General features: G+C 53.0%; 69 protein-coding genes (1 of these 69 running past the window's edge). 50 read left to right on the top strand and 19 right to left on the bottom strand.

Annotated features, from left to right (window positions below; genetic code table 11):
• The 3 genes in view from OQV00_RS18035 to OQV00_RS18025 are tightly spaced (at most 11 nt apart) and all read right to left on the bottom strand, a layout consistent with a single transcriptional unit that may run on beyond the window.
• Positions 1 to 250, bottom strand: partial view of an N-acetyltransferase gene (locus OQV00_RS18035; RefSeq protein WP_266279176.1) — the beginning only. Its footprint begins 824 nt before the window's first position; the window shows 250 of its 1074 coding nt (coding positions 1-250); it begins with the start codon at positions 248 to 250; the stop codon falls past the left edge of the window.
• 10 nt (positions 251 to 260) lie between these two features.
• Entirely contained in the window at positions 261 to 845 is a 585-nt protein-coding gene (locus OQV00_RS18030; protein ID WP_039029586.1) for a RipA family octameric membrane protein, read from the bottom strand.
• Between the two features lie 11 nt (positions 846 to 856).
• The gene (locus OQV00_RS18025; protein WP_054828970.1) at positions 857 to 1417 is read right to left on the bottom strand and encodes a phage repressor protein CI; all 561 of its coding nucleotides are present in this window, start codon (positions 1415 to 1417) and stop codon (positions 857 to 859) included.
• A gap of 125 nt (positions 1418 to 1542) precedes the next feature.
• Between OQV00_RS18025 and OQV00_RS18020 the strand changes: the two genes are divergently transcribed.
• Genes OQV00_RS18020 through OQV00_RS18010 form a run of 3 tightly spaced genes read left to right on the top strand, consistent with a single transcriptional unit; the run spans position 1543 to position 2547 of the window.
• Positions 1543 to 1764, top strand: coding sequence for a hypothetical protein (locus OQV00_RS18020; RefSeq protein WP_004223867.1), 222 nt, complete (start codon positions 1543 to 1545; stop codon positions 1762 to 1764).
• 32 nt (positions 1765 to 1796) lie between these two features.
• Positions 1797 to 2306 (top strand): phage regulatory CII family protein, encoded by a 510-nt coding sequence (locus OQV00_RS18015; protein ID WP_266279171.1) that lies wholly within the window; start codon positions 1797 to 1799, stop codon positions 2304 to 2306.
• A gap of 7 nt (positions 2307 to 2313) precedes the next feature.
• Complete coding sequence (locus OQV00_RS18010) at positions 2314 to 2547, top strand: phage filamentation protein Fil family protein (protein ID WP_266279169.1); 234 nt, start codon at positions 2314 to 2316, stop codon at positions 2545 to 2547.
• Here the strand turns inward: OQV00_RS18010 and OQV00_RS18005 are convergent.
• Positions 2495 to 2953 carry a hypothetical protein gene (locus OQV00_RS18005; protein WP_266279167.1) on the bottom strand — a complete coding sequence of 153 codons (459 nt, stop codon included), beginning with the start codon at positions 2951 to 2953 and terminating at the stop codon, positions 2495 to 2497. The genes OQV00_RS18010 and OQV00_RS18005 overlap by 53 nt on opposite strands.
• Positions 2954 to 3216: 263 nt before the next feature.
• Here OQV00_RS18005 and OQV00_RS18000 point away from each other — a divergent pair, with 263 nt between their 5' ends.
• Positions 3217 to 3441, top strand: a complete 225-nt coding sequence (locus OQV00_RS18000; RefSeq protein ID WP_266279165.1) for a hypothetical protein — start codon at positions 3217 to 3219, stop codon at positions 3439 to 3441.
• On the opposite strand, the gene OQV00_RS17995 is transcribed toward OQV00_RS18000, so the two are convergent.
• Positions 3432 to 3680, bottom strand: a complete 249-nt coding sequence (locus OQV00_RS17995; RefSeq protein WP_054828969.1) for a hypothetical protein — start codon at positions 3678 to 3680, stop codon at positions 3432 to 3434. The two genes, OQV00_RS18000 and OQV00_RS17995, sit on opposite strands and share 10 nt — an antisense overlap.
• 75 nt (positions 3681 to 3755) lie before the next feature.
• Here OQV00_RS17995 and OQV00_RS17990 point away from each other — a divergent pair, with 75 nt between their 5' ends.
• The 6 genes from OQV00_RS17990 to OQV00_RS17960 all read left to right on the top strand — a co-directional run bounded on the left by OQV00_RS17990 (position 3756) and on the right by OQV00_RS17960 (position 9184).
• Positions 3756 to 4097, top strand: a complete 342-nt coding sequence (locus OQV00_RS17990) for a DUF5347 family protein (RefSeq protein WP_141490335.1) — start codon at positions 3756 to 3758, stop codon at positions 4095 to 4097.
• A 67-nt stretch (positions 4098 to 4164) separates the two neighbouring features.
• Positions 4165 to 4401: a DUF2732 family protein gene (locus OQV00_RS17985; protein ID WP_054828968.1), complete on the top strand. Its 237-nt coding sequence runs from the start codon at positions 4165 to 4167 to the stop codon at positions 4399 to 4401.
• Positions 4401 to 4628 (top strand): TraR/DksA family transcriptional regulator, encoded by a 228-nt coding sequence (locus OQV00_RS17980; protein ID WP_054828967.1) that lies wholly within the window; start codon positions 4401 to 4403, stop codon positions 4626 to 4628. The genes OQV00_RS17985 and OQV00_RS17980 overlap by 1 nt, the downstream gene beginning before the upstream one ends.
• A 19-nt stretch (positions 4629 to 4647) precedes the next feature.
• A complete protein-coding gene (locus OQV00_RS17975; protein WP_266279159.1) occupies positions 4648 to 7029 on the top strand; it encodes a replication endonuclease in 2382 nt (793 codons plus the stop codon).
• 621 nt (positions 7030 to 7650) lie between these two features.
• Positions 7651 to 8217, top strand: coding sequence for a phosphoribosyltransferase (locus OQV00_RS17965; protein ID WP_072422387.1), 567 nt, complete (start codon positions 7651 to 7653; stop codon positions 8215 to 8217).
• 4 nt (positions 8218 to 8221) lie between these two features.
• Entirely contained in the window at positions 8222 to 9184 is a 963-nt protein-coding gene (locus tag OQV00_RS17960; protein WP_054828979.1) for a DNA-processing protein DprA, read from the top strand.
• Positions 9185 to 9211: 27 nt separating this feature from the next.
• On the opposite strand, the gene OQV00_RS17955 is transcribed toward OQV00_RS17960, so the two are convergent.
• Both OQV00_RS17955 and OQV00_RS17950 read right to left on the bottom strand, forming a co-directional pair.
• A complete protein-coding gene (locus tag OQV00_RS17955; RefSeq protein WP_266280696.1) occupies positions 9212 to 10213 on the bottom strand; it encodes a phage portal protein in 1002 nt (333 codons plus the stop codon).
• A gap of 26 nt (positions 10214 to 10239) precedes the next feature.
• The gene (locus OQV00_RS17950; RefSeq protein ID WP_266279154.1) at positions 10240 to 12003 is read right to left on the bottom strand and encodes a terminase ATPase subunit family protein; all 1764 of its coding nucleotides are present in this window, start codon (positions 12001 to 12003) and stop codon (positions 10240 to 10242) included.
• A 140-nt stretch (positions 12004 to 12143) separates the two neighbouring features.
• Here OQV00_RS17950 and OQV00_RS17945 point away from each other — a divergent pair, with 140 nt between their 5' ends.
• The 11 genes from OQV00_RS17945 (at position 12144) to OQV00_RS17895 (ending at position 17571) form a co-directional block, all read left to right on the top strand.
• Entirely contained in the window at positions 12144 to 12977 is an 834-nt protein-coding gene (locus OQV00_RS17945) for a GPO family capsid scaffolding protein (RefSeq protein ID WP_054828966.1), read from the top strand.
• A gap of 16 nt (positions 12978 to 12993) precedes the next feature.
• Positions 12994 to 14046: a phage major capsid protein, P2 family gene (locus OQV00_RS17940; RefSeq protein WP_032700483.1), complete on the top strand. Its 1053-nt coding sequence runs from the start codon at positions 12994 to 12996 to the stop codon at positions 14044 to 14046.
• Positions 14047 to 14049: 3 nt separating this feature from the next.
• Entirely contained in the window at positions 14050 to 14703 is a 654-nt protein-coding gene (gpM, locus tag OQV00_RS17935; RefSeq protein WP_054828965.1) for a phage terminase small subunit, read from the top strand.
• Positions 14704 to 14798: 95 nt separating this feature from the next.
• Complete coding sequence (locus OQV00_RS17930; protein ID WP_049106755.1) at positions 14799 to 15263, top strand: head completion/stabilization protein; 465 nt, start codon at positions 14799 to 14801, stop codon at positions 15261 to 15263.
• On the top strand, positions 15263 to 15466 hold the full coding sequence (locus OQV00_RS17925; protein ID WP_004151001.1) for a tail protein X: 204 nt from the start codon (positions 15263 to 15265) through the stop codon (positions 15464 to 15466). Before OQV00_RS17930 ends, OQV00_RS17925 begins: the two co-directional genes overlap by 1 nt.
• A gap of 3 nt (positions 15467 to 15469) precedes the next feature.
• Entirely contained in the window at positions 15470 to 15685 is a 216-nt protein-coding gene (locus OQV00_RS17920; RefSeq protein ID WP_049106756.1) for an HP1 family phage holin, read from the top strand.
• A complete protein-coding gene (locus OQV00_RS17915) occupies positions 15666 to 16175 on the top strand; it encodes a lysozyme (RefSeq protein WP_054828964.1) in 510 nt (169 codons plus the stop codon). The genes OQV00_RS17920 and OQV00_RS17915 overlap by 20 nt, the downstream gene beginning before the upstream one ends.
• A 4-nt stretch (positions 16176 to 16179) precedes the next feature.
• A complete protein-coding gene (gene lysB, locus OQV00_RS17910; protein ID WP_054828963.1) occupies positions 16180 to 16608 on the top strand; it encodes an Rz-like lysis system protein LysB in 429 nt (142 codons plus the stop codon).
• The gene (lysC, locus tag OQV00_RS17905; RefSeq protein ID WP_117138991.1) at positions 16493 to 16741 is read left to right on the top strand and encodes an Rz1-like lysis system protein LysC; all 249 of its coding nucleotides are present in this window, start codon (positions 16493 to 16495) and stop codon (positions 16739 to 16741) included. The genes lysB and lysC overlap by 116 nt, the downstream gene beginning before the upstream one ends.
• Positions 16704 to 17135: a phage tail protein gene (locus OQV00_RS17900; protein WP_054828961.1), complete on the top strand. Its 432-nt coding sequence runs from the start codon at positions 16704 to 16706 to the stop codon at positions 17133 to 17135. The genes lysC and OQV00_RS17900 overlap by 38 nt, the downstream gene beginning before the upstream one ends.
• Positions 17128 to 17571, top strand: a complete 444-nt coding sequence (locus OQV00_RS17895; RefSeq protein WP_054828960.1) for a phage virion morphogenesis protein — start codon at positions 17128 to 17130, stop codon at positions 17569 to 17571. Before OQV00_RS17900 ends, OQV00_RS17895 begins: the two co-directional genes overlap by 8 nt.
• A 27-nt stretch (positions 17572 to 17598) precedes the next feature.
• On the opposite strand, the gene OQV00_RS17890 is transcribed toward OQV00_RS17895, so the two are convergent.
• Positions 17599 to 18252 carry an HNH endonuclease gene (locus tag OQV00_RS17890; protein ID WP_266279145.1) on the bottom strand — a complete coding sequence of 218 codons (654 nt, stop codon included), beginning with the start codon at positions 18250 to 18252 and terminating at the stop codon, positions 17599 to 17601.
• Positions 18252 to 19484 carry an AAA family ATPase gene (locus OQV00_RS17885; RefSeq protein WP_266279143.1) on the bottom strand — a complete coding sequence of 411 codons (1233 nt, stop codon included), beginning with the start codon at positions 19482 to 19484 and terminating at the stop codon, positions 18252 to 18254. The genes OQV00_RS17890 and OQV00_RS17885 overlap by 1 nt, the downstream gene beginning before the upstream one ends.
• An 86-nt stretch (positions 19485 to 19570) precedes the next feature.
• Here OQV00_RS17885 and OQV00_RS17880 point away from each other — a divergent pair, with 86 nt between their 5' ends.
• From OQV00_RS17880 to OQV00_RS17810, 15 genes are all read left to right on the top strand, one after another.
• Positions 19571 to 20143, top strand: a complete 573-nt coding sequence (locus OQV00_RS17880) for a phage baseplate assembly protein V (protein WP_054828959.1) — start codon at positions 19571 to 19573, stop codon at positions 20141 to 20143.
• Entirely contained in the window at positions 20140 to 20502 is a 363-nt protein-coding gene (locus tag OQV00_RS17875; RefSeq protein ID WP_054828958.1) for a GPW/gp25 family protein, read from the top strand. Before OQV00_RS17880 ends, OQV00_RS17875 begins: the two co-directional genes overlap by 4 nt.
• Complete coding sequence (locus OQV00_RS17870; RefSeq protein WP_054828957.1) at positions 20489 to 21397, top strand: baseplate assembly protein; 909 nt, start codon at positions 20489 to 20491, stop codon at positions 21395 to 21397. The genes OQV00_RS17875 and OQV00_RS17870 overlap by 14 nt, the downstream gene beginning before the upstream one ends.
• Positions 21390 to 21992: a phage tail protein I gene (locus OQV00_RS17865; protein ID WP_054828978.1), complete on the top strand. Its 603-nt coding sequence runs from the start codon at positions 21390 to 21392 to the stop codon at positions 21990 to 21992. Before OQV00_RS17870 ends, OQV00_RS17865 begins: the two co-directional genes overlap by 8 nt.
• A 1-nt stretch (position 21993) precedes the next feature.
• A complete protein-coding gene (locus tag OQV00_RS17860; RefSeq protein WP_266279138.1) occupies positions 21994 to 23733 on the top strand; it encodes an SGNH/GDSL hydrolase family protein in 1740 nt (579 codons plus the stop codon).
• Positions 23734 to 23735: 2 nt separating this feature from the next.
• Entirely contained in the window at positions 23736 to 24488 is a 753-nt protein-coding gene (locus OQV00_RS17855; RefSeq protein ID WP_266279136.1) for a hypothetical protein, read from the top strand.
• A gap of 9 nt (positions 24489 to 24497) precedes the next feature.
• A complete protein-coding gene (locus tag OQV00_RS17850) occupies positions 24498 to 25580 on the top strand; it encodes a phage tail protein (protein ID WP_117119540.1) in 1083 nt (360 codons plus the stop codon).
• A gap of 136 nt (positions 25581 to 25716) precedes the next feature.
• Complete coding sequence (locus OQV00_RS17845; RefSeq protein WP_054828952.1) at positions 25717 to 26889, top strand: phage tail sheath protein; 1173 nt, start codon at positions 25717 to 25719, stop codon at positions 26887 to 26889.
• A gap of 10 nt (positions 26890 to 26899) precedes the next feature.
• Positions 26900 to 27415, top strand: coding sequence for a phage major tail tube protein (locus OQV00_RS17840; RefSeq protein ID WP_054828951.1), 516 nt, complete (start codon positions 26900 to 26902; stop codon positions 27413 to 27415).
• 52 nt (positions 27416 to 27467) lie between these two features.
• Complete coding sequence (locus OQV00_RS17835; RefSeq protein ID WP_103073239.1) at positions 27468 to 27758, top strand: phage tail assembly protein; 291 nt, start codon at positions 27468 to 27470, stop codon at positions 27756 to 27758.
• 14 nt (positions 27759 to 27772) lie between these two features.
• Positions 27773 to 27892, top strand: coding sequence for a GpE family phage tail protein (locus OQV00_RS17830; RefSeq protein ID WP_054828977.1), 120 nt, complete (start codon positions 27773 to 27775; stop codon positions 27890 to 27892).
• Positions 27885 to 30515, top strand: a complete 2631-nt coding sequence (locus OQV00_RS17825) for a phage tail tape measure protein (RefSeq protein WP_266279130.1) — start codon at positions 27885 to 27887, stop codon at positions 30513 to 30515. Before OQV00_RS17830 ends, OQV00_RS17825 begins: the two co-directional genes overlap by 8 nt.
• Complete coding sequence (locus OQV00_RS17820; RefSeq protein ID WP_054828950.1) at positions 30512 to 30997, top strand: phage tail protein; 486 nt, start codon at positions 30512 to 30514, stop codon at positions 30995 to 30997. The genes OQV00_RS17825 and OQV00_RS17820 overlap by 4 nt, the downstream gene beginning before the upstream one ends.
• A 5-nt stretch (positions 30998 to 31002) precedes the next feature.
• Positions 31003 to 32091 carry a phage late control D family protein gene (locus OQV00_RS17815; RefSeq protein ID WP_416309823.1) on the top strand — a complete coding sequence of 363 codons (1089 nt, stop codon included), beginning with the start codon at positions 31003 to 31005 and terminating at the stop codon, positions 32089 to 32091.
• 87 nt (positions 32092 to 32178) lie between these two features.
• Positions 32179 to 32397, top strand: a complete 219-nt coding sequence (locus OQV00_RS17810) for an ogr/Delta-like zinc finger family protein (protein ID WP_265679285.1) — start codon at positions 32179 to 32181, stop codon at positions 32395 to 32397.
• Positions 32398 to 32617: 220 nt separating this feature from the next.
• On the opposite strand, the gene OQV00_RS17805 is transcribed toward OQV00_RS17810, so the two are convergent.
• On the bottom strand, positions 32618 to 34303 hold the full coding sequence (locus tag OQV00_RS17805; protein ID WP_004859941.1) for an aspartate:alanine antiporter: 1686 nt from the start codon (positions 34301 to 34303) through the stop codon (positions 32618 to 32620).
• Positions 34304 to 34571: 268 nt separating this feature from the next.
• Between OQV00_RS17805 and OQV00_RS17800 the strand changes: the two genes are divergently transcribed.
• Complete coding sequence (locus OQV00_RS17800) at positions 34572 to 34955, top strand: inner membrane protein YbjM (protein WP_266279124.1); 384 nt, start codon at positions 34572 to 34574, stop codon at positions 34953 to 34955.
• 6 nt (positions 34956 to 34961) lie between these two features.
• Here the strand turns inward: OQV00_RS17800 and OQV00_RS17795 are convergent, their stop codons facing one another.
• A complete protein-coding gene (locus OQV00_RS17795) occupies positions 34962 to 35225 on the bottom strand; it encodes a GrxA family glutaredoxin (protein WP_004859945.1) in 264 nt (87 codons plus the stop codon).
• 209 nt (positions 35226 to 35434) lie between these two features.
• On the opposite strand from OQV00_RS17795, the gene OQV00_RS17790 reads away from it, so the two are divergent.
• The 12 genes from OQV00_RS17790 to OQV00_RS17735 all read left to right on the top strand — a co-directional run bounded on the left by OQV00_RS17790 (position 35435) and on the right by OQV00_RS17735 (position 46592).
• Positions 35435 to 35722 (top strand): YbjC family protein, encoded by a 288-nt coding sequence (locus OQV00_RS17790; RefSeq protein WP_015584819.1) that lies wholly within the window; start codon positions 35435 to 35437, stop codon positions 35720 to 35722.
• The gene (nfsA, locus tag OQV00_RS17785) at positions 35706 to 36428 is read left to right on the top strand and encodes an oxygen-insensitive NADPH nitroreductase (RefSeq protein WP_004859949.1); all 723 of its coding nucleotides are present in this window, start codon (positions 35706 to 35708) and stop codon (positions 36426 to 36428) included. The genes OQV00_RS17790 and nfsA overlap by 17 nt, the downstream gene beginning before the upstream one ends.
• 113 nt (positions 36429 to 36541) lie before the next feature.
• Positions 36542 to 37444 carry a 30S ribosomal protein S6--L-glutamate ligase gene (gene rimK, locus OQV00_RS17780; protein WP_004859950.1) on the top strand — a complete coding sequence of 301 codons (903 nt, stop codon included), beginning with the start codon at positions 36542 to 36544 and terminating at the stop codon, positions 37442 to 37444.
• Positions 37445 to 37532: 88 nt separating this feature from the next.
• The gene (locus OQV00_RS17775) at positions 37533 to 38012 is read left to right on the top strand and encodes a type III secretion system chaperone family protein (RefSeq protein ID WP_004859952.1); all 480 of its coding nucleotides are present in this window, start codon (positions 37533 to 37535) and stop codon (positions 38010 to 38012) included.
• 348 nt (positions 38013 to 38360) lie between these two features.
• Positions 38361 to 39473, top strand: coding sequence for a spermidine/putrescine ABC transporter substrate-binding protein PotF (gene potF / locus OQV00_RS17770; protein WP_004859954.1), 1113 nt, complete (start codon positions 38361 to 38363; stop codon positions 39471 to 39473).
• Between the two features lie 187 nt (positions 39474 to 39660).
• Positions 39661 to 40794: a putrescine ABC transporter ATP-binding subunit PotG gene (gene potG / locus OQV00_RS17765; RefSeq protein ID WP_004859956.1), complete on the top strand. Its 1134-nt coding sequence runs from the start codon at positions 39661 to 39663 to the stop codon at positions 40792 to 40794.
• 10 nt (positions 40795 to 40804) lie between these two features.
• Entirely contained in the window at positions 40805 to 41758 is a 954-nt protein-coding gene (potH, locus tag OQV00_RS17760; protein WP_004859957.1) for a putrescine ABC transporter permease PotH, read from the top strand.
• Positions 41755 to 42600 (top strand): putrescine ABC transporter permease PotI, encoded by an 846-nt coding sequence (potI, locus tag OQV00_RS17755; protein ID WP_004859959.1) that lies wholly within the window; start codon positions 41755 to 41757, stop codon positions 42598 to 42600. Before potH ends, potI begins: the two co-directional genes overlap by 4 nt.
• Before the next feature lie 75 nt (positions 42601 to 42675).
• A complete protein-coding gene (locus tag OQV00_RS17750; RefSeq protein WP_004859962.1) occupies positions 42676 to 43149 on the top strand; it encodes a YbjO family protein in 474 nt (157 codons plus the stop codon).
• A 42-nt stretch (positions 43150 to 43191) separates the two neighbouring features.
• Positions 43192 to 44322: a 23S rRNA (uracil(747)-C(5))-methyltransferase RlmC gene (gene rlmC / locus OQV00_RS17745; protein ID WP_266279122.1), complete on the top strand. Its 1131-nt coding sequence runs from the start codon at positions 43192 to 43194 to the stop codon at positions 44320 to 44322.
• Between the two features lie 78 nt (positions 44323 to 44400).
• The gene (locus OQV00_RS17740) at positions 44401 to 45117 is read left to right on the top strand and encodes a response regulator transcription factor (RefSeq protein ID WP_004859966.1); all 717 of its coding nucleotides are present in this window, start codon (positions 44401 to 44403) and stop codon (positions 45115 to 45117) included.
• Positions 45114 to 46592: a sensor histidine kinase gene (locus OQV00_RS17735; protein WP_044348951.1), complete on the top strand. Its 1479-nt coding sequence runs from the start codon at positions 45114 to 45116 to the stop codon at positions 46590 to 46592. Before OQV00_RS17740 ends, OQV00_RS17735 begins: the two co-directional genes overlap by 4 nt.
• Before the next feature lie 78 nt (positions 46593 to 46670).
• Here OQV00_RS17735 and artJ read toward each other — a convergent pair whose 3' ends face one another.
• From artJ to OQV00_RS17705, 6 genes are all read right to left on the bottom strand, one after another.
• Entirely contained in the window at positions 46671 to 47402 is a 732-nt protein-coding gene (gene artJ, locus OQV00_RS17730; RefSeq protein WP_004859969.1) for an arginine ABC transporter substrate-binding protein ArtJ, read from the bottom strand.
• A gap of 219 nt (positions 47403 to 47621) precedes the next feature.
• A complete protein-coding gene (artM, locus tag OQV00_RS17725) occupies positions 47622 to 48290 on the bottom strand; it encodes an arginine ABC transporter permease ArtM (RefSeq protein WP_004859971.1) in 669 nt (222 codons plus the stop codon).
• On the bottom strand, positions 48290 to 49006 hold the full coding sequence (gene artQ / locus OQV00_RS17720) for an arginine ABC transporter permease ArtQ (RefSeq protein ID WP_004859972.1): 717 nt from the start codon (positions 49004 to 49006) through the stop codon (positions 48290 to 48292). Before artQ ends, artM begins: the two co-directional genes overlap by 1 nt.
• A gap of 6 nt (positions 49007 to 49012) precedes the next feature.
• The gene (gene artI / locus OQV00_RS17715) at positions 49013 to 49744 is read right to left on the bottom strand and encodes an arginine ABC transporter substrate-binding protein ArtI (RefSeq protein ID WP_004859975.1); all 732 of its coding nucleotides are present in this window, start codon (positions 49742 to 49744) and stop codon (positions 49013 to 49015) included.
• Between the two features lie 19 nt (positions 49745 to 49763).
• Positions 49764 to 50492: an arginine ABC transporter ATP-binding protein ArtP gene (gene artP / locus OQV00_RS17710; RefSeq protein WP_004859977.1), complete on the bottom strand. Its 729-nt coding sequence runs from the start codon at positions 50490 to 50492 to the stop codon at positions 49764 to 49766.
• A 223-nt stretch (positions 50493 to 50715) separates the two neighbouring features.
• Positions 50716 to 51234, bottom strand: a complete 519-nt coding sequence (locus OQV00_RS17705; RefSeq protein ID WP_004859979.1) for a lipoprotein — start codon at positions 51232 to 51234, stop codon at positions 50716 to 50718.
• Between the two features lie 301 nt (positions 51235 to 51535).
• On the opposite strand from OQV00_RS17705, the gene OQV00_RS17700 reads away from it, so the two are divergent.
• Complete coding sequence (locus OQV00_RS17700) at positions 51536 to 52402, top strand: hypothetical protein (RefSeq protein ID WP_266279120.1); 867 nt, start codon at positions 51536 to 51538, stop codon at positions 52400 to 52402.
• A gap of 50 nt (positions 52403 to 52452) precedes the next feature.
• On the opposite strand, the gene OQV00_RS17695 is transcribed toward OQV00_RS17700, so the two are convergent.
• A complete protein-coding gene (locus OQV00_RS17695; protein ID WP_104896149.1) occupies positions 52453 to 53640 on the bottom strand; it encodes an OmpP1/FadL family transporter in 1188 nt (395 codons plus the stop codon).
• Positions 53641 to 53945: 305 nt separating this feature from the next.
• A complete protein-coding gene (gene yahO / locus OQV00_RS17690; protein WP_004859987.1) occupies positions 53946 to 54218 on the bottom strand; it encodes a DUF1471 family periplasmic protein YahO in 273 nt (90 codons plus the stop codon).
• Positions 54219 to 54479 lie beyond the last annotated feature (261 nt).

Genomic DNA, 54479 nt, shown 5'->3' with positions numbered 1-54479 from the left:
TACCAACCTTTAGATGCTTTCTCATCGGTAATTGAGGGGTTACGTCAGTAACATTCTCATTTTCGATTTTCAGATACAAAAAACCTTCAATGTTGTTTTGTTCATTAAAAAGAACATAGGCTAATGCTGATGGATCATTTTTTTTCTTATCAATCCATCCTGCAAAGTCCGGATAATCATTGTTTAGTGAATCGAAGAAGGGATCGTTAAAGTCTATATGGCTGAACTGTGTGTAGTATAAGTTTTCCATTTGATATTCCTTATATCCAAAGAATCAAGAAATGACGTCCAATAAAACTATATATACCTAGGGATAGCCAAAGGGCGAAAAATGTTAGAGCAGTGTATATTGGTATACGACTAACTGAAAATTTACAAGATACTAAAAATTTTATTATCATGTTTGTGCTTGAGCGATTTAATCGATCTTTGACTTTAGCATCTACTTCTACCATCGCAATGCTGAATATGCGGTAAACTTTCTCACGTGTTTCATGCCCTTTCAGTGACATCACACGGAGTAATTCTTCCTCAATTTCTTTAACCGCCTCCTCCCAATATTCTTGCCAATATTTTGCACCAGAAGAAATTCCTATCTGAAAGAACGATACAATCAAGCCAACAAGCGCAATGAAAGGTACGAATGCTTCACCCTTGTCATTTTGGTATAAGGTGGCTAAACCTGCGAAAAGAACGCCCTGAAAAATCATGAAAAAATTATTACGTTGAGATAACTGAGTTATCTCAAAGTCTCTTATGCGAATAGTCAGCTCATAGAGGCGCTTTACGGCCCTAAGATCACCATTTTCATTCTGTTCATCATTGGATTCGGACGTCGTTGTCATAAAAATTCCTTTTATCGGATGCAACTAACTAAAACTTTTGCAAGTATCTCAATATCCGCAATTGCGCATTCGAATGAACTATTGCCCCCATCTATGCGAAGTCGGCTACCAGGAAGACGTGTCAAACTCCTTAGAGCAACCTCTCCATCAATACCCACTACCCACATGCCGTCACGCACATCTCCATAATCCATATCGCAGATAAATTCTGAAGTGCCATCGATCACAACAACAGGATTTTTAAGATTATCAGGCAAAAAGCTTGCATCAAAAACATATGAGCCATCTTTGCGTAATGACCCATTGGTCAAAACATGCTTCTCAAGTTCTTTAGTGTTTGCTTTATGTGAACCTTGTTTTGAACCTTGTCCTGTGGTGAGCCAGTTTAGAGAGATACCAGTTTCTAAGGAGCATTGAATCACCCACTCAGCCGGAAAAGAGTCGCGCATATAGCGTGTTGCTAAGGTACTTTTCGAAATTCCCAAATGGTCGCACAAAGCTTGTCTTGTCTTGAAACCATAAGCTTCAACCATACGCTCTATGGCTCCACGGCCGCCTTTCTCCAAATTCATGGTCACTCCAGGTGAACTTTTACCTTGACGATTTCATGATGCGATCGTATGTTTATGGTGTTCACAAAATACAAACGATCAGTATTCATCCTGATTAATCATTGCTAAACGAGGAATGTTGCATCATGAGACCTAACATTTCAATCACTCTCATCACCCCCCACGTCACTATTGAAAGATATAGTGAACTCACTGGGTTATCTATCGACACCATCAACGACATGCTTGCAGATGGTCGATTGCTTCGTCATCGCCTACGCAAGGACAAAAAGCGTGAAAAAGTGATGATTAACATCGCTGCGATGACTGTCGATGCACTCTCAGATTGCAACGTGACTATCAACTAGTTCCATTTTGAGACTTCACGGAGCAACTGACTATGTTTGACTATCGCATATCAAAACATCCTCATTTCAATGAAGCCTGTCGGGCTTTCGCTATACGCCACAACATGGCGAAGCTGGCAGAACGTGCAGGCATGAACGTTCAAACCCTGCGTAATAAGCTCAACCCAGAGCAACCACACCAGCTGACTGCGCCAGATATCTTGTTGCTGACTGATCTCACCGAAGACTCAACACTGGTAGATGGGTTTCTGGCGCAGATCCATTGCCTGCCGTGTGTGCCAACCAATGAAGTCGCACGGGAGAAAATGCCTCAGTACGTCTTGAAAGCCACCGCCGAAATGGGTCGTGTCGCTGCGAGTGCGGTTTCTGGTGTTCAGCTAAACGCGACTACCCGCCGTCAGGTTGTTGAAAGCGTCAACTCAGTTACTCGCTTGATGGCTTTAACCGCTATTTCACTGCAGGCGCGTTTACAGGCCAATCCTGCAATGGCCAGTGTCGTCGATACCGTGACGGGTCTTGGCTATTCTTTTGGGCTGAGCTGAGGTGTTTATGCTGAATAACGAACCTTCATTCGCATCACTGCTGGTTAGGCAAAGCCCGGCAATGCATTACGGTCACGGCTGGATTCACTTACCTGGCGGAAAAAAGTGGCATCCGAGTATTGAACTGTCTCCCCGGCAGCAGGCTGTCCGGGGAATAGGTAAAAAGAGATTGCTACAACGTCTAAGTATTAACGTGGCAGGCAACCTGCAAACCAGGCGAAAAGCTTTTCCTGGAAGCTGAGATTAGTTTCATCAGGCCGACCACATGCAATAGCAGCTCTTTTATAGGCTGGATTTAACAAAGAACCGAAAGGTGCGGAATCAGAGTGATGCAGCATTTTCAATTTTTGTGCAATCAGTTCCGGGGTCAGTTCATCCCCAGCATAAAGCAATTCCCCGTACTGGCGGCTTTGCACGCTAGCACGCTCGGAAATAATGGCTGGTTGCCACACAAGTTGAATTGTCGCGATAACGACAACAGGCAAAGCGAACAGCCAATTCAAGCTGGTATCAGCAAATACAGCAGTACCGCTAATAAGCTGGATTGCCGTCATCAATTTGTCAGCTCTGCCATGAAACGTTGCCGTCATTGCTTCAACGTAATAGCAATAATACAGCTGGAAGTATTCGGAGCTTTGTTTAGTCATGCCGGGTTCCTATTTTTTATCTTGCCCCGGCTCTGGCCTGGGGGCAGGGGCAGGACGAGGCAGTACATGGAAGTCGTCAGAGTCTGACATCAGATTTCTCCTTTGTGGGGTAGATGATTGTTCGCGCAAATAGTCTACCACTAAGGCACGCGCCGGGCGTGTAGAAAAATCCCCGGCACTATTTCTAATAGGCATAGGTGATGTGATTACGTTGGGAGCATTAATGCCATTTTAAATTTCCATAACTCAGAGGAGGACAAGAAATGGAACCGGGTTTATATGGGGTGTTTTATCAGTTTCTTCACAAAGGTGAAAAATACTCGATCAGTGAGGTGGAGCTTATCTGCTGTTATCCCTCTATAGCAGGTGACGGCAGTTACTTTTTCATGTTGAAGGATGGTGCTTTTTTTCGAGGGGAGCAGGTGAAAGAGGTGGTGCGTAAAAAAACATCACCTCTCATTAAATATCAACAGATTAGTTATCGATAACGGTCGAGGAGTTGCTGGATGTCATGGCTAAATTCTTGATGTTTAACTGATCCAAAGCGTAGTCGGTTAAGTTCTTCGCTGATGACGCTAAAGAATGCCTCCTGATTCGACGATTCGTTACGGAAAAAGCTGTGTAGCAAGCCAGAAATCATTATCTGCTGCATCGCTACTTCCTTGTGGAGGGTTGCGACCTCGTTTTCGAGTTTCTCGATTCGGTCCTTCTCTATCTGGGTCAGCATTGCTAAGTCTCTGTGTTATCGGTACGTGTCGCAAAATCATAGCAAAAAAAGAGTTTAATTGTGAGGAATGCTGAAATGGCGATAAACGGTGATGCTGCAACTGTTCCACTAAGCCCTGGTAAACGTCTGGATGGGCTTAACCATATTGCAGAATTACGTGCAAAAGTATTCGGCTTCAATATTGACACTGAGCTGATACGGTTTATTTCGGATATGCGTAATCCGCGGGACGTGAACAGATTACAGAATGAGAGGGCTCTGGCAGCCATATTTTTTATGGCAAAGATTCCGACGGAACGTCATTGCGTTAATGTGAGTGACCTGACTACTGACGAAAAGAGAGAACTGATTAAAGCAATGAATCATTTTCGTGCAGTGGTGAGCTTATTTCCAAAACGGCTAAGCATGCCTAATTAAAACAAACCAGAAAGTAATGGCGTAAACCCGCCGGGCATTCCTTTGCCCAAATTCAGGAGAAACAACTATGCGAAATAGAGAAACCCGCACCACCAAAACAGGACCGGATGATGCTGGCCTACTCCAGCTGTTTAACGAGGCTCGCCTGGATGAGCGTAAAAACTGCGCCTTTGCCGTTTCGTTACGAATAGAGGCGCTGGCGATCTACATACTGCAGCAAGGAATGAACGGAGTGGAAGCGGCAGAATTGCTTCGCCGTGAAGTTGCCCGTTATGACGCTGAATCACGGGGAGACTGGCACTAATGGCAGACTCAATGGACCTCGTGCAGCAACGTGTTGAAGAAAATCTGCATCGCCATATTCAGAACGCCCGTGCAAGACAGCCAGGCATTGCTCGTGTTCTTTGCATCGACTGCGATGCGCCAATCCCAACGGCCCGTAGGCAAGCTATTCCGGGTGTTCAGTGCTGCGTAACATGCCAGGAAATCGCTGAGTTGAAATCTAAACACTACAGCCGAGGCGCGTTGTGAGCTTCGGAGCTTGTCAGTGATGTCTGAGTTAACAAAAGATAAAGGCGGCCCGACGGAGGCCGCCGGAGGGTTCCCATGGAATGCCTCCAAAAATGCGGTTAACCCCTATCTGGACCCGGCGGAAGTTGCGCCGGTATCTGCGCTTTCAAACCTGATCACTCTCTACGCCAGCGACAACGAGCAGGAAAAGCTGCGCCGTGAGGCAATGAGTGATGAGATCTGGGAGCGCTTTTTCTACAATGAAGCCCGTGATCCGGTTCAGCATGAAATGGAGCAGGACCAGCTGATCAGCAGGGCGAAGATGGCCCGCGAACAGCAGAAATTTAACCCAGATCTGGTCATCCTGGCTGACGTGTCAGTGGAGCCGTCATATATCAGCAAGCCGCTGATGGACCGCATTGATTATTTTCATAACCTGAACCGCCCTAAGGCCTATTCTCGCTACCTGCGTGAAACAGTCAGACCGTGTCTGGAACGTCTGGTGCGTGTCCGGGATAGCCAGATATCGACCACATTCCGGTTTATGGCAAGCCATGACGGGCTGGAGGGATTGCTGGTTCTGCCTGAAATGAGTCAGGACCAGGTAAAGCGACTTTCCACACTGGTAGCCGCCCACATGAGCATGTGTCTTGATGCGGCTTGTAGCGATCTTTTCGTCAGCGATGACGTCACGCCGGAGCAGATGCGCAGGGCGTGGGAGCGAGTGGCCGATGAGGTCATGCGGCTTGACGTGATCCCTCCTGCATTTGAGCGGTTACGACGCAAGAAACGCCGCCGCAACCCTGTGCCGTATGAGCTTATTCCGGGTTCACTGGCGCGTATGCTTTGCGCTGACTGGTGGTATCGCAAGATGTGGCAGATGCGCTGCGAGTGGCGGGAGGAGCAACTGCGTGCGGTGTGCCTGGTCAACAAAAAAGCCTCACCGTATGTCAGTTATGAGGCTGTGATCCATAAGCGTGAGCAGCGCCGTAAATCGCTGGAGTTCTTCCGCTCGCATGAGCTGACCAACGAGCAGGGCGATACGCTGGACATGGAAGACGTGGTAAACGCCAGCAGCAGTAATCCGGCGCACCGCCGTAACGAAATGATGGCCTGCGTTAAAGGGCTGGAACTTATCGCTGAAATGCGCGGTGACTGTGCCGTGTTCTACACCATGACCTGCCCGTCACGCTTCCACGCCACGCTCAATAATGGCAGACCAAACCCGAAGTGGACGAGCGCGACAGTCAGGCAAAGCAGTGATTATCTGGTTGATACGTTCGCCGCTTTCCGCAAGGCCATGCACAAGAGCGGAATGCGCTGGTATGGCGTCCGGGTGGCAGAGCCGCATCATGATGGGACGGTGCACTGGCACCTGCTGTGCTTCATGCGTAAGAAAGAACGCCGCGCCATCACTGCTTTGCTGCGTAAATTTGCTATCCGTGAGGACCGCGAAGAGCTGGGCAACAATACCGGCCCGCGCTTTAAGTCTGAACTGATCAACCCGCGCAAGGGTACGCCGACCAGCTACATCGCCAAATACATCAGTAAGAACATAGACGGGCGCGGCCTGGCTAACGAAATCAGCAAGGAAACCGGCAGATCACTGAGGGATAACGCAGAGCATGTCAACGCCTGGGCGTCACTTCATCGCGTCCAGCAATTCCGCTTTTTCGGCATTCCGGGCCGCCAGGCTTATCGCGAGCTGAGATTGCTGGCAGGACAGGCTGCGCGGCAGCAGGCAGATAAAAAGGTCGGGGCGCCGGTACTGGATAACCCTCGTCTGGATGCGGTGCTGGCTGCAGCCGATGCCGGGTGTTTTGCCACCTACATCATGAAGCAGGGCGGCGTGCTGGTCGCGCGTAAACATCATCTGGTCCGCACGGCCTATGAACTGAACGACGAGCCATCAACCTATGGCGATCACGGTATCCGTATTTATGGCATCTGGTCCCCGATTATCGAGGGCCGCATTTGCACGCATGCGATGAAGTGGAAAATGGTTCGTAAAGCTGTTGACGTTCAGGAGGCGACAGCCGACCAGGGCGCTTGCGCCCCTTGGACTCGTGGCAATAACTGTCCCCCTGTGGAAAAAATGAACTACTTTGAGTCGGATTTACCAGGTGAAGAACGGCCGGAACCGCTGCCGGACTTCAATAGCATGAGCAGAAAAGAGCTACGGGAGCTAAATGCGAGGCTGCGACAGGTAAGACCGAAGCGGCGGAAGGGTTACAAACAGGAAATTAACGATCAGCTGCGCCTGCAGCTTGAATATGAGTTGAAGTCCAGAGGGTTTGACGGCAACGAGCAGGAGATTGATTTACTGCTACGTGGCGGAAGTATCCCATCGGGAGCAGGTCTACGTCTTTTCTACCGAAACCAGCGTCTGCAGGAAGATGATAAATGGCGACAGTGGTACTGAGATGGTAAGGAATCAAGGCTATTTGTTAATCAAAGGGTTAGCTGACTAAAAAAATATTTCAGCTTTAAATACACATGATGTACTGTATATATAAACAGTAATATTGGGAGGGGATTGTGAACGATTTGTTCATGGAGTCACTTGCACTGCAGCGGATAGAACTTATGGCCCGGCTGGTTGCCAGCTCAGATTGTAGCGATGACGATAAGGAGGTTGCCATTTCGTGGTTGTCAGAACTGACAAGCGAACTGGTGAACAGGTTAAATCAGTACGGGGTAGGCCAGGATGAATGTAAGCATTAATCGTTTTGTTCTCTGTGAAATTCCCTCCCACAGAGCACACTTGAGCTTGAGAAGAGAGTGCATGTCTATGGTGCATGGATTCGCATGATCCAAAAAGGATCGCAAGGGGCCAGAGCCGTCAATGCTGGCGGGCTTTCTGGCCTATCATGCACCTGCATGAAAACTACTCCACAAAGCGGGCAGGCGTGGCGGGGATACGAGCGCGCGGCGAACTTAAGAATAGCGGCTAGTGAGTTAGCAACAGTAAGATTTAGTACTTGTGTATGAAGTAAGTATACAATTAATATGGTTTTACCTATTCACTAGGCGCAGATACAAGATGGGGCCAATAAAAATTTATTCTTGCGGTACGTATCATCCATGGAGATACCGCGGTGCGCGTAACCCAAAGTCGGGTGACAAGCTTTCGAAAGCAATGATGGATTTGAAGGACGCTACAAATTCAGGTCATTCAAAGGCTGTTCTTACGTTTAGCCAATTGATGATAAATAGTCTAAAAGGCTATGTCATTGGTAAAGTATCTTTTACCGACGTACCTTTCGAGATTACTATTGTACCTTCTCATGCCCAAGGTAGAGTATCTGAAGCTTTGATCTCCATTGCAAAGGAAATTGAAAAAAAATATACAAACGCTGTTTTCAACCAATCTCTGCTAAGAAAAGTCACAGTGGTAAGTGCCCACAAAGGTGGTGGGGATCGTTCGGTAGAACATCATATGTCAACTATTTCAGTGTCATCAGATGTTACTGATAAGGTTATTCTTCTAATTGATGATGTTACAACGACAGGGGGGAGTATGACAGCGTGCTATCATCTGTTAAGATATGCAGGGGCTAAGTCAATATTGCCTTTGGCTTTACTTGAAACAGCAAATTATGAGGAGTGAAATAATGCACCCTTCCGAAATTAAGATTCTGTTAGGTCTATCTTTGCAGGTTGATAGATTGGTATCAGAACAAGGGGTGTTTAAATTATTTAATGAAATCCCATTTCATAAATTATCTAATGAGCATGAGTTAGTGGAGTATATTAATTTCACAGGTTTTCTAAAAGCCCCGTTCACGGTGTCCTCATTACATAAAGCAGAAGAATATTTAAACAAGCATTTGTCTTTAGGTATTGTTCCAATTCCTTTTGGTGATAATAAATACCCGGTTTGCCTAGCTATTACACCGAATCCACCCGCAATGTTATATGTAAAGGGTGATGTAAACATCCTTAATGAAATGCCAGGGGTTGCAATTGTTGGATCTCGGGATGTTTCTGCTGCAGGAGAAGAAATTACAAAGAGAATTACTAAAAAAATTTGTGAGATGGGATTGGTTATTGTAAGTGGTTTGGCTATTGGTACGGATACAAATGCACACAAAGCAACACTTAACGCAAAGGCTAAAACAATAGCTGTACTAGCGCATGGCTTAGAAATTGCTAAGCCTAAACAAAATGCGAGATTAGCAAATGATATCTTAAATAATGGTGGAGCATGGATATCAGAGTATCCTGTCGGTAGACCAGCATTTAAACAATCCTTTGTCCAACGTAATAGGATTCAGGTGGGTTTGTCTGCTGTATCTATTTTGATTGAAGCTGCAAAAAATAGTGGGACTATGACTCAGGCAGATTTTGCTATTAAGGCCTTAAGGCCAATTTTTGCTGTCGTTCCTCATAAACCAGATAATCCATTAGGACTTAATTGTGAAGGCACGCAACAATTAGTAGATAATGAACAAGCAAAGCCCTTGCGAACCAGTCAAGATTATGATGACTTATTAGCCGTTATTTCTAATTCTATAGATAGGATAAAAGTGAATTCGGATATTTACAGTACCAATATGAATAATTATTTGTTTTAAAGGGCAGTGACTATCTGCCCTGTGCAATTAACTTTCTAATTCGTATGTGTTGAATTTTATTAATTCTATGTCAATCCATTTGTTAATTTCCATGAATCTTTTTTGTAATGGGATTAATTCATTTCGAACAAAAACCTTGCTAGCCTTCTCCACATCCCCAAACCCACCAACATTATTCGGCATAATCCCCATCATCTGCGGCGGTACGCGGTGCGCTGCCATCATGTCATCACGACTGACATTTTTGATATTCAGAAACTCATCCTTTGCTGCCACTTCTGACAGTGGGATGATCTGAATGCCGTCTTTTTTCCCGTTGGGGGAGTACATAAACAGGTTGCGGAAGTTGCCCGGGCCTTTGGCACTTTTCATCGCATGGCGGATGTTGTTCACATCTTCCTGGTTCTGCGCCGCATCAGTCATGTACATGATGAAACCGGCGTGGCTGCCGTTGATGTAATACTTACGGCGAAACAGTGTCGCGGACTCATTAAGCAGGGCTGAAGGGATGGCGGACAGGTATTCCGGCAGACCATAAATCTCCTGGTTCAGATCGGGTTCCATCAGGTGAAATATACTGCCTTTGGTGAACTCATACGGCTGTGTGGTCATGCCGTATTGCACAAACCAGTAAGTGTCGAGGTCGATTCCACGTCGGGTGTATTTCGCCAGTGATGGCTCCAGGGACAGAATACCGCCTAGCCGGTTAGTCCTTTTCTCCAGATAAGCGTTACCAAACACCAGATAGTCTTGCACAAAACGGCTGAATGCCTGTTGGCTCAGCAACGGATGGGGGATAAACGTGCTGGTCAGGATGTTGCGCTTAACGGCAATCGGTGAGCTGTGATGCACGGCGGCACGGTAGGTGCGGGCCAGTCCGTCAAAACTCACTGGCGGCTCATACCATCTGTCCATCTGCACGCACTCCACGTAGTCCAGCAGTTCGCGGCGGTCCAGTACAGGAATGGGATCGCCAAAGCTGAACGCCTGGGTAGCCGCTGTGTCATTGGTGTGTACGTCAGGTGGCATTGCATCCTGTGCGGTATTCTCAGTCATTAAAAAATCTCCACGATATTGCTTGTATTGGCGGCTTCGCCCTGCAGTGGTTCGTTAAATAGTGCGTGCATCGTTGCCCAGGCCAGATCGGCATGGCTGGCTTCTTCGCTGCGGCTGGCTTCATAGGTCGGGCGGTTGCCGCTGGCGGTGGTGGCACGGCGGATAGCCATAAATGACTGCGCAATGTCGGTGTGCCCGGCGTCAAACTCCAGGCGGCGGTGGCTGATAATGTCGTATGCCTTCAGCACTAGGGCGTTTTTGACGTTGGGGTTGTAGACAAACTCCCGGACGGCGGGGAAAAAGGCTTTCACGTTTTCGTAAACGCCATGACCGACGCCGGTAGAGTCAATGCCGATGTAGGACACGTTGTACTGCTGGGTAAGCTTGCGAATAGCCTCCGCCTGAGCGCGGAAGTCCATTCCGCGCCACTGGTGGCGCTCAAGGATGCGGAACTTGCCGCCGGGAACTGTTGGCGGCGCAATGACGACACACCCGGCGCTGTCACCATTCTGCGTGCCTTTTGCCGGGTCATATCCGATCCAGACCTCACGCCAGCCAAACGGACGCAGGGCCAGTGCCTGAAAATCTTCCCAGACCTCCCAGCTGTCCACCATGCAGGCCTGCAGCTCGGACAGCGGGAACACGGACGCGAGATCATCAAGAAATTCGCACATCAGCAGGTTCTGGTATTCGTCCGGGCTGTATTCCAGTCGCAGCTGGTCCAGGTCGAACAGGTTACAGCCGCCGCGCACGGCATCCTCTACTGTAACGATCTGCCGGAACTGACCATCAGTACAAAGGAGTCCGGCTGCCAGCGCGGAGTGGGTCAGATCGATATCGACACGGTCCGATTTTGAGCGACCACGGTTATACAGGGCGCCAGACCAGAAGGGATAAGCGCTGTGCGTCAGGCTGGACGGCGTAGAAAAATAGGTCTGCCGCCATCTTTTGTGCAGTGCCATGCCAGAGGCGACTTTGCGTAGCTCCTGGAATTTCGGTATCCAGAAATATTCATCAAGATACAGGTTGCCGTGGTAGCTCTGCGCGGTGCGGGCGTTGGTCCCCAGAAAATACAGCATGGCGCCGTTCGGAAGCACCATCGGATCACCTCTGAGTTCAACATCGACCTCTTTGGCAAACTCAATGATGTACTGCTTAAACATGTGTGCCTGGGATTTGCTGGCTGACAGGAATATCTGATTACGGCACGTCACCAGGGCATCTATCAGCGCCTCATGGGCAAAATAGTACGTCGCCCCGATCTGGCGGGATTTGAGCACGTTGCGGATACGGTGTTTATTGCCCGCTTCCCACCAGTGGCGCTGATAATCGAACATTGAGCTGTGGAAAATCTCCTGCAGCTTTTCGATCTGTTCGTCGCTGAACTGGTTTTTTTCTGGGGGTTTGCGGGGGCCGCGGTTGCGGTTTTCCACATTGGGGTTTAAATCGGCCTCGTTGCCTCCGTTGTTAAATTTCCCGATACGGGCGTGGCGCTCGGACTGTCGCGCCAGCAGGTCAATTTCCTTAAAATCTTTCCCTTCTTTGTGCTCCTTCATGATCAGCTGGCAATACCGTGCGGCGGTGGTGAGCTGCATCTGGTCAAGCGGGCCATAGCTGCCCCACTTGTCGCGCTTTTTCCAGCTGTGAACGGTTGCGGCTTTCTCGCCCAGCATTTCAGCAATGCGGGCTATGCGGTATCCCTGAAAATACAGCAGTAGTGCCTGCCGACGGGGATCGAGGTCTGCGGGGGTCATCGTTTCCATGGCACAAACATACGGGCTTGCCCTGAGCCTTTCCCCGGCTGGCTTTTGTGTGGTTTACCGCACAAGGTCTGCGCGTTGTTTCCCCCCCTCCATCACAGCAACCATAAGGCCTCACAGAGTTATTTGATGGAGTCGCTCAAATGGCAGTTAAAGCAAAACGCTTCCGCATTGGTGTGGAAGGGGCAACAACAGACGGACGCACCATTGAGCGCGCCTGGCTGGAGCAGATGGCGGCAAGCTATAACCCGCAGGTCTATACCGCGCTGATTAATCTGGAACACATCAAGGGCTACACCCCGGACAGCCCGTTCCGCCGTTTCGGGACCGTGGATAAGTTAGAGGCTGAAGAAATTACGGACGGCCCGCTGAAAGGAAAAATGGCCCTGTATGCGTGGATCACCCCGTCAGATGATCTGGTGGCGTATACCCGCAAGCTGCAAAAGCTGTTCACCTCGATGGAGGTCAATACCAGCTTTGCCGATACCGGCAAGGCGTACCTGATTGGCCTTGCAGCGACTGACGACCCGGCAAGCCTGGGTACAGAAATGCTGCAGTTTAGTGCCAGCGCAAAAAGCAACCCGCTGGCAGGCCGTAAACAGAACCCGGAAAACCTCTTTACCGCCGCAGAAGAAACGCTGATCGAGTGGGAAGAGGTCCAGGGCGAAAAAACCTCCCTCTTTGCCCGCGTCACCGCGATGTTTACCAAAAAAGAGCAGACCGATGATGCGCGTTTCTCTGATGTGCATCGGGCTGTTGAGCTGGTCGCCACTGAGCAGCAGAGCCTGAGCGAGCGCACCGATCAATCCCTGTCCGCGCAGGATAAGCGCATTGCTGAGCTGGAAACCGCACTACAGATGCAGCAGACCGATTTTTCTGCGCTTAAGCAGAAGCTGAGCCAGGAAGACAGCCGTAAAGATTATCGCCAGCGTGCGCCAGGTGGTGAAGCACCTGCAGGCACCCTGACCAATTGCTGATGGAGCAAGAGAACCCATGAAAAAGAATACCCGTTTTGCCTTTAACGCTTACCTGCAGCAACTGGCGCGTCTGAATGGCGTGGAGGTCGAAGAGTTATCCAGCAAATTCACCGTTGAGCCGTCGGTGCAGCAGACGCTGGAAGACCAGATCCAGCAGTCCACGGCATTCCTGACTATGGTTAACGTGATTGGCGTGGCGGAGCAGTCAGGCCAGCTTCTGGGCCTGGGCGTCGGCAGTACCATTGCCGGGACCACTGACACGACCACGAAGGAGCGCGAGCCAACTGATCCCACTGAGATGGTGGATGTTGAGTACAAATGCGAACAGACCAACTTTGATACGGTGCTGACTTACGCAAAACTGGATATGTGGGCGAAATTCCAGGATTTTCAGGTGCGTATCCGTAACGCCATCGTGAAACGTCAGGCGCTGGACCGCATCATGATCGGATTTAACGGCGTGAAGCGTGCCAAAACCTCAGACCGTGCCGCCAATCCGTTGCTGCAGGACGTTAACAAAGGCTGGCTGCAGAAGGTCCGCGAAGATGCCCCGGATTGTGTGATGGGCAGTACCACGGCAGAAGATGGCACCACCACTGCAGACCCGGTGAAGGTCGGCAAGGGCGGTAAATATGCCAACCTGGATGCGCTGGTGATGGATGCAGTCAATGAGCTGATTGACCCGATTTTCCAGGACGATGCTGAGTTGGTTGTGATCTGTGGTCGTGAGCTGCTGTCCGACAAGTATTTCCCGCTGGTCAATAAAGACCAGGAAAACAGCGAAAAGCTGGCGGCTGACATGATTATCAGTCAGAAACGCATGGGCGGCCTGCAGGCCGTTCGCGCCCCGTCATTCCCGGCAAACGCCGTGCTGATCACCCGCCTGGATAACCTGTCCATCTACTGGCAGGAAGACACCCGCCGCCGTTCGGTGATTGATAACCCGAAACGCGATCGCATCGAAAATTTCGAATCCGTCAATGAAGCGTATGTGGTGGAGGATTACCGCTGCGTTGCACTGGTGGAAAACATCACGATTGGCGATTTCAGCGCCGGTGCCGGGGAGTAACGCATGAGCCTGAGTCCCGCACGGCAGCACCGCCTGCGCGTTCAGGCTGAACAGGCCGCCCGTCAGGGCGGCAGTGTTCGCCATGCGTCAGGGTATGACCTGATGCTGCTGCAACTGGCTGAAGATCGCCGCCGCCTCAAAGGGGTTCAGTCCACCGTGAAAAAGGCACAAATCAAGGTGGAGCTGTTACCCAAGTATATCGCCTGGGCGGATGGCGTACTGGCAGCCGGTGGAGCGCAGCAGGATGACGTGCTGATGTTTCTGATGGTCTGGCGTATTGATGCCGGTGATTTTGCCGGTGGTCTGCAGATTGCTGCCCACGCGCTCAGACATGGCTGGGTGATGCCGCAGGCGCTGGGCCGTCGCAACGTGCAGACCGTTATCGCCGAAGAGCTGGCAGACCAGGCAGAGGCCGCGCAGCGCATGAAAGCAGATTTTCCTGCTGACGTGCTGCTGCAGGCGCTTTCACTGACGGATGCACTGGATATGCCGGACCAGTCACGCGCCAGGCTGCATAAAGCCATCGCCGCTGTGATCAGTGAGTCCAGTCCGGCAGCAGCGTTAAACCACTACAACTTTGCGCTACAGCTCGATCCCCGCTGCGGTGTGAAGAAGGACAAAGAGCGGCTGGAGCGCCAGTTGCGTAACAGCCACTAACGGAACGTGCCCCGCGCACGGGCGGCACGGGATGGCGACAGGCATTGCCTTATCAAAATCCCGTTCACCGCCCACCTTTTCAGGAGAAAACCCGCATGAAGTTTGTTGCGCCAGAACAGGCGCCAGAACAGGCGGAGGTCATCAAAAATACCCCATTCTGGCCCGATGTGGATTTGTCGGAGTTTCGAAGCGTGATGCGGACGGATGGCACGGTGACGTCGCCGCGTCTCGGGCAACTCATCCGGTCCGCAATGTCAGAGGTCAATGCGGAGCTGTACGACTTCCGCAAGCGCCAGCAGGCGCTGGGGTTTCAGACACTGGCAGACGTACCGGCGGAAGAGCTGGACGGCAAAAGCGAGCGCATCCACCACTATCATAACGCTGTGTTTTGTTGGGCGCGTGCACAGGTGAATGAGCGTTACCAGGACTACGACGCCACGGCGTCCGGCGTCAAACGGGGTGATGAGCTGGCGGAAGCCAGCGGCGATCTGTGGCGTGATGCCCGTTGGGCAATCAGCCGGGTGCAGGATGCACCCCACTGTACGGTGGAGCTGATCTGATGAAAGTGCGTGCGTACCAGGGTGACACGGTGGATGCGCTTTGCTGGCGTCATTACGGGCGCACGCAGGGCGTCACAGAGCAGGTACTGCAGGCAAATCCGGGGCTGGCCGAGCATGGCCCTTTTTTACCTCACGGGCTGCAGGTGGAGCTGCCGGATATTGCGACCACTACCACGGTGCAGACCGTCCAGTTATGGGACTGAATTATGACGCTTGAACGGATCAGCGCCTTTGTTACGTACTGCATCGCGGTGATGCTGGCGTGGTTGGGGGATTTATCGCTCAAAGATGCCTCTACGGTGGGCGGTGTACTGATTGGCCTGCTGATGCTGGCGATCAACTGGTACTACAAACACAAAACCTATCAGCTGCTACGCGACGGGAAGATAACCCAGGGGGAATATGAGTCCTTCAATCGTTAAGCGCTGCCTGGTTGGTGCAGTGCTGGCCATCGCTGCCACACTGCCCAATTTCCAACAGCTTCACACCTCTGTGGACGGGCTGAAACTGATTGCCGATTACGAGGGTTGCCGCCTGCAGCCGTACCAGTGCGACGCTGGCGTGTGGACCGATGGCATCGGTAACACGGCCGGTGTGGTGCCGGGAAAGACCATCACAGAGCGGCAGGCGGCGGGGAACTTCATCACCAACGTATTGCGGGTGGAGAAGGCTCTGGCCCGCTGTGTTCTGGTAGAGGTGCCGCAGTATGTCTATGACGCGCTGGTGTCGCTGGCGTTCAACGTGGGCACAGGCAATGCATGTGGTTCAACCATGGTGAAGTTTATCAATCAGAAGCGCTGGCGTGATGCCTGCTATCAGCTGCCGCGCTGGGTGTATGTCAAAGGCATATTTAATCCGGGGCTGGATAACCGTCGCGGGCGTGAGTTGGCCTGGTGTTTAAAAGGAGCATAACGGAATGACACGCACGCTGGCAGTAATTCTGGCTCTGGCACTGGCAGCGCTGGGCTGGCAGTCATGGCGACTGAATAAGGCCAGCCACACCATTGATCAGCAAGGCAGGGATCTGAAAGCGATGGGCGACAAACTGGCAAAAACGAACAGCCAGCTGATCGCCCTGTCCATCCTGTCCGAAACCAACAACCGGGAACAGGCGCGGCTTTACGCGGCGGCAGAAAGCACAAACGCACTGCTGCGGGGGCGCCAGCGCCGGATTGAGGATCTGAAACGTGAAAACGAGGATTTGCGGCGTTGGGCTGATGCTCCTTTGCCTGCTGATATTATCAGGATGCGCGAACGTCCGGCCCTCGCCGGAGGTGCAGCTTACCGTGAATGGTTGTCCCAGGGTGACACAGTGCCGCTTGGAAAAATCAGCGGCACGCACTAACGGTGATTTGCTGACGGCGCTGGATGAAGCAGAGGCCGCCTGGTCGGTCTGTGCCGACAAGGTGGACACGATAATTTCCTGCCAGGAACGAAATAATGAACAAACCTCAGTCCTTACGCCGCGCCCTGAATAAGTCGGTTCAGTATGTCAGGGACAACCCGGACAAGCTGCATTTGTTCGTCGATAACGGCTCAGTGGTGGCAACTGGCGCAGCGTCGTTGTCCTGGGAGTATCGCTATACCCTGAACGTGGTGATCGTGGATTTCAGCGGCGATCAGGGATTGCTGATGGCTCCCGTGCTGGCCTGGCTAATGGAGAATCAGCCCGATGCTGTCCATAACCCGGAAATGCGTGAAAAGCTGTTTACGTTTGAGGTCGATATCTTGCGCAATGATATCTGCGATATCAGCCTGAACCTGCAGCTGACAGAGCGCGTGATCGTCAGTGCTGATGGTGACGTGTCCAGCGTCGAAGCGGTGCCGGAACCGGACGAACCGGACGAAATGTGGGCGGTGCGCCGTGGCTGAGCTGCAGGAAGTTGACGCCTGGTTAGATGCGCTGCTGGCGGGGCTGAAGCCTGCCGCACGTAAGCGCATGATGCGGGAGCTGGTGCAGCAGCTACGCCGCAGCCAGCAGAAAAATATCCGGATGCAGCGTAACCCGGACGGGACAGCATACGAACCACGGCGGGTAACAGCCCGAACGAAGCAGGGCCGCATCCGGCGGCAGATGTTTGCAAAACTCCGCACCGCAAAATACCTGAAAGCCGTCGCCAGCCCGGACTCTGCCAGTGTTGAATTTGAGGGCAGGGTGCAGCGTATTGCGCGCGTTCATCATTACGGCCTGCGTGATCGCGTCAGCCGCAAAGGGCCGGAGGTCCGCTACTCCAAGCGCCGCCTGCTGGGCGTGAATGATGACGTAATGGAGGCCACAATGAATACATTATTACGCTGGTTAACATAACTAAATTGTAAGCATATCAAGGTACTATTAGTCCATGAAGGGTTCCAAAATCTCACAAAGCTCTGCATCGTCGAGGACAATCCATCTGCAAAATGCAGAAAACTTAGCATCACTTCTAATCATAACTTTAATTTTTTCAATGAGATATATTTTGCGATCGTTTGGAGTATCATCCTCGTAATATTCAATGATGTTTCTGATAAGCTTTTGCGTTGTTTTTGTTATTTGTGAGCGTAGTGCGGCTGATGTTAGCCTTTTATTTATTGTATGATCGCTGTTATACACTTTTTCAAGTAGATCGGCAGTGGTTATGGTTTTTTTATCATTAAATAGTGGTTCTACGGTTACTTTTTTAGCTTTTGCTGAAAATCCAGGTAGTAGCTTTATACGATTCCATACAACTTCGTTGCAGCAATCAAGTAGTTCATCATGCTTTGCTAGTTTTATATTATTGCACCTGCCGCAGGATAAATATAGATTATCCCAGTCATAAGATTTTTCGTCATCAGTTTTCCTTGGGGAGAAATGTTCAATGTTTATATCTAACGGATCTTTATTTTCGCAGATATAACATTTCCCAAAAAAACATTTTTGTAAGGCTTCGTGTACGTCAGGGCCGTCATAACGTAATTTACGAGACAATGAAACTGGCGCAGGGTATGTTCTGTTAACTCTAAACATTATTTCTCCTGGGCGTTTTCTTTTTTAAATTTGATGATTTGAAGCTTTGCGAAATCTACAAATGCGCTGGCTTCAGTGTCCATTGATTCTTCCGACGAAGCGAGCGAGTGTATTATTTTTATGGCTGTTTCAATATTGTTTTTATCTAAGCATGTTATGATTTTGTCGATTTCTTCTAACTTATCAGATAATACAATTGACATTGGGTTAACGCCAAATAATTCTTGCAGGATGACATTATTTGAATAAGACGATACATCAACAATTTGTTGATTGCTGGATAGATCATAGATCACGGCATCAGTAACAGAAGAAACCACAAAGGGCGAATGAGTCGTAACAATAAATTGAATTTTGGGGAATGAATTGCTAAAAAAACGAAGTATCTGTTTTTGTAAGGAAACATGCAAGTGGGCATCGATCTCATCAATGAAAACAATGCCTTCAATACTCTCAGGGGTCAGTTCCCACATTTCTATGCGCATAATCAAATCTGCGTATATTCTTAAAATTGAAGAATATCCTGACGAAAGCGTCTGAAAAGTAAATTTATCTTTCATGTCTTGATGAAGGTAAAATTTTCCTTCAGTACTATCAAACCTTAGTTTAAGTTGTGTGTCCTCAAATAGGCCTTGTAGATCAGTTTCGATTTTATTAAACCAATTTTGAATTTTTGTTGCTTTTTCTTCATCCTTATCGAAAGAAATTGCGTAGCTTTGTGATGTCTTCAAGCTAATTAAATAGTTCTCAAAAATATTGTCCCCATCCTTTTCATTAGAAAAATGAGCATTCTCTTCGACTAAAGCAGAAAGTCTTGGCACAAACTGCGGGGCAGTAATTGCTGCTTCTCTAAGAGCTTTGTGGAAACGAAGGAGCGAGCGAGTGTTTGCACTATCTTTTGTAGATGTTGTTATATGGAAGTTATCTAGGGCATGCAATCTTTTTTTGATTTTTATAATTTCTTGATCGTACCATGAGTAATTATTACTATCGCGTCCTCCTTTTTTTAGATTGTCTTCATAGTTGCTAAGCTGTTGCTCAAGATGCTGTTTGTTATTATTGTTTGGTTGATCTAGGCCATTTTTTAAAAAATCGTAGATAGAATTTATAAAGCTGGTTTTGCCACTCCCATTACCTCCAGTAATTATGAGGTTTTTTCCATTGAGACTAAGTTTGGCATTTTTTTCAGTATATGGAATAGGGACTGAAATTTCGTTTATTGATGTAAGCATATTTCCTCTTGTGTCGTAGTTGATACAAACCATTCGATGATGAATATAAACCTAATTGAAATATAGTTCATCAAAAAGTGGATCTTATGAACGCACAATTAACCGAAATCATGCGCCTCATCACCAATCTGATCCGCACCGGCATTGTGACCGAAGTGGACCGGGACGGCTGGCTGTGCCGGGTGAAAACAGGCGACCTCGAAACCAACTGGATTAACTGGCTGACCTACCGTGCGGGGAAGTCACGCACGTGGTGGTGTCCGTCGCCGGGTGAGCAGGTGGTGCTGTTCAGTCTGGGCGGCAATCTGGAGACAGCGTTTGCGCTTCCGGCCATCTACTCCGACGCGTGCCCGCCGCCGTCAGACTCTGAAAGCGCGGACGTGACCGAATACGAGGATGGCGGCTGGTTCGAATATGACCCTGCCACCGGGCTCTGGATTATCCGGGGGGTTAAAGCTGTGCTGATTGAGTCATCACAGATGGTTTCCTGCAAGACAGGGGAGTTTGTGATCGAGGCTGACACGACCCGTATTAACAGCAACGTGATCCTGAATGGCGATGTGACTCACGGCGGCGGAGCGATGACGTCAAACGGCGTCGTTGCTGATAAGCATAAACACCCTGGCGACAGTGGCGGAACGACGGGAGGTCCATTTTGACGCTTTATATCGGGATGAACCGCGACACCGGCAGAGCCATAACGGAAACTGACCACCTGCGCCAGTCGGTGCGTGACATTTTGCTGACCCCGCAAGGGAGCCGGCTTGCGCGCCGGGAGTATGGTTCCCTGCTTTCAGCGCTGATTGACCAGCCGCAAAACCGGGCGCTGCGTCTGCAGATCATGTCTGCGGTGTATGTCGCGTTGCTGCGCTGGGAGCCGCGGCTACAGCTCGACACCATCACGATTAACAGCAGCAGCATGGATGGTTCCATGGTGATTGAGCTGGCAGGCCAGCGCAATGACGGCGTGCCTGTGTCCCTTTCCGTATCGACAGGAGCAAGCAATGGCCGTTATTGACCTTTCCCAGCTGCCGCCGCCGCAAATTGTGGATGTGCCGGATTTTGAAACCCTGCTGACAGAGCGTAAGGCGGAGTTTGTCGCGCTATATCCGGCAGAAGAGCAGGAAGCTGTGGCCCGTACCTTAACGCTTGAGTCAGAGCCAATCGTAAAAACGCTGCAGGAAAATGTGTACCGGGAGTTGCTGCTGCGCCAGCGGATTAACGAGGCGGCGAAAGCCGTGATGGTGGCCTATTCCGGTGGGGATGACCTGGACAATTTAGGCGCGAATAACAACGTACAGCGCCGGGTGATTACGGCTGCGGACGACACCACCACGCCGCCCACGGAGGCGGTAATGGAATCTGACGCGGATTATCGCCAGCGCATCCCGGCGGCCTTTGAGGGGATGAGCGTTGCCGGACCAGTCGGAGCCTATGAATATCACGCGCTTAGTTCGGATGGTCGGGTGGCGGATGCGTCGGCGTTCAGCCCGTCACCGGCGGAAGTCGTGGTGACTATTCTGGCCCGCGACGGCGATGGTACTGCGCCGGAAGACTTACTGCAGGTCGTCGGTGAGGCCCTGAATGATGAGGCTGTGCGGCCGGTGGCGGATCGGGTGAGTGTCCGATCTGCTGAGATTGTCCCCTATGAAATCGACGCGGTTCTGTATGTCTATCCCGGTCCGGCAAAGGAACCCATTCTGGCGGCGGCGAAAGCACAGGGCACGGCATACATCAACGAGCAGCGTCGCCTGGGGCGTGATGTGCGACTGTCCGCGATTTATGCCGCGTTGCATGTCCAGGGCGTTCAACGCGTTGAGCTGATGAAGCCCCTGGCGGACATGGTGTTAGATAAAACGCAGGCGTCCTATTGCACCGATTTTAAAGCAGAAATTGGTGGCTCTGATGAGTAGCAGCCTGTTACCGCCGGGATCGTCAGCGCTGGAGCGAAGGCTGGCACAGGCATGTTCCGGCATCAGCGATTTAAACGTGCCGCTGCGTGACCTGTGGAACCCGTGGAAATGCCCGGCAAAGTTTCTGCCGTATCTGGCATGGGCTTTCTCCGTTGACCGCTGGGAGGAAAACTGGACAGAAACCGCTAAGCGGCAGGCGGTCAGTGATGCGTTCTGGATACATCAGCGCAAGGGGACCGTGGCGGCGGTTAAGCGTGTGATCGAGGGGCTGGGTTACTCAATGACCCTTAATGAGTGGTGGGAGGTTGCCGACCCCGCCGGGACATTCCGGTTAGAAGTAGACCTGAATGAAATTGGCATCACTGAGTCGATGATTATCGAGCTTGAGCGGATTATTGGCGATGCAAAACCGGTCAGCCGCCATATATCACAGCTCACGCTCTCTTTGAGTGTTACGGCTTTAGCCAGTATTGGCTCTGCGTTTATTGATTCAGAAGTCATCACAGTATATCCGCCAGAGTATACCCCGGATGGAGGTATTTATTACGACGGTCAGCAGCATTATTCCGGTAATGTTTATTTTTCAGGAAAGTAATATGACGAAAATATCAGAAACAATTAAGTGGGCTGATGAAATTTATCAGATTGCCCGTGCGGATAAAGTTGAAGGCGGCGCAACGGGTACAGCTAATATTCAGGCGAAGCAGTTAGCTGCCCGTACACAATTCCTGAAAACGATGCTGGAAGGGTTTACCGATTATCGGGAATCCACTTTCTTCAAAACAGCAGATGACCCGGACGGGACGATTGCCGGGCGTGCCGCCACGCCCGCCGGTAAAATTTTCCGCGTGGCTCAGGGGCCTGCGGCTGATGAGTCGTTTATTTGCTACCTGAACGCTGACGGTGTTGCGGTACCAGTCGCCTTCTATGCCGGGAAAGGGTATGTGGATCGCCGAATCGTGCCGGGGTCATTCAGCGGCAAGATGCTGCCCCTGGCCCACGGTAGCAATGATGTCGTGCCGCTCTGGCTGGATGATGGCTGTCTCGATGCCGCCGGTTTAGGGCCTCAATTACAGGAGGCTGTGGCCGGTATACCCAATTTGTGGGCGCGGCAATACCTCCCGCAAAAAAACTTTAATCCTAAATTCTTTCCTGCCTGCTTTGGCGATAACGACGTTGTCCCGCTGTGGTTTGACGATGGATTCCCTGACGCTGCCGGGTTGGGGCCACAATTACGGGCATTTATTAAGAATCTGGTTGGTGATGGTGGCGGTGGAACCGTTAGCGGTGAAGTGACAGATAAAACCTTTATTCAGGGCGATACCTACCGGCTACAGTATAAGTTTGCGCGTTTATTTGTCGGCGAACAGGTAGGGATTCATTATGCCTGGACGGGGGATTCCTGGACGGAAAAAAACACGATCCCTCTGTCGCTCCTGAATCAGATGGGCGGGAAGTATAAAGACCCTGGCTGGATAAGTTGCTCTACGCGCGGCGATGGCGTCATGGCCGGTATTACGCTGAAAACCAGCGGGTTTACTGTCTATGACGGAGACAATGAACACAATAATGCCGCGCCACGTTATGGTGCAGGCCCGGACGGGAACGCCATGTACAATACCGGCAGCGTGGCGTATATGACCTGGTCAGGGGTTAAGGCCACCGATTTGACGTTGTTTTATTACGACGGCACCGGGTCATTCAGCATCATCATTGACGATGTTACGGTGGCGACCATCAACGGCGGCAATACAGGTAAGGCGCTGGCGCATAAACTCAGCGGTCTGGCTTCCGTTGCGCATACCGTGAAAATCCAGACTGCCGGAAATGGCGTTGTGTCTATCCTGGGGATGTACGGTAAAGATGCAGCGAATCAGTCTGGTGTTACTGTCTCCCGCATGGGAAATGGCGGAGCAATGGCGTCGGATTATCTCAACTGGAAAGACTGGATCGCCCCTGTCGCGTCAGCTCTGGAGATTGATTTACTGTTTATCGTGCTGGGAACGAATGATTTTCGTAAGTCCGCCGGGACAGAGCAATATCGCAACGGCATTCAGACAATTATTGATAAACACAAAGAGGCATCACCTGATATTTGTATTTGCCTGGTATCGCCGGGACAGTGCAGCGCATCGGGGACGCCAGCCCTTTCTGAATATGATAAAACCATGCGTGAGCTGGCGCTGAAAAATAACATCAACTTTATCAGTGGGTATGAATTATTCCCGAAACGATATGATAATTCCGCCGGTGCATGGCAGGACACATTACACCTGAGCAGCAAAGGCGCATATATCATTACCCGAATGGCTAAAGAAAAATTTTATCAGGAGTAATTATGTTTACATCTCTTTTTCTCGGCGGCCCTGTCCCCTTTAAAGCAGGCATGAAAATGATGTCTGATTTTGAAAAAATAAACTGGTTTCAGGATTTTCCAGAAACGGATGGCATCCCTTTTTCCGGGTATTATTGGGGGGCAAACGCCAGTGATATTACTCTCAACTCTTTTGATTCTGACAAACCTCTGATGGTTAACGGGGTAGTGGAAAACTCACAGGGATATGTCACAGTGAGCCGCGATAATTACCTTAATACCCAATATAAGGCCCCGGTTGCACTGACCGTTGCAGGTGTGATGCGCAGGACCGCGGCTGGCGGCACACTCAATACTTACGCTGTGGCTGATTTTTCCGGCGCGGGAGCTAATGCTCATGGTTTTGGTATCGCAGCAGCATCCGACGGACGGCTTCTGGTAGCTCGTCAGAACGCCGGGACTTCATCGCCTTCCTATGCCTATGCCTCATTCCCTGAATCCATTCGGGTGGGCGATTTTTTTGCGTTCACGTCGTTTATTCGTCAGGGAACGATTACGGTTGCTATCTATGACCCCTCCACCGGGAAATATGTTTCGAGTGCTTCTTCAGTTCCGGGAGATATTACCGCCGGTGATAAAAACATTTTAATTGGATGCAAAACGGATAATAACAATTCCGCGTTATCAAGCGATATAAAGTCAGTGGTTTTAATCAATGGCTCTCTGACAGCAGATCAACATATTGCCGTACAGAAATATTTGCTGGAGATGGCGTAAGGGGGCGGTATGGCGGAAAAGAAATATTCAGCGGTTCTGACGGAGGCCGGAGAGGTTGCGCTGGCAGAAGCTGCGCTTTCTGGCCTGCCGGTTGGTTTCGCGCTGATGGGCGTCGGTGATGGTAACGGCATGCTGCCAGCAGCGTTAGCCTCTCAGGATGGCCTGATTAACGAACGATACCGGGCGCCGATTAACCGCCTGGCTATCGCTGATAACTCCGCAAGCGTCATCCGTGCAGAAATGATTATTCCGCCGCAGGTTGGCGGATTCTGGTTAAGAGAAGCCGCTCTGTATGATGATGATGGTGTGTGTCTGGCCGTGGCCAGCGTACCGGAATCGTACAAACCCCAGCTTGCCGAGGGGTCGGGGCGTCTGCATGCCCTGAACCTGTGGATTAAGGTCAGCAATACGGCTGATGTGAAAATCACTGCTGACCTGTCGCTGGTCATGGCAAGCGCTGAAGATGTAGAGAAAGCCAAAAATGAAGCGAAAGATTATGCCGATAAGGTCGTCGGAGACCTCGAAACAAATATTCAGCAGGCTATCGCTGATGCGGTTAAATCGGCGGTGAGTAATGCGTGGGAACTGGATAACCCCGTCGGCACCACGCGGTTTTTTAGTCAGAACCTCAATCCCAATGAGCGCTGGCCCTGGTCTCAATGGGTGTACACAGGAGAAAACAAAACGATTCGCGTCGGCAAAGCTGACGGCTCGGACGTCGGGAAAACCGGCGGCAGCGATACCGTCACACTCCAGCGGGGCAATCTGCCAGCTGTACAGATTGATGTGAGCGGAGAAACCAGTGAGTTAGCGGGACAAGAGCTGACAACCAGGGGGGCTGGACGGCATAAACACAAAGGCGGGATGCTCGCCCCGGGTGAGGTCTGGGATGATAATTATGTTGTCGGTTCGGATAACGACAGCCGCCGCACCCGAAATTACACGGATGAGGCGGAAGACCACGACCATATTGTCGATTTTCCTCCGCACAAACACACGACCAGCGGCAAAACCGACAACCTCGGCGAAGGTAAATCGTTCAGCGTGGTGGAAGCCCACACCCTGCTGATGTGCTGGAGCCGCGTCGCCTGAATATCCCGATAAATCAGCCCCGACAAGGGGCTTTTTTTTGTCTGCATTTGTGCCATCCACGGTACAACGGGCATCAACGGCTTGCGGGGAATGATTTCCCTACCATGGGTGAACCCCTAAACAGGAGATTCATTTCATGGCGCAAGACTATCACCACGGCGTGCGCGTTGTAGAAGTTAACGACGGCACCCGAACCATCACGACGGTGAGTACGGCGATTGTGGGCATGGTATGCACCGGCGATGATGCCGATGCGTCTATGTTTCCGCTCAATAAGCCGGTACTGCTTACCGATGTACTGACCGCCAGCGGCAAAGCGGGCGAGTCCGGCACGCTGGCCCGCTCACTGGACGCGATCGCAGACCAGGCAAAACCCGTCACCGTAGTGGTGCGTGTTGCCCAGGGCGAAACCGAAGCGGAAACCACCGCAAACATCATCGGCGGCGTGACCGCTGAGGGTAAGAAAACCGGCATGAAGGCGCTACTTTCGGCACAGTCGCAGCTGGGTGTGAAACCGCGTATTCTCGGCGTGCCGGGGCATGATACGCAGGCCGTATCTACTGAGCTGCTGAGCGTGGCGCAGAGCCTGCGGGCCTTTGCGTATATGTCAGCTTACGGCTGTAAAACCGTGGCAGAGGCGATCACCTACCGCGACAACTTCAGCCAGCGTGAAGGGATGGTGATTTGGCCTGACTTCATCAACTTTGACACGGTACTGCAGGCGGATGCGACCGCCTACGCCACCGCCCGTGCCCTTGGCCTGCGCGCCAAAATCGACGAGCAAACCGGCTGGCACAAAACCCTGTCTAACGTGGGAGTGAATGGCGTAACCGGCTTGTCTGCGGATGTGTTCTGGGATCTGCAGGACCCGGCAACCGATGCCGGACTGCTGAACCAGAACGACGTCACCACCTTGATCCGCAAGGATGGTTTCCGCTTCTGGGGTTCCCGCTGCCTGAGCGATGATCCGCTGTTCCAGTTTGAGAACTACACCCGCACCGCGCAGGTACTGGCTGACACTATGGCTGAGGGCCATATGTGGGCAGTGGACATGCCGCTTAACCCGTCGCTGGCCCGCGACATTATCGAAGGCATTCGCGCCAAAATGCGCAGCCTGGTGAATCAGGGCTACCTCATCGGCGGTGATTGCTGGATTGATGACAGCGTTAACGACAAAGACACCCTGAAGGCCGGGAAGCTCTGGATCGACTACGACTACACGCCAGTGCCGCCACTGGAAAACCTGATGCTGCGCCAGCGCATCACTGACCGTTACCTGGTGGATTTCACCACCCGCGTAAGCGCATAAGGGGGGACCCATGGCCTTACCACGCAAACTAAAACACCTGAACATCTTCAACGCCGGTAACAGCTGGATGGGCATTGCTGAATCCGTCACCCTGCCGAAATTTTCCCGCAAGCTTGAGAACTATCGCGGCGGCGGTATGCCCGGTTCAGTCGGTATCGATCTGGGGCTGGATGATGGGGCACTGGATACGGAAATGACCATCGGCGGCACTGAGGCGCTGCTGTTTAAACAGATGGGTAAAGCCACGGTTGACGGGGTGCAGATGCGCTTCACCGGCTCTATCCAGCGCGATGACACCGGCGAGGTGCAGGCCGTTGAGCTGGTTGTACGCGGACGCCACAAAGAGGTGGATTCCGGCGAGTGGAAAACCGGCGAGAGCAACACCACCAAAGTCAGCAGCGTTAACAGCTATGCGAAGCTGACCATTAACGGCGAAGTGCTCTATGAGGTCGATGCGATCAACATGATTGAAATTGTTGACGGTGTTGACCTGATGGAAGCGCACCGTAACGCCATCGGCCTTTAATGCAGCACTGGCGCGGACTACCGCGCCAGCCACCCCAAAACAGGAAAAAAACATGAGCGAGAAAACAGTAACTCTGGATACCCCAATCAAGCGCGGCGACACCACCATTACGGAAATTGTGCTGCGTAAACCGCAGTCCGGCGCACTGCGAGGTACGCGCCTTCAGGCGGTGATGGAAATGGATGTGGCCTCTATGATGACCGTGATCCCCCGCATCTCCACGCCAGCGCTGACCCCGCAGGAAATGGCGGACCTTGACCCGGCAGACCTTTCTGCGATATCGATCGAGGTTGTCCTTTTTTTGTTGCCGAAGTCGGCGCTTGCCAGTTTGCCGACGACCTGACGGTAGAAGACCTGGTGGCGGATATCGCCACGATCTTTCACTGGCCGCCGTCCGTCACTGACGTTATGTCGCTTACAGAAGTGCTGGAGTGGCGGCACAGAGCGATAATGCGAAGCGGGGCCAGCGATGAGTGATAAAAACCTGCGCCTGCAGGTGGTTCTGAATGCGGTTGATAAACTCACCCGCCCTTTAAAAATGGCGGAGGCTGGCTCTAAGGAGCTGGCCTCCGCCGTCCGGCAGACCCGCGAACAGCTTAAACGGCTGAATGATGCGGGGGGCCAGTTAAAATCATTCGATCAGCTGTCACAGAGCCTGAGCCGGACCAGTACCGAACTGGACCAGGCGCGGCTACGTGCGCAGATGATGACCCGTGAAATGTCAGCTCTCGAATCCCCGACAAAAAAGCAGACGGCGGCGCTTGAAACGCAATGGCGGGCCGTGTCACGTCTGGAGCAAAAGCAGCAGCAGGAAACGCGACAGATGGCGGCAGCCAGGGCGGAGCTGTACCGCCTTGGCATCTCTGCGGGCGGCGGTGCCCGTGAAACGGCACGCATTACCCGCGAAACGGACCGCTATAACAAACAGCTGGCAGAGCAGGAGCGGCGCTTGCGGGATGTGGGCGAGCGCCAGCGCAAGCTGAATGCGGTCAGGGCCAAAGCGGACAAGATGCGTGACGTGCGTAACAGCCTGGCAGGGAACGGGGCCGGGATGATGGCCGCCGGGGTGACAACGGGCGCGACGCTGCTGGCGCCCATTCGCGCCTACTCGGAATCAGAGAACGCCGCTAACCAGCTGGCAGGCTCCATGATGGGGCCGGGTGGAAAGGTTGCGCCGGAGTTTCTGCAGCTGAACAAGCTGGCAATTGCCCTGGGGGATCGGCTTCCTGGCACCACGGCAGACTTTCAGAACATGATGACCATGTTACGCCGTCAGGGTATGTCTGCGCAGGTCATCCTGGGCGGGCTGGGTGAGTCGGCGGCGTATCTCGGCGTACAGCTGCAGATGGCCCCGACTGATGCCGCCGAGTTCGCTGCGAAACTGCAGGACGCCACGCAGACCACCGAAAAAGACATGATGAGCCTGATGGACGTGATCCAGCGGGGTTATTACGCGGGCGTTGACCCTGGCAATATGCTGCAGGGATTTTCAAAAATCAGCGCCGCGATGGACATTATCAAGCTCCAAGGCCTGGACGCTGCAAAAACCTTCGCGCCGCTGCTGGTCATGGCTGATCAGGCGTCGATGGCAGGGGAGTCTGCTGGTAATGCCTACCGAAAGATTTTTCAGGCCACACTGAACAATAAAAAGATTGATAAAGCAAATGATGTACTTGCAGGGACAGGTATTAAGCTGAGTTTTCAGAACAGTAAAGGCCAGTTTGCGGGGCTGGAAAACCTGTATAAGCAACTGGATAAGCTGAATAAAATTACCGACGATGGGAAAAAGCAGGCTGTTAAAGCAACCCTCTTTGGTGATGACGCGGAAACCCTGCAGGCACTGAACATCATGATCACAAAAGGGATAGCGGGCTATCGTGAAACCGCCGCCAAACTGGAGAACCAGGCGACCCTGCGTGAGCGTGTAGAAGCGTCACTTAATACCCTGGGGAATAAATGGGAAGCCGCTGGCGGCTCGTTTACTAACGCCATGGCGAGCATCGGTGAAACCGTCGCGCCGGTACTGAAAAATATTGCTGACTGGTTAGGCGATCTGGCGTCAGCTCTCGACGGGTTTGTTAAGCGTCATCCGCAATTGACAGCTGCACTTTTCAAGATTGCGGCCGTATTTGCCATCGTTGCTACTGCTGCGGGTGTGTTGTCGCTGGCGCTGGCGTCCATCCTGGGACCAATGGCAATTGTACGGGTAAGCGCCGGGGTTCTGGGCCTTAAATTTTCCTCTGCGTTTGCCCTTATCACGAAAGTGATTAGCGGTACGGGCCAGGCGATCCTGTGGCTGGGTAGATTGATGATGGCTAACCCCATACTGGCGATAATTGGCCTCATTGCGATGGGGGCCATTTACATCTGGCAGAACTGGGAAACGCTGGGGCCGAAGTTTAAAGCTCTGTGGGATGCCATCTCATCAGGCGTATCAGGGGCATGGGCTGTGATTAAGCAGACTATCAGCAATAAATGGGATGAAATTCTGAATGATGTTGCCGCGCTGCCCGCGAAGTTTAAAGAAGTGGGCGGGGCAATCATTGACGGCATCCTGAGCGGTATCAATGAGAAATGGGAGACGCTCAAGAGCAAGCTGGCATCGGTAAAAAGCTACCTGCCGGACTGGATGACCGGCGGCGACAAATCACCTGGCGCCATCCAGCAAAAAGGCGCCGGAGGATTCTTTGCGGGGATGTATGACAGTGGCGGTTATATTCCGCGCGGGCAAGTGGGCATCGCGGGAGAAAATGGCCCGGAACTGATTAACGGTCCTGCCTATGTGACCAGCCGCCGGAGGACCGCAGCGCTGGCCTCCGTTGTCGCCGGAATGATGGGGGGAGCAATGCCTGCAGAGGCTGCACCGCTTCATCCAATGAGCCTGCCGGCAGCATCATACCGCCCAGCGGCAGAGAAACCGGCAGGTACGCAGCCGGTATTCCAGTTTGAAACCCAGGCACAAATTATTATCCAGGCGCAACCAGGGCAGAGTCCGCAGGATATTGCGCGTGAGGTCGCGCGACAACTCGATGAGCGCGAGCGCCGCATGAGGGCTAAGGCCCGCAGCAGTTTCAGCGATCAAGGGGGGTACGATTCATGATGATGGTTCTGGGCTTGTTTGTGTTCCAGCTGCGCACGGTGCCTTATCAGCAGCTGCAGTATCAGCGGAACTGGCGGCACGTCACCAACAATCGCGTTAATCGCCGTCCGACAACGCAATTTTTGGGGCCAGATAACGATCAGCTGACGCTCTCCGGCGTCCTCATGCCGGAAGTGACCGGCGGCAGGTTGTCGCTGCTGGCGCTGGAGCTGATGGCGGAGCAGGGGAAAGCCTGGCCTCTTATCGAGGGGGGCGGGACCATCTACGGCATGTATGTGATTGAAAGCCTGAACCAGACGAAATCGGAATTCTTCTCCAGTGGAGAAGCGAGAAAAATTGAGTTTTCGCTTGGGCTTAAACGGGTGGATGAGTCACTCTCCGAGATGTTCGGCAGCCTGAATGACCAGCTTAGCAGTCTGCAGGACTCTGCGGCGGCAGCGGTAGGGAATATCAGAACCACGGTGGGAGGATTACTGCAGTGAGTGAGATGACTGATTTACTCAATCGGGGCAGTAAGACACCGGCCTTTCGCATCGTGATTGAGGGCAAGGATGCAACGCAGACGCTGGATAAGCGCCTGCTGAGTATGACGCTGGCCGACAACCGTGGATTTGAAGCTGACCAGCTCGATCTGGAGCTGGACGACGCGGATGGCCTGGTGATGATGCCGCGTCGTGGCGCGGTGATTTCTCTGGCGCTGGGGTGGAAAGGCGAGCCTCTGTATTCAAAAGGGAAGTTTACCGTTGATGAGATAGAGCATAGCGGCAGCCCTGACCGACTGACAATCCGTGCCCGTAGCGCGGATTTCAGGGAAACGCTGAATGTCCGCCGTGAAAAGTCCTGGCACAAAACAACGGTGGGCGAGGTGGTGAAGGAGATTGCCACACGGCACAGCCTGAAGGTTGCCATTGGCAAAGACATTGCGGCGCAGATACTGGATCACCTGGACCAGACCAACGAAAGCGACGCCAGCTTTTTGATGAAGCTGGCGCGGCAGTACGGTGCGATTGCCTCAGTGAAGGATGGTAATCTGCTGTTTATCCGGCAGGGGCAGGGGAAAACGGCAAGTGGTAAAGCGCTGCCGGTCATCACTATTACCCGCCAGGACGGTGACAGTCACCGGTTCAGCCTGGCGGACAGGGGAGCGTATACCGGGGTGATTGCTCACTGGTTGCATACGCGAGAACCGGAGAAAAAAGAAACTACCAAAGTGAAGCGCCGACGGAAGGCGACAAAACCAAAAGAGCCCGAAGCAAAGCAGGGGGATTATCTTGTCGGGACAGATGAGAACGTTCTGGTTCTGAACCGGACCTATGCCAACCGCGCTAATGCTGAACGGGCTGCAAAAATGAACTGGGAGCGGCTGCAGCGCGGTGTGGCGTCATTTTCCCTGCAGCTAGCTGAAGGCCGCGCGGATCTCTATACGGAAATGCCCGTGAAGGTCACCGGCTTTAAACAGCCCATTGATGATGCCAGCTGGACCATCACCACGTTAACGCACACGGTCAACCTGGATAGCGGATTTACGACCAGCATCGAACTGGAAGTGAAAATTGATGATTTAGTGATGGATTGAGGTTCTCAAAAGAGAACTTAAAGTTCACAATATGAAATAATGTTGTATCATTATTGCGATTTCAGGAAAAATGGTGGGGACGTAAAAATGATGATTTGCCCATTGTGTGGAAGTGCAGCCCATACTCGCAGCAGTTTCCAGGTCTCTTCAATGACCAAAGAACGTTACAACCAGTGCCAGAATATCAACTGCAGCCATACGTTCGTAACGCATGAGACTTTTGTTCGCTCAATTTCTACACCTAAAGAGTCCCATCCTGTGCAGCCTCACCCCACAAATTCAGGCCAGGCTGCGCTGGCTCTTTGAGGCTGTCGCCACTTTGTCGCCATGACTTAAAAAGAGGGTTTGTAACTCAATGATTTTAAAGGCCGTAAAATTCAGGCAACAAAAAACCCATCAACCTTGAACCAAAATGGCGGGGTTGATGGGCTCCACAAAATGGGGACATCAAAGAAAAGCAGTGGCACTACTTATGACTGATGCCCAAGAGAAAAGTTCTGCCTCTATCCATTTTTTTCTTAAATATTTACTGTAGCCCTGGCCAGATGATGACAATCAGCGTCCCCGCCAGGGTCAGCAGCACGTTGGCAATCGCATAGGTGCCCGCGTAGCCCAGCGCCGGAATGTTGCTGCGCGCGGTGTCGCTGATAATTTCCATCGCCGGGGCGCAGGTGCGCGCCCCCATCATGGCGCCAAACAACATCGCGCGGTTCATACGCAGCACATAGGCGCCAAACAAGAAGCAAATCACCACCGGCACCAGGCTGACGATCAGACCCGCCGCCAGCATCTGGCCGCCGATGGCGCCCAGGCCGTGGCCAATCCCGGCGCCGGCGCTCAGACCGACCCCGGCCATAAAGACCATCAGGCCGAACTCTTTCACCATATTGAGCGCGCCCTGCGGAATATAGCCGAAGGTCGGGTGGTTGGCGCGCAGGAAACCGAGCATAATCCCGGCAAACAGCAGCCCCGCCGCGTTACCGATACCAAAGCTGAAAGAGCTGAACTGGAAGGTGATCATGCCGATCATCAGCCCGACGATAAAGAAGGCGCAGAAGGCAAGCAGGTCGGTCACCTGGCTGTGAATGGAGATAAAGCCGATACGGTCGGCAACGGTTTTGACGCGTCGCGCATCGCCGCTGACCTGTAACACGTCGCCTTTGTTGAGCACCACGTTATCGTCGATCGGCATTTCAATCTGGCTGCGGATGACGCGGTTTAAGAAGCAGCCGTGATCGGTCAGCTTCAGCTGCGCCAGACGGCGGCCCACGGCGTTGTGGTTTTTCACCACGATCTCTTCGGTGACGATGCGCATATCCAGCAGATCGCGGTCGAAGACCTCTTTGCCGTTACGGAAGCTGGGATCAAGGCGGGCATGGGCGTCCGGATAACCCACCAGCGCGATATCATCGCCCATCTGCAGGACGGCATCGCCATCCGGGTTCGCCAGAATACCGTTACGGCGAATACGCTCAATGTAGCAGCCGGTTTGCCGATAAATCCCCAGCTCGCGCAGATTTTTACCGTCAGCCCAGGCGACCAGCTCCGGGCCGACGCGATAGGCACGGATCACCGGCAGGTAGACTTTACGTTTGGAGTCGGTATCGAGTCCGCGTTCACGCGCAATCTGCTGGGCGCTGGTTTGCAGATCCTGATGCTGCAGCTTCGGCATATAGCGCGCGCCGACGATCAGACTGACGAGACCAATCAGATAGGTCAGGGCGTAGCCCAGACTCAGGTGATCGAGGGAGAGCGCCAGCCGATCGCTGGGCAGGCCAAAGTGCCGTAGCGTATCCCCCGCACCGACCAGCACCGGCGTTGACGTCATCGCGCCTGCGAGCATCCCGGCGGTCAGGCCGATGTCCCAGCCGAACAGTTTTCCCAGCCCCATCGCCAGCAGCATCGCGCTGCCGACCATCACCAGGGCGAGCATCAGATAGTTTTTTCCGTCGCGGAAAAAAATAGAAAAAAAGTTGGGACCCGCTTCTACGCCAACGCAAAAAATAAACAGCATAAAGCCCAGATTTAGCGCATCAGTGTTAATACTGAAATGCTGCTGACCTAATAATAATGAAACCACTAAAACGCCAATAGAATTACCAAGTTGTACTGACCCGAGACGAAGTTTCCCGAGACAAAGCCCCAGGGCAAGTACAACGAATAATAACAGGATGTAATTCCCGTTTAACAAATCTGCGACGTTTATATTCACGAAAGCCAACTTCTCATTTACTAGTAAGTTGTTGAAGGAAATGGTTATTTGGTCTAAGGTTGGTCCAGTGTTCGCGTTGTCCCGAACCCTGTTCTGGCATCCCGTTATAACCAGTAAAAACAGAGCCGGTAGTTTAATCCTTCCTGGATGCTGCGGCTAGTCACAATCGTTTTTACGCCGATGGGGAGCTAAATTGGCATGGATTGCCGGAATGCTTTATCTGACTGGACGAATTGAAGTGGGTTAGAAGCAGAATCAGGAGGATATTGTGAAATCTGAGCGTGCCTGGGTGGGTATTATCTGTGGGTTCTTTCTGTTTATCGTAGTGTGTTTATTGCTGTTACTGCATATGAAAGGCGTCTTTCGGGCTACCGGTAATCCTGAGGTTGGACTGCTCTATTTTTTGCTGCCCGGTGCGGCCGCCAGCTGCCTCTCTCCGGGGCGACGCGTCATCCAGCCGCTGGTGGGGGCAATTCTGGCTACCCCCGTCTGTCTGCTGATCATGCGGATTTTTTTTGCGGCTCAGCGTACCTTCTGGCAACAGCTGGCGTGGCTGTTTAGCGCGGTGTTCTGGTGCGCGCTGGGCGCGCTGTGCTTTCTGTTTATCTGCGCCTGGCTGGATACCAGACGCAATCATTCGTCAGAGAAATGAGTCGGCTCAGGCAAACAGACCGAGATTCTCTTTCGCCCAGGCTTCAAAATCAGTGCAGCCGCCGATATGTTTTTGATCGACAAAAATCTGCGGAACGGTCTCAACCGGTTTGCCTACGGTCTTTTCCAGGTCGCTCTTGCTGATGCCTTCGGCGTGAATATCAACGTAGCGGTAGTTGAAGTCATCGCGTTCATTGGTCAGTTTCTCTGCCAGCTCTTTGGCGCGAACACAATACGGGCAACCAGGACGACCAAAAATAACGGTAAACATACTTTCTCTCCTTAAATCTCAGCCGGATGGCGAATGACCGCTATGATGACGCGTTATGCCGGCGAGGAAAAGAAGGTTCTGCCTTTTTCTTCGATGGTTTAAGGCTATGTTTGATAAATGTCTTCGTGGTTAAATCATTATACTGTGTCTGCCGCGCGCGATTAGCCAGGAGAGCGCGCGAATAATATTGACTGGAGGAGAGCTGAGCTATGCGATCGCCTGCCGTTTTGCCGAAAAGCGTTCTGGTGGTAGAGATCATCGGGATTGCGCTGTTGACCCTCGCCTGGCTCTCGCTCAATCAGTACCTGCAGCTGCCGGCGCCGTTTTCCAGCCCGACGGCGGCGATGCTGATGATCTTTTCCGGGATCCTGCTGATGCTCCCGGCCGCGATAGCATTAATGTGGCGAATGGCCAGGATCGTCGCGCCGCAGCTGACTCACACTCCAAAACCAACTTCTTCATCAGACAGAGAAAAACAAGATGACGCCGACCATTGATCTGCTGCGTAGCCACCGCTCCATCCGCCACTTCACCGATGCGCCGATCGGCGACGAACAGCGCGAAGCTATTATCGCCAGCGCGCAGGGGGCCTCGAGCTCGAGCTTTTTACAATGCAGCTCTATTATTCGCGTCACCGATCCTCAGCTTCGTCAGCAGCTGGTCACGATGAGCGGCGGCCAGCAGCACGTGGCGCGCGCGGCGGAATTCTGGGTATTTTGCGCCGACTTTAACCGTCTGCTGCAAATCTGTCCGGATGCCCGGCTCGGGCTGGCCGAACAGCTGCTGCTGGGGGCGGTGGATACCGCAATGATGGCGCAAAATGCGCTGGTTGCCGCCGAATCCCTGGGCCTCGGCGGCGTCTATATCGGTGGGATCCGCAATAGCATTGAAGAGGTGACCGAACTGCTGAAACTGCCACAGCACGTCCTGCCGCTGTTTGGTCTGTGTCTGGGATGGCCTGCCGATAACCCTGAGGTGAAGCCGCGTATGCCCGCCGCTATGCTGGTGCATGAAAATGCGTACCAGCCGGTGGATGAGGCAGTGCTGGCGCAATATGATGAGCAGATGGCGCAATACTACCTGTCGCGCGGCAGCAACACCCGCCGTGATACCTGGAGCGACCATATTCGCCGCACTATCATTAAAGAAAGTCGCCCGTTTATTCTCGAATATCTGCATAAGCAGGGGTGGGCAACGCGCTGATTGCGTGTACACTGCTGCCTGCTTTCCGCCCCGCCATTTGGTGCACCGGGCGGTCGTGGCGCAATTAACATATTGCAGGCCCGCCGGAGCGGGCCTTGTTGCAGAGGTGCAGGGTGAAAATTGCTATATTATCCCGGGATGGAACGCTTTATTCATGTCGTCGCCTGCGCGAAGCCGCGCAAAAACGCGGCCACCAGGTGGAAATCCTCGATCCGCTTTCCTGCTATATGAACGTGAGTCCGGTGGCCTCATCGATTCACTATAAAGGACGTCAGCTCCCGCATTTCGATGCCGTGATCCCGCGCATTGGTTCGGCGATTACCTATTACGGGACCGCTGCCCTTCGTCAGTTTGAACTGCTCGGCAGCTATCCGCTCAATGAATCGGTGGCGATAACCCGCGCCCGCGACAAGCTGCGCTCGCTGCAGCTGCTGGCGCGGCAGGGCATCGATCTGCCGCTGACCGGGATCGCGCACTCTCCGGATGATACCAGCGACCTGATTGCCATGGTCGGCGGCGCGCCGCTGGTGGTCAAACTGGTGGAAGGGACGCAGGGCATCGGGGTGGTGCTGGCGGAGACCCGCCAGGCGGCAGAGAGCGTGATCGACGCTTTCCGCGGCCTGAATGCGCATATTCTGGTTCAGGAGTATATCGCCGAGGCGAAAGGGCGGGATGTCCGCTGCCTGGTCGTGGGTAATGAAGTGGTGGCGGCGATCGAGCGGCGGGCGAAAGAGGGCGATTTCCGCTCTAACCTGCACCGCGGCGGTGTGGCGACGGTGGCCACGATCAGCGATCAGGAACGTGAGATGGCCATCAGGGCGGCGCAAACCCTGGGGCTGGATGTCGCCGGGGTGGATATCCTTCGCGCGACCCGTGGGCCGCTGGTCATGGAAGTGAACGCCTCTCCGGGTCTGGAGGGCATTGAAACGACCACCGGAATTGATATTGCCGGGCGCATGATCGCCTGGATTGAGCGTCAGGCCACGCCAGAATTTTGTCTGAAAATGGGCGGATAACCGGCGCGGGCGACACTTTCATGGTATGCGCTGCGTTTTTTGCGTAAGCTATGGCGTCGTTTTTCTACAGTAAGAGGTCACAGGTCATATGGATTCACTGGTCGTTCCGGGTCTGGATACGCTACGTCACTGGCTCGATGAGTTAGGCATCAACTTCTTTGAGTGTGATTCCTGCCAGGCCTTGCATCTGCCGCATATGCAGAATTTCGACGGCATTTTTGATGCGAAGCTCGATCTGGTGGATAACGTCGTGCTCTTTTCTGCTCTGGCGGAAGTGAAGCCTTCGGCGCTGCTCGGGCTTTCCGCAGATCTTTCGGCAATTAACGCCAGTTCGTTGACCGTCAAAGCCTTCCTCGATATTCAGGATGACAATCTGCCTAAACTGGTGGTGTGTCAGGCGCTATCCGTTGGCGTCGGCATTACCGTCGAACAGTTTGGCTGGTTCTTCCGTCAGAGCGAAGAGCAGATCTCTATGGTTATCCTCGAAGCAGCCGCCAACCAGGTGCTCTATAAAGCCGAAGAAGAAGAGTACGTCGCTGAAGATATTCAGCACCATTTTCTTCACTAAGCCTGTCGATGAATAGCGCAGCCACTGCCATAGCGGCTGCGTATTACGTGCTTTTATTCTGCATTTAACCTTCCCTTAAAGAATTTTTCACCGCCATTCAGCCGCTTTTGGCTTATCACGTAGACCGTTACTGCATAAAAAATTGATAAAAGGCGTTATTTTACCTGGGCTATAGCCTCTTATTCTGGCTACAGTTATTCTGACGATGCTTCCAGTTGCGGGCAACCATTCCGGGAGAGGTCCTCTCTCCTTTTCTTAGGCAATGAGAAAATATGCATGATTATTGCATGCAGACAAGTGCGTATATTAAGCCCGCTTGTTAACGGGCATTGAGAAGGAAAAAGAGATATGACCGCCTTTGGTAAAAAATGGTTAACAGGTCTGGTTACGGGTGCGTTGATGGCCGTCTCTGCCGGTTCACTCGCCGCTGAACAAAAAACCCTGCATGTTTATAACTGGTCTGATTATATTGCGCCGGATACGGTGGCAAATTTTGAAAAAGAGACCGGCATTAAAGTGGTGTACGACGTTTTTGATTCCAACGAAGTGCTGGAAGGCAAATTAATGGCGGGCAGCACCGGCTTTGACCTGGTGGTCCCGTCCGCCAGCTTCCTTGAACGTCAGCTGGCGGCGGGTGTCTTCCAGCCGCTGGACAAGAGCAAGCTGCCAAACTGGAAGAATCTTGACCCGGAAGTCCTCAAGCTGGTCGCCAAACACGACCCGGATAACAAGTACGCGATGCCGTATCTGTGGGCGACCACCGGCATTGGCTATAACGTCGATAAAGTGAAAGCCGTACTCGGTAAAGATGCGCCGCTGAATAGCTGGGATCTGGTACTTAAGCCGGAGAACCTTGAAAAACTGAAAAGCTGCGGCGTCTCCTTCCTCGATGCACCGGAAGAGATTTTTGCCACCGTCCTGAACTATCTGGGCAAAGATCCGAACAGCACAAAAGCCGATGATTACACCGGTCCGGCGACCGACCTGCTGCTGAAACTGCGGCCGAATATCCGCTACTTCCACTCCTCGCAATATATTAACGACCTTGCTAACGGCGATATCTGCGTCGCCATCGGCTGGGCTGGCGACGTCTGGCAGGCGGCGAACCGGGCAAAAGAAGCCAAGAACGGTGTGAACGTCTCCTACTTCATTCCAAAAGAGGGGGCGCTGGCGTTCTTTGATGTCTTCGCGATGCCGGCGGATGCGAAAAACAAAGATGAGGCTTATCAGTTCCTTAACTATCTGATGCGCCCGGAAGTGATCGCCAAAATCAGCGATCAGGTGTACTACGCTAACGGCAACAAAGCCTCCACGCCGCTGGTGAGCGAAACCATCCGTAATAACCCGGCTATCTACCCGCCGGCCGATGTGTTCGCCAAACTGTTCACCCTGAAGGTGCAGGATCCGAAAATCGACCGCGTACGCACGCGTGCGTGGACGAAAGTCAAAAGCGGGAAATAAAACCTGATGGCCCGGTTCACCGGGCCTGAAAAGGTCTGACCCGGCCGGGTGGTTGCTCCACGCGGCCGGGCAACAAACGGATTAAAGTGCAGCGAAAACATGCACCAGGATGGTGCACCTGCACTGTAAAGTTCAATGTATGGCAACCGGGCCATACGGTGGTAGTTTTTTGCCGGAGAGCACCTGAGTGAACGACGCAATTCCCCGCCCACAAGCGAAAACCCCCAAAGCGCTGACCCCGCTGCTGGAAATCCGTAATCTGACGAAGTCTTTCGACGGGCAGCACGCCGTCGATGACGTCAACCTCACGATTTATAAAGGTGAAATCTTCGCACTGCTGGGCGCATCCGGCTGCGGCAAATCGACGCTGCTGCGTATGCTGGCCGGCTTTGAGGAGCCGACGGCCGGGCAAATTATGCTCGATGGCGTTGACCTGTCGCGCGTACCGCCCTATCAGCGGCCGATCAATATGATGTTCCAGTCCTACGCGCTGTTCCCCCATATGACGGTGGAGCAGAACATTGCCTTTGGGCTGAAGCAGGACAAGCTGCCGAAAGCCGAAATCGCCAGCCGGGTGCAGGAGATGCTGGCGCTGGTGCATATGCAGGAGTTCGCCAAACGTAAACCGCATCAGCTTTCCGGCGGTCAGCGTCAGCGCGTGGCGCTGGCCCGTAGCCTGGCGAAACGACCAAAACTGCTGCTGTTGGATGAGCCGATGGGCGCGCTGGATAAAAAGCTCCGTGACCGCATGCAGCTGGAAGTGGTGGATATCCTCGAACGCGTGGGGGCCACCTGCGTCATGGTGACCCACGATCAGGAAGAGGCGATGACCATGGCGGGACGTATCGCCATTATGAACCGCGGGAAGTTCGTGCAAATCGGCGAGCCGGAGGAGATCTACGAGCATCCGACAACCCGCTACAGTGCGGAATTTATCGGCTCGGTCAACGTGTTTGAAGGGGTGGTAAAAGATCGTCTGGAAGATGGTCTGGTGCTGAGCTCGCCGGGGCTGACGCACCCGCTGAAAGTCGATCCTGATGCGTCCGTTATCGATAATGTGCCGGTGTGGGTCGCTCTGCGCCCGGAAAAAATCATGCTCTGCGATGAGCCGCCGGCGGATGGCTACAACTTTGCGGTAGGAGAGGTGATCTATATCGCCTATCTCGGCGATCTGTCTATCTACCACGTACGCCTCAAAAGCGGGCAGATGATCAGCGCCCAGCTGCAGAACGAACATCGTCATCGTAAAGGTACGCCAACCTGGGGTGATGAAGTGCGTTTGTGCTGGGATGCCGACAGCTGCGTTGTTCTGACGGTGTAAGGAGAGGGCGATGAGTGTATTACAACCACCGGCCGGGGTGAAGAAAACGGGCGGTTTTGCCCAATGGCTCACGCGGTTGCAGATGGCGCATGGGCGCAAGCTGGTGATTGCGCTGCCCTATCTGTGGCTGATCCTGCTGTTTCTGCTGCCGTTCCTGATCGTCTTTAAAATCAGCCTGGCGGAGATGGCGAGGGCGATCCCGCCCTACACCGATCTGTGGGAGTGGGCGGACGGCCAGCTCACGCTGACGCTGAACCTCGGCAACTTCCTGCAGCTGACCGACGATCCGCTCTATTTCGAAGCCTATCTGCAGTCGCTGCAGGTGGCGGGGATTTCGACGTTCTGCTGCCTGCTGCTGGGCTATCCGCTGGCATGGGCGGTGGCGCACAGCAAACCGTCCACGCGAAATATTCTGCTGCTGCTGGTGATCCTGCCATCGTGGACCTCATTCCTGATCCGCGTTTATGCGTGGATGGGGCTGCTGAAAAGCAACGGCGTGTTGAATAACTTCCTGCTGTGGCTGGGGGTCATCGACCAGCCGCTGGAGATCCTGCATACCAACCTGGCGGTCTATATCGGCATTGTTTACGCCTATCTGCCGTTTATGGTGCTGCCCATTTATACCGCGCTGACGCGGATCGACTACTCGCTGGTGGAAGCGTCGCTGGATCTGGGCGCCCGGCCGCTGAAAACCTTCTTCCAGGTGATCGTCCCGTTGACCAAAGGCGGGATTATCGCCGGTTCGATGCTGGTTTTTATCCCGGCGGTTGGGGAGTTCGTGATCCCGGAACTGCTGGGCGGTCCGGACAGTATTATGATCGGGCGGGTCCTGTGGCAGGAGTTCTTTAATAACCGCGACTGGCCGGTCGCCTCGGCGGTGGCCATCGTGATGCTGCTCCTGCTGATCGTGCCGATTATGTGGTTCCACAAACATCAGCAAAAACAGATGGGGGATCATGGATGAACGATTTGCCGGTAGTCCGTTCGCCGTGGCGAATTTTAATTCTCGTACTCGGCTTTACCTTTTTATATGCACCGATGCTAATGCTGGTGATTTACTCATTCAACAGCTCGAAGCTGGTGACGGTGTGGGCGGGGTGGTCGACGCGCTGGTACAGCGAATTGTTCCATGATGATGCGATGATGAGCGCCGTCGGGCTGAGTCTGACCATCGCGACCTGTGCGGCGACGGCGGCGGCGATTCTGGGGACGATTGCCGCGGTCGTGATGGTGCGCTTTGGTCGCTTTCGGGGATCAAACGGCTTTGCCTTTATGATTACGGCGCCGCTGGTGATGCCGGATGTCATTACCGGGCTGTCGCTGCTGCTGCTGTTTGTGGCGCTCGGGCATGCCATCGGCTGGCCGTCGGATCGCGGCATGTTGACCATTTGGCTGGCGCACGTGACCTTCTGTACTGCCTACGTGGCGGTGGTGATCTCGTCGCGGCTGCGTGAACTGGACCACTCGATTGAGGAGGCGGCGATGGATTTAGGCGCGCCGCCGCTGAAGGTCTTTTTCATCATTACGCTGCCGATGATCATGCCGGCGGTTATCTCCGGCTGGCTGCTGGCGTTTACCTTATCGCTGGACGATCTGGTCATCGCCAGCTTTGTTTCCGGCCCGGGCGCCACCACCTTGCCGATGCTGGTCTTCTCCAGCGTGCGTATGGGGGTGAACCCGGAAATCAACGCCCTGGCAACCTTAATCCTCGGCGTAGTCGGCATTGTTGGTTTTATCGCCTGGTATTTGATGGCGCGCGCAGAAAAGCAGCGGGTGCGCGATATCCAGCGTGCAAGACGGAGCTGAAGCCCCTAAAATCTACGGTAAAACTGGTATCGGCGTCGCGATAGTGCGACGCCGTTTTCATGGAAGACGTTTCCGTTGGGACTGTTTACAAAAACTCGTTCATCTCATGCGCGTCTTAACGTCCCTGCACTGGTGCAGGTGGCGGCGTTCGCCATTATTTTGATTCGTGCCGTGGATCTGCTGATGATCCTGAATCAGCTGGGTATCGGTGGGATAGAGGCGTTTATTCAGCGTAGCGTGCAGACATGGACCTTGACGCTGGTGTTTCTCTCCAGCCTGTTGCTGGTCTTTATTGAGATCTGGTGCGCATTTTCACTGGTAAAAGGGCGTAATCTGGCGCGCTGGATCTTTCTCCTGACGCAAATTACCGTCACCGCTTATCTCTGGGCGGCCTCGCTGGGGTACGGCTACCCGGAGCTGTTCAGTATTGCCGGCGAGTCAAAACGTGAAATTCTGCGTTCTCTGGTGATGCAAAAACTGCCCGATTTGCTGGTGCTGGCGCTGCTGTTTGTTCCGGCGTCGTGTCGACGGTTTTTCCGACTGCAATAACGGTGATACAATCCCCGCCCCTGATTTCTGGAAGGTCTTTTTATGCACTGCGCACTCTATGACGCGGGCCGCTGTCGCTCCTGTCAGTGGCTGGAACGGCCGTTAACACAACAGCTCGCCAGTAAAATGGCCGATCTCAGAACGCTGTTGGCGGACAGCCCGGTGGCGACATGGTTTGAGCCGGTTTCCGGCCCGGAAGCCGGTTTTCGCAACAAAGCTAAAATGGTGGTCAGCGGCAGCGTTGAACGTCCGCTGCTGGGGATGCTGCACCGCGATGGCAGCCCGGAAGACCTGACCGACTGTCCGCTCTATCCGGCCAGTTTTGCAGCGGTATTTGCCGTGCTGAAACCGTTTATCGCCCGCGCCGGATTAACGCCCTATAACGTTGCCCGCAGGCGCGGCGAGCTGAAGTATCTGCTGTTAACGGAAAGCCAGCTGGATGGCGGCATGATGCTGCGTTTTGTGCTGCGTTCCCCGACGAAACTTGCGCAGCTCCGCGCCGCGCTGCCGTGGCTGCAGGCGCAGCTGCCGCAGTTGAAGGTGATTACCGCCAATATTCAGCCGGTGCATATGGCCATTATGGAAGGCGAAGAGGAGATTCTCCTCAGCGAGCAGGCGGCGCTGGCGGAAAACTTTAACGGCGTACCGCTGTGGATCCGCCCGCAGAGCTTCTTTCAAACGAATCCTGCCGTTGCCGGCCAGCTGTATGCGACCGCCCGCGATTGGGTACGCCAGCTGCCGGTCAATCATATGTGGGACCTGTTCTGCGGAGTGGGGGGCTTTGGCCTGCACTGCGCCACGCCGGAAATGCGCCTGACCGGGATTGAGATTGCGCCGGAGGCGATCGCCAGCGCGAAGCAGTCTGCCGCCGAACTGGGCCTGACCAACCTTCATTTTCAGGCGCTGGACTCGACGCAGTTTGCCACCGCTGAGGGCGAGATTCCTGACCTGGTGCTGGTCAACCCGCCGCGCCGCGGGATCGGCCGCGAGCTGTGCGACTATTTATGCCGTATGGCGCCGCCCTTTATTATCTACTCCAGCTGTAACGCGCAGACGATGGCGAAAGATATCGCGCGGCTGCCGGGCTATCGGGTTGAGCGGGTGCAGCTGTTTGATATGTTCCCCCACACCACCCACTACGAAGTGCTGACGCTGCTGGTTCGCGAAGTTTAAACAAAATGTGAACTCTTCTGCCGGCGTAAATCGGGTAAGCTTGGCTAATAACGGCGTGAAATGAGCGGAGCACTACCCATGGCAAAGAAAATCCTGTTGGTCGAAGATGACGACGATATTGCCGCGTTGCTGCGTTTAAATCTGCAGGATGAGGGATATCAGATTGTGCATGAAGCGGACGGCGCCCAGGCGCTGGTGCAGCTGGAAAAGGGCGGCTGGGATGCGGCGATTCTTGACCTGATGCTGCCCAACGTCGATGGGCTGGAGATTTGCCGGCGCATTCGCCAGATGACCCGCTATCTGCCGGTGATTATTATCAGCGCCCGTTCCAGTGAGACGCACCGCGTGCTGGGACTGGAGATGGGGGCGGACGACTACCTGGCCAAACCGTTTTCGGTTATCGAACTGGTTGCGCGAGTCAAAGCGCTGTTTCGTCGCCAGGAGGCGATGGGGCTTAATTTGCTGATGGATTCCGGGCGTATCGATTGCCACGGCCTGAGCATCGACCCGCTTTCGCGCGAAATCAGACTGCACGGTGAGCCGGTGGATTTAACGCCGCGCGAATTTGATCTGCTGTACTACTTTGCCCGCCATCCCGGCGAGGTCTTTTCTCGTCTGGCTCTGCTTGACCGCGTCTGGGGCTACCAGCATGAAGGCTATGAGCATACGGTCAATACGCATATCAACCGTCTGCGCAGTAAAATCGAACGCGACCCGGCGGAGCCGGAAATCATTCTGACGGTCTGGGGCAAGGGCTATAAATTCGCGCCTGCGCGTCAAGGAGCGGGGCAATGATGCGCCGGTTAAGCCTGAGCCAGCGCCTGGCGCTGGTGTTTACTTCGCTGCTGCTGCTTTGCGCGGCGGCGGTCTGTGCGGTTCAGCTGTACAGCAGCGCGCAATACGGTAATGCGATGGTCCAACGTCTTTCGGTCGGGCTGGCGCAGCAGATTGTTGCCCGTGAACCGCTGCTCGATGCGCAGGGCCAGGTCAATCGCGAGGCGCTGAAACCGCTTTTCGATCGGCTGATGGTCTTCAACCCCAGCGTCGAACTCTATCTGGTCTCTCCTGACGGCGAGCTGCTGGCCGATGCTGCGCCGCCGGGCCATATCAAACGCCAGCGCGTTGACATCGTGCCGATACAGACGTTTCTCTCCGGCGGCACCTGGCCGGTGTACGGTGACGATCCGCGTAGCCAGGATCAGCGCAAGGTCTTCAGCGTGGCGCCGTTGAATGTCGACGGCCAGCTGCGCGGCTATCTCTATATTATCCTGCAAGGGGAAACCTTTAATGAGCTGGCGGCCAGCGCCTGGCAGAAGACGCTGGGTAGTCTGCTGATCTGGACGCTGCTGCTGGTGGCCCTGTTTGGTCTGCTCGCCGGCGGCCTTGCCTGGTATTGGGTGACGCGCCCGGTACGTCAGCTGACCGCACAGGTGGGGATCCCCGGAGAAGACAGCATCGGGGCGATTAAACTGCTGGCGGCGCAAGCGCCGGAGCCGCATCCCGGTAATGAAGTGGCGATCCTGCATAACCGGTTTATCGACCTGGCCCGGCAGATCGCCGGACAGTGGGATCGACTGGCCGACAGCGATCGTCAGCGGCGTGAATTTATCGCCAATATTTCTCACGATCTGCGGACTCCGCTGACTTCGCTGCTGGGTTATCTGGAGACGCTGACGTTGAAAGCCGATCGGCTGAGCGCGGAAGAGAGCAAGCGCTACCTCAATATTGCGCTGCGCCAGGGGAATAAAGTCCGCTCTCTTTCTCAGCAGCTGTTTGAGCTGGCGCGCCTCGAACATGGCGGGATCAAGCTGCAGCCGGAGAAATTTGTGCTGGCGGAGCTGGTCCAGGACGTGGCGCAGAAGTTCGATCTGGCGATTGCCACCCGCCACATCCGATTACAGCTCTCGCTGGCCGGGGGATTGCCGCCGGTGGTGGCGGATTTATCGATGATGGAGCGGGTGTTGACCAATTTACTGGATAACGCGATTCGCCACACGCCGGATGGCGGCAGTATCAGCCTGACGGCCCGTCAGCAGGGGGCGGAGATGGTGGTTGAGGTAGCCGATAGCGGTCCCGGAGTTGCCGGCGAGCTGCGGGCGACATTGTTTGAACGGCCTTCAGTGCTTGAACCCGGTCAGAGCCCGGAATCACGGGGCGGGTTGGGGCTGATGATTGTGCGGCGAATGCTGCAGCTGCACGGCGGTGATATTCACCTGGTCGATGTGCCGGCAGGGGCCAGCTTCCGCTTTACCCTGCCGTTGCGTTCGTAGCGATAGCTCCCCGGTCAGGCTGTGCTGGCCGGGAAGCCGCCCGGGCAAGGTATTTCCGCACCGCGGGTCAGCAGAAAATTATTCCGGGAACCACTGGTTGCTGATTTTCTGATACGTGCCGTCCGCTTTAATCGCCTTCAGCGCACCATTGAGTTTTTCCAGCAGCGCCTTGTTGTCCGGACGTACTGCGATACCGAGGCCGGTGCCGAAGTATTGCGGATCGGTCACTTTTGGAGTGGCGACGCCCAGCTGCGGGTTGGTTTTCAGCCACTCATTCACCACGGCGGTATCGCCAAACACCCCGTCAATACGGCCGTTTTTCAGGTCGATAATCGCATTCTGATAGCTGTCATAGGCGACAGTTTTCACTTCCGGATGTTTATCCTGCAGGTATTTCTGGTGGGTGGTGCCGTTTTCCATGCCAATACGTTTGCCTTTCAGATCGGCAAAGGAGTGGAAGGCGTCTTTTTTAGCAATAACCAGCGCCGAGTTGGCGTAGTACGGATCGGTAAATGCGACCTGCTTGCTGCGCTCCGGGGTAATGTCCATACCGGAGATCACCGCGTCATATTTTTTAAATTTCAGCGCCGGGATCAGGCTATCGAAAGCGTGGTTGGTAAAGGTACAGTCAGCCTGCATCTGTTTGCACAGCGCTTTTGCCAGATCCAGATCGAAACCGACGATCTGATTGTTCGCATCCATGGATTCAAAAGGGGGGTAGGTTGCAGAAACGCCGAAGCTGATTTTTTCTGCGGCAGCGGCGCCAAAGGCGAAAGAGGAAAGCAGTGCAGCCAGAACTAACTTTTTCATCGTGGAACTCCCGTCGGTCAATCTTATGATGTTGTGCCGTGTCTGCGGCTGATTTTCACAATGCCACTAAATGAATTTGTATTCAATAATTACGTATAATTATTTTTTGTGGAAATAAAAAAGACGGGCATTCTATAGACATGCCCGTCTTTATGTTTGCTACTTATGCATTCATCTCATGCAACTCACTCGTGATGTGAGCTGCTGCGTCGGTCAACGCTAATTCCGTCGTTCAAACGCCAGCGCTTTACGCTCCACTAACCGCATCAGCAGCGTCAGCAGACCGTTGACGATGAGATAGACAATACCGGCCGCCCCAAACACCATAACGTCATAGGTACGTCCGTACAGCAGCTGGCCGTGCCCCATGACTTCCATCAACGTAATGGTGTAAGCCAGGGAGGTGCTTTTGAACACCAGCACAACCTCGTTGGAATACGAAGAGAGGGCGCGTTTAAAGGCGTACGGCAGCAGAATCGCCAGCGTGTCTTTCTTGCTCATTCCCAGCGCGCTGCAGGATTGCCACTGGCCGTCAGGGATGGCGCGGATCGCACCATAAAACAGCTGGGTGGTGTAAGCTGCGCTGTTCAGGGACAGGGCTATCATGGCGCACAGCCAGGGTTCAGAAATCAGATGCCACAGTACCGGGTAGTTCTGCAAAGAGGGGAACTGACCCGGGCCATAGTAAATCAGGAAGATCTGTACCAGCAGCGGCGTACCGGTAAATAAGGTGATGTAAGCGCGAACAATCCACACCAGTACCGGCGTTTTCAGCGTCAGGACGATGGTGAAAACCAGCGACAGAATCAGCGCCACGACGATCGACGCCGCGGTCAGCGTCAGGCTGGTATGCAGCCCTTTCAGCAGTTCAGGTAAATAATCGAGCATCAGCCTGGTCTCCGTTCGAAGCGCGTCGCACGTTGGTCAATACGTTTGAGGATGTACTGACTGAGCAGGGTGATGACCAGATAGATCGCCGCCGCGATGATGTACCAGTTAAACGGTTCCTGAGTGCGGGTGGCGATGCTCTTGGTTTGCAGCATCAGATCGTTGACGCTGATTAAACTGACCAGCGCGGTATCTTTCAGCAGAACCAGCCACTGGTTGCCGAGGCCCGGCAGCGCATGACGCCACATTTGCGGCATCACCAGACGGAAGAAGATCGCCCCTTTCGATAGCCCCAGCGCCTGGCCGGACTCCCACTGCCCCTGAGGTACCGCCTTGAGCGCCCCGCGCAGAGTTTGCGAGGCGTAAGCGGCGTAGAGCAGGGACAGCGCGATGGCGCCGCACAGGAACGGACTGACGTCGAAGTTTTCAATCTGCATCTGTACCGGAATCTGCACAAAGCCAAGATTGATCGTAAAACCGTCAGAGAGCGTAAGCAGCAGCTGAGAGGAGCCGAAATAGATAAACAGGACCACCAGAATCTCCGGTAGTCCACGCAGAACCGTGACCACGCCGGTTGCGAACCATGCCAGCGGGCGCCATTTTACTGACTCCAGCACGGCAAACAGCATCGCCAGCACAAGGCCGATGATGAGCGCGCAAACGGCAAGGCCGACGGTCATCCCGGCGGCACTTGCTAAGGGAAAAATTTCATTCATTTAGCGTTACTTCTGAAACCATTTGCTATAGATGGTCTGGTAAGTCCCATCTTTTTTCACTTTTTCCAGCGCAGCATTAAATTTCTGCTGCAGTTCGGTATTGCCCTGACGAAGCGCAATGCCCAGACCGGTACCGAAGTAGTCTTTATCGGTGACTTTATCGCCCACCGCGGCCAGCTTCGGATTGCTCTTCAGCCACTCGGTGACGACGGCATTATCACCAAACACGGCATCAATACGGCCGTTTTGCAGATCCAGCTTCGCATTCTGGTAGCTGTCGTATGGCACGGTGGTGATTTCAGGGTGTTTGTCGTTAATAAATTTCTGGTGCGTGGTCCCGTTCTGGACGCCGACCTTTTTGCCTTTCAGCTGTTCGAGGCTGGTGAATTTACCCTGCTGGCCGACAAACAGCGCCGAGTTTTCGTAGTAAGGCGTCGTGAACAGCACCTGTTTTTCACGCTCAGGCGTGATATCCATCCCGGCCATCACCGCATCGACGCGGCGGAATTTGAGGCTGGGGATCAGGCTGTCGAAGGCCTGGTTGGTAAAGGTGCAGGTAGCATCAATTTCTTTACACAGCGCGTTGGCCAGATCGACATCAAAACCGACAATTTTATTGTTGGCATCAATCGATTCAAACGGAGGGTAGGAGGCCTCAGTGGCGAAACGAATGGTCTGGGCGGCAGTAGCTGACAGGCTCATGCTGGCCAGGATCGCGGCAATCAGTACTTTTTTCATCGTCATTTCCCCGAAAACATCAATGTGAAAGATAGTTTTTAAACGCGTCGGTCTGCGGATGCGTAAAGCAGCTGGCATCCCCTTGTTCAATGATGTGACCATTTTCCATATACACTACGCGGCTTGCCGTTTTACGCGCCACTTCCACTTCGTGGGTGACGATAACCTGCGTAATGCCGGTGCCGGCCAGTTCGCGGATAATGCTGACGATCTGAGCGGTGATTTCCGGATCGAGTGCTGCGGTAGGTTCATCAAACAGCAGGACCTGAGGTTCCATCATCAGCGCCCGCGCAATGGCGACGCGCTGCTGCTGGCCCCCGGAAAGATGCAGCGGATAGCGATCGCTGTAGGGCTTGAGACGAAGACGTTCCAGCAGTTTTTCGGCGCGAGCGAGCGCCATGTCTTTACTTAACCCCAGCACGCGGCAGGGGGCTTCAATCAGGTTTTGCTGCACCGTCAGGTGCGGCCACAGATTATACTGTTGGAAAACCATACCCACGTTCTGGCGCAGCTCACGAATGGCTTTGTCAGAAGGTGCTTTGGTAAAGTCGAAGTGGTTACCGGCGATATGTAATGTCCCGGAACGCGGCATTTCCAGCAGGTTGAGTACGCGAAGCAGCGAGCTTTTCCCGGCGCCACTGGGGCCGAGCAGCACCAGCGTTTCCCCCTGCGGGCAATCCAGCGTGATGTCGAACAGCGCCTGATGCGCGCCGTAGAAGCAGTTAATGCCGTTTAGTTTAATACTCATCTGGGCTGTCTGATACGAATAGCTATTGAGGCCGCAAATACTACCTTTGACAGAATAGTTATGCAATATTTATGCGTTAAAAGTTAAATGTAAACCACATTTACCTCTAAACTTAGCACAAAATATGGGTTCGCGGGGTGGGGAGGCACAAATGTCGGCATAACCTGGAGAAATACCGACATTTTACCGGGGTTATCGTTTAAGTGGCGTGGGTTCCACGCCCTTATCCGCGTTTTTCAAGACTCTGTTGCAGGGAACCGGCCGGGGCATGGGAGTTAATGCCAAGATAACGCACGTCGTCGACGGCCCAGCACTGACCTTCCTGAATCATCAGCACTTCATCCTGCCAGCTTTGACTGCCCTGTTTTAAATCGACGCGCAGAGGAATATTGCGGGCATCGCGGTTTGGGATAGTTGAGGCGCTGGCTACGCTGGCGCTATCGGCTGGGGTCGTCGAGCTGGAGAAGAGGTTCGATTGCAGCAGCGAGCTGCGCGAGGGATCCTGGCGGGCATCGTTTAACAGCCTGGCCAGATCGTCGCTGAGATAAGGTCGCAGGGCCGCCAGGTCGTTGTTCCGATGCTGGATCTGATAATCGTAGAATTTCTGTGCTACCTCATCCGGCCCACCTTCGATGCAGGCCCCGCTGCGGGTGCCATTATCTTTATAGGCGGGCGTGACGGTGGTACAGGCACTCAGCGCGAGCGCGCACGGGATAATAAAAGCAACGAGTTTGTAGCGCATGATGATTTCCTTATAAGCTCACTACGTTATTAGTTTCTGTTCAAGCATAGCGTACTGGTTCCGGAATGCGCTTGACTCTTAGAGCTCAGGCAATACCTTTTTTCCCCACGGTCTATTTGTGCCCATGCGTTGTCCGCGATAATGCTATTTCTTATCATCGATGGCACGCTATTTATTCTCGCCAATACAATCTGTTTTTTACGTAAAAGTAAATTTATATATCTGGTTAAATGCTAAATAAGCAGTAGGGATAGTGTTTATATTTAGATTAAAAGAGGCTGTCAGCACAACGGGATTATTCGTGTTAAATAACTTTATAGCAAATGTTAAGGCCCGATTATGGGCGAAGTTTTTACCTCGCTTTGTGGCAAAAAACGACCGGCTGGGGGAACCGTATGACTATTATGCGGTACATTTTGCCGATGCCGGCAGGCAGCGCTATCGGCTGATTGGATTCAATGGTTACGACGTCCACGTTGAGCGTTTAGCCCTGTCGGCATCTGATGATGTGCAAACGGAAAAGTTACCCGTTTCCCGTATTCTCGGGATGGAAAGCGAAATTGTGCACTATAAAAAATATGGCAAGATTATATCGGAATCTATATTTTATTACGCCATTAACTATTACCTGCATATCGTCGATAGCAAAATTTTTCTTTTAAAAGGGAAAGGGGCTGTTGTTTCCACATTCTTCCGGGAGCGTGAACTCAAAAGTCAGGAACGTATATTTTTATTGCGTTTAATCATGAATGAGTTCGTGAGGCGGCGCCCGTCAGACCCCGCGGCAGGTCTCACTGTGGATGAGGTGATTGAACTTCTCTACGGCAGGCTGTGGTATAAACATATCCGCAATGAGTCATTCCAGTATAAAGTCACGCTGCTGATGGAATCGCTTGCCCTTTCAGGTGAGCTGGCCGAAGAGCGTGGCCGCTATATTGTGCAGGGCAAGGCGATTACCACGCTGGTCGAGTATGAAAAAGAACAGCGCCACGCCCGGCAGCAGGAAAAAATTCAGCGAAATATGGTCCGCCTGATGCTGATTATTACCGCCGCGACGGTATTGATTACCCTGGCATTACTCGGGCTGGCTGGCGTTATCGATTTACATAAAATATGGCAGGATATTTTGCAGATTAAGCCGGTACGTTTCTTATTCAAGCTGATTTAACGACCGGAGAATATCGCCCGATGCGCAGTTGCCGCGGGCGATATTTTGCGTCAGAACCGGTAGCTGTAGTTCATGCTGGCAAACCACAGGTAGGGATGATCGTAATCACCGGCGACAACAGCCGGTGTTTTCACCTGCCCGGACTGCATATGCAAACAGGAGACCGCGATGCCAATATTGCTGGCTGGCGTTATCTGATATTGCGCGCCGGCGGCAAAGCGCCACTCGTCGCCTGTCGGCATCGACAGAGCAATATCGCTTTGTGAATCATAAACCGTACTGTCGAAGCCCACCCCGGCGTTCAGGCGCCACTGTTCGGTTGGGCGATACTGAACGCCAGATGCGGTGTGCCAGGCGTCTTTCAGGCGATTCTGTTTATCACTTTGCCGCCCTGCGACGGTCACTTGCGGGCTGCCAAACTGGCTCCAGTCCTGCCAGCCGAGGTCACCCATCACCGACCACTGCTTATTGATGTCATGCACAAGGCTAAACATAATTTGTTGAGGGGCGCGTACCTGTGCCGAAATGGGTAGGTCATAGGTGGTATTTTCCGGCCTCGAGAGGCGGGCTTTGCCATCGATTTTAAAGTCGTAGTCGGTCTTACTGTTCCAGGTGATGCCGGCGCGAGTTTGCTCGGTCAACTGCATCAGCAGCCCCAGTCGATAGCTCATCGCCCAATCGTTGTCTTTATCTTTTTGATCGCTGCCTTCGACGTCGCGCGTCAGGCTCAGATAGCCGTAATTCAGGTTGGCGGAGGCGCCGATTGAGAGGCGATCGTTAAGCTTGTATGCCAGGGACGGGCTCAGGGTCATGGCGACCATGGTGCTTTTCTTAATCAGACGATCTCCGGCCCAGTTGCCAAAATCGATGCCTGAGCCGTAATTACCGTATAAACCCAGGCCGGCATAGAGATCATCATCGATTTTTTGCGCATAGAAACCGCTGGCGCCAGGAAACAAATTCATCACGTTTCCCGGACTGCTTCGACCGTTTTCATCGTTTAACTGATAAGAGATATCGCCGCCCATGACCTGCATTCCCCCGGTAAACATGTGATCCGGCAGGCGGGTCATTCCCGCAGGGTTGGTGACGATAGTGGAGGCATCCTGCGCCCGCGCCGCCTGACCGGCTCCCGCCAGACCGACATCTTCCGTACCGATTTCATAAAAATAGAGCGCACTCGCGTGCGAAAAACTGGAACAGACCAACCCAGAGAGGATCAATACGACCTTTTTCATTTGCCACCTGCAATGCTGTAAATTTTAGTCTTGTTTTTATGCCCGATAAGTATCGCCAACCCGCCTGCGGCAGAATGAATTTCTGTTTTTAAATATCATTTCGCTGCATGGTGTCAGAAGAATTTCGCCGGGATTTAAAATATGTAGTTCTGAATTTGAGTGTGCTGGCCGTGCGCGGGGCGCTATTTAATAATGATATGTAGGGGCTGTAAATATAAATGCTATCTAAAAATAAACCTTGTCATAAATACAAAAGGGGTAATATCGCCATTTGGCGATATTACCCCTTCAGAAAGAAAGATTAATTATTTTTTCTTATAAATATTGGCAGAAACATGAAGTTTCTTGTCGGTGTTGCCAGAAGACAGAACGACAACATCAGCACCTTTTTCTTCAGCTTTTTTCAGCAGCTCTGCACGCGCATCGCTAGGAGCGGTCTGGCCTGTAGAGGAAATGGTACCCACTTTTTGATACTGGGTCTGCACTTTTGCGAAATCTTCTTTGGACAAAATTTCCGCAGAGAATGCGTTTGCGGTTAAAAACAATGCTGCACCTGCCACTAAAGCTGCATATTTCATATTTTTAATCTCCATTGTTTAACTTGCTATCATCATGCCCTTGTTTTAACTAACCAATGAGCGGCACCAGATTGAATCAAGTGAATTTTTTTTTCAAGCTAAATACTACAAAACTATGATCCTTAACTTGTGAACTCATAAGGAAAAGATGACTCCAGGGTTATGATTTGTGTCGTCATTTTTCAAAAGGGCCGTTAAGACTTTACTTAATCTCATTTTAAACAGTGGTTAGTATAAATTTACCTTATGTATTACTGCGGT

The organism is Klebsiella sp. DY2415 (assembly GCF_026314315.1).
GTDB classification, from domain to species: Bacteria; Pseudomonadota; Gammaproteobacteria; order Enterobacterales; family Enterobacteriaceae; genus Klebsiella; species Klebsiella ornithinolytica.
Note: the sequence above shows the minus strand (reverse complement) of the source record. Positions and strands in the feature narration are given on the sequence as shown.

Coding starts and splice junctions, on each gene's coding strand:
- OQV00_RS17860 (WP_266279138.1), top strand. CDS start 21,994: ATGACGAAAATATCAGAAACAATTAAGTGGGCTGATGAAATTTATCAG.
- OQV00_RS17890 (WP_266279145.1), bottom strand. CDS start 18,252: ATGTTTAGAGTTAACAGAACATACCCTGCGCCAGTTTCATTGTCTCGT.
- OQV00_RS17825 (WP_266279130.1), top strand. CDS start 27,885: ATGAGTGATAAAAACCTGCGCCTGCAGGTGGTTCTGAATGCGGTTGAT.
- OQV00_RS17990 (WP_141490335.1), top strand. CDS start 3,756: ATGGCGATAAACGGTGATGCTGCAACTGTTCCACTAAGCCCTGGTAAA.
- artM (WP_004859971.1), bottom strand. CDS start 48,290: ATGCTCGATTATTTACCTGAACTGCTGAAAGGGCTGCATACCAGCCTG.
- artP (WP_004859977.1), bottom strand. CDS start 50,492: ATGAGTATTAAACTAAACGGCATTAACTGCTTCTACGGCGCGCATCAG.
- OQV00_RS17965 (WP_072422387.1), top strand. CDS start 7,651: ATGGGGCCAATAAAAATTTATTCTTGCGGTACGTATCATCCATGGAGA.
- OQV00_RS17790 (WP_015584819.1), top strand. CDS start 35,435: ATGCGATCGCCTGCCGTTTTGCCGAAAAGCGTTCTGGTGGTAGAGATC.
- OQV00_RS17960 (WP_054828979.1), top strand. CDS start 8,222: ATGCACCCTTCCGAAATTAAGATTCTGTTAGGTCTATCTTTGCAGGTT.
- gpM (WP_054828965.1), top strand. CDS start 14,050: ATGAGCCTGAGTCCCGCACGGCAGCACCGCCTGCGCGTTCAGGCTGAA.
- OQV00_RS18000 (WP_266279165.1), top strand. CDS start 3,217: ATGGAACCGGGTTTATATGGGGTGTTTTATCAGTTTCTTCACAAAGGT.
- artQ (WP_004859972.1), bottom strand. CDS start 49,006: ATGAATGAAATTTTTCCCTTAGCAAGTGCCGCCGGGATGACCGTCGGC.
- OQV00_RS17980 (WP_054828967.1), top strand. CDS start 4,401: ATGGCAGACTCAATGGACCTCGTGCAGCAACGTGTTGAAGAAAATCTG.
- OQV00_RS17925 (WP_004151001.1), top strand. CDS start 15,263: ATGAAAGTGCGTGCGTACCAGGGTGACACGGTGGATGCGCTTTGCTGG.
- OQV00_RS18015 (WP_266279171.1), top strand. CDS start 1,797: ATGTTTGACTATCGCATATCAAAACATCCTCATTTCAATGAAGCCTGT.
- OQV00_RS18010 (WP_266279169.1), top strand. CDS start 2,314: ATGCTGAATAACGAACCTTCATTCGCATCACTGCTGGTTAGGCAAAGC.
- OQV00_RS17840 (WP_054828951.1), top strand. CDS start 26,900: ATGGCCTTACCACGCAAACTAAAACACCTGAACATCTTCAACGCCGGT.
- yahO (WP_004859987.1), bottom strand. CDS start 54,218: ATGAAATATGCAGCTTTAGTGGCAGGTGCAGCATTGTTTTTAACCGCA.
- rlmC (WP_266279122.1), top strand. CDS start 43,192: ATGCACTGCGCACTCTATGACGCGGGCCGCTGTCGCTCCTGTCAGTGG.
- OQV00_RS17740 (WP_004859966.1), top strand. CDS start 44,401: ATGGCAAAGAAAATCCTGTTGGTCGAAGATGACGACGATATTGCCGCG.
- OQV00_RS18030 (WP_039029586.1), bottom strand. CDS start 845: ATGACAACGACGTCCGAATCCAATGATGAACAGAATGAAAATGGTGAT.
- OQV00_RS17865 (WP_054828978.1), top strand. CDS start 21,390: ATGAGTAGCAGCCTGTTACCGCCGGGATCGTCAGCGCTGGAGCGAAGG.
- OQV00_RS18020 (WP_004223867.1), top strand. CDS start 1,543: ATGAGACCTAACATTTCAATCACTCTCATCACCCCCCACGTCACTATT.
- OQV00_RS17815 (WP_416309823.1), top strand. CDS start 31,003: ATGACTGATTTACTCAATCGGGGCAGTAAGACACCGGCCTTTCGCATC.
- potI (WP_004859959.1), top strand. CDS start 41,755: ATGAACGATTTGCCGGTAGTCCGTTCGCCGTGGCGAATTTTAATTCTC.
- potH (WP_004859957.1), top strand. CDS start 40,805: ATGAGTGTATTACAACCACCGGCCGGGGTGAAGAAAACGGGCGGTTTT.
- OQV00_RS17975 (WP_266279159.1), top strand. CDS start 4,648: ATGTCTGAGTTAACAAAAGATAAAGGCGGCCCGACGGAGGCCGCCGGA.
- OQV00_RS17795 (WP_004859945.1), bottom strand. CDS start 35,225: ATGTTTACCGTTATTTTTGGTCGTCCTGGTTGCCCGTATTGTGTTCGC.
- OQV00_RS17695 (WP_104896149.1), bottom strand. CDS start 53,640: ATGAAAAAGGTCGTATTGATCCTCTCTGGGTTGGTCTGTTCCAGTTTT.
- OQV00_RS17835 (WP_103073239.1), top strand. CDS start 27,468: ATGAGCGAGAAAACAGTAACTCTGGATACCCCAATCAAGCGCGGCGAC.
- OQV00_RS17915 (WP_054828964.1), top strand. CDS start 15,666: ATGAGTCCTTCAATCGTTAAGCGCTGCCTGGTTGGTGCAGTGCTGGCC.
- OQV00_RS17705 (WP_004859979.1), bottom strand. CDS start 51,234: ATGCGCTACAAACTCGTTGCTTTTATTATCCCGTGCGCGCTCGCGCTG.
- OQV00_RS17900 (WP_054828961.1), top strand. CDS start 16,704: ATGAACAAACCTCAGTCCTTACGCCGCGCCCTGAATAAGTCGGTTCAG.
- potF (WP_004859954.1), top strand. CDS start 38,361: ATGACCGCCTTTGGTAAAAAATGGTTAACAGGTCTGGTTACGGGTGCG.
- nfsA (WP_004859949.1), top strand. CDS start 35,706: ATGACGCCGACCATTGATCTGCTGCGTAGCCACCGCTCCATCCGCCAC.
- OQV00_RS17880 (WP_054828959.1), top strand. CDS start 19,571: ATGAACGCACAATTAACCGAAATCATGCGCCTCATCACCAATCTGATC.
- OQV00_RS17810 (WP_265679285.1), top strand. CDS start 32,179: ATGATGATTTGCCCATTGTGTGGAAGTGCAGCCCATACTCGCAGCAGT.
- OQV00_RS17930 (WP_049106755.1), top strand. CDS start 14,799: ATGAAGTTTGTTGCGCCAGAACAGGCGCCAGAACAGGCGGAGGTCATC.
- artI (WP_004859975.1), bottom strand. CDS start 49,744: ATGAAAAAAGTACTGATTGCCGCGATCCTGGCCAGCATGAGCCTGTCA.
- OQV00_RS17955 (WP_266280696.1), bottom strand. CDS start 10,213: ATGCCACCTGACGTACACACCAATGACACAGCGGCTACCCAGGCGTTC.
- OQV00_RS18005 (WP_266279167.1), bottom strand. CDS start 2,953: ATGACTAAACAAAGCTCCGAATACTTCCAGCTGTATTATTGCTATTAC.
- OQV00_RS17735 (WP_044348951.1), top strand. CDS start 45,114: ATGATGCGCCGGTTAAGCCTGAGCCAGCGCCTGGCGCTGGTGTTTACT.
- OQV00_RS17845 (WP_054828952.1), top strand. CDS start 25,717: ATGGCGCAAGACTATCACCACGGCGTGCGCGTTGTAGAAGTTAACGAC.
- OQV00_RS17985 (WP_054828968.1), top strand. CDS start 4,165: ATGCGAAATAGAGAAACCCGCACCACCAAAACAGGACCGGATGATGCT.
- OQV00_RS17945 (WP_054828966.1), top strand. CDS start 12,144: ATGGCAGTTAAAGCAAAACGCTTCCGCATTGGTGTGGAAGGGGCAACA.
- OQV00_RS17850 (WP_117119540.1), top strand. CDS start 24,498: ATGGCGGAAAAGAAATATTCAGCGGTTCTGACGGAGGCCGGAGAGGTT.
- OQV00_RS17940 (WP_032700483.1), top strand. CDS start 12,994: ATGAAAAAGAATACCCGTTTTGCCTTTAACGCTTACCTGCAGCAACTG.
- OQV00_RS18025 (WP_054828970.1), bottom strand. CDS start 1,417: ATGAATTTGGAGAAAGGCGGCCGTGGAGCCATAGAGCGTATGGTTGAA.
- OQV00_RS17920 (WP_049106756.1), top strand. CDS start 15,470: ATGACGCTTGAACGGATCAGCGCCTTTGTTACGTACTGCATCGCGGTG.
- OQV00_RS17855 (WP_266279136.1), top strand. CDS start 23,736: ATGTTTACATCTCTTTTTCTCGGCGGCCCTGTCCCCTTTAAAGCAGGC.
- lysB (WP_054828963.1), top strand. CDS start 16,180: ATGACACGCACGCTGGCAGTAATTCTGGCTCTGGCACTGGCAGCGCTG.
- OQV00_RS17775 (WP_004859952.1), top strand. CDS start 37,533: ATGGATTCACTGGTCGTTCCGGGTCTGGATACGCTACGTCACTGGCTC.
- OQV00_RS17820 (WP_054828950.1), top strand. CDS start 30,512: ATGATGATGGTTCTGGGCTTGTTTGTGTTCCAGCTGCGCACGGTGCCT.
- OQV00_RS17885 (WP_266279143.1), bottom strand. CDS start 19,484: ATGCTTACATCAATAAACGAAATTTCAGTCCCTATTCCATATACTGAA.
- OQV00_RS17950 (WP_266279154.1), bottom strand. CDS start 12,003: ATGGAAACGATGACCCCCGCAGACCTCGATCCCCGTCGGCAGGCACTA.
- artJ (WP_004859969.1), bottom strand. CDS start 47,402: ATGAAAAAGTTAGTTCTGGCTGCACTGCTTTCCTCTTTCGCCTTTGGC.
- OQV00_RS17870 (WP_054828957.1), top strand. CDS start 20,489: ATGGCCGTTATTGACCTTTCCCAGCTGCCGCCGCCGCAAATTGTGGAT.
- OQV00_RS17995 (WP_054828969.1), bottom strand. CDS start 3,680: ATGCTGACCCAGATAGAGAAGGACCGAATCGAGAAACTCGAAAACGAG.